Genomic DNA, 45,330 nt, shown 5'->3' with positions numbered 1-45,330 from the left:
ATTCGGCATGAAAACGGTAGTTTGTGTATGATTTTTGTTTGGCGACTAAACCATATCACTTACTACCGTTTTTGTTTTTAGTTCCCGCTAATCCGCGATGAACCTAAAAAAAGCCCCAGTCTTTCGACTGGGGCTTTTAACTTTTCCCGATAGATAAGTATCGTGCTAGCGAAAACTTATCTCAAAACTAATGCTTACTTATTATGCGTTAGCTTTTTCTTTCTTAGCTTTTGGCGCTTTTGCTTCAGCTGGTTTTTGGTCTGCTTTCTTAAGGATAACTGTAGTACCTTCGAAAGTTTCACCTTCAACGTAAGCTTCGCCGTAGTAAGAAGTTGTTAGTACTTCTTTAAGCTCAGTGATTAGTGGGTAACGTGGGTTAGCACCTGTACATTGGTCATCGAACGCTTCAACCGCTAGCTCGTCTAGCTTAGCAATGAAGTCAGACTCGTTAACACCCGCAGCTTGGATAGATAGTGGGATGTCTAGGTCTTTCTTAAGCTCTTCTAACCAAGTTAGTAGACGTTCAATCTTCTGAGCAGTACGGTCACCAGCTTGGCTTAGGCCTAGGTGGTCAGCAACTTCTGCGTAACGACGACGTGCTTGTGGACGGTCGTACTGAGAGAATGCAGTCTGCTTAGTTGGGTTATCGTTCGCGTTGTAACGTACCACGTTTGAGATAAGTAGTGCGTTAGCAAGACCGTGCGGTAGGTGGAACTCAGCACCAATTTTGTGAGCCATTGAGTGACACACACCTAGGAATGCGTTCGCAAATGCTACACCAGCGATAGTTGCTGCGTTGTGTACTTTCTCACGAGCGATTGGGTCAGCCGCACCATTTTTGTAGCTTGATGGTAGGTATTCTTTAAGCATCTTAAGTGCTTGAAGAGCTTGACCGTCTGAGTATTCGTTCGCTAGAACAGATACGTAAGCTTCAAGAGCGTGAGTTACTGCATCGTAACCACCGAACGCTGTTAGAGACTTAGGCATGTTCATTACTAGGTTCGCATCAACGATAGCCATGTTTGGCGTGATTTCGTAGTCAGCTAGTGGGTACTTAGCACCAGTCTTGTCGTCTGTAACAACAGCGAATGGAGTAACCTCTGAACCAGTACCTGAAGTTGTAGTGATACATACAAGCTCAGCTTTTTGACCCATTTTAGGGAACTTGTAGATACGTTTACGGATATCCATAAAGCGCATTGCTAGTTCTTCGAAGTGAGTTTCTGGGTGCTCGTACATAACCCACATGATCTTAGCAGCATCCATTGGAGAACCGCCACCTAGAGCAAGGATTACGTCAGGTTGGAAGCTCTTCATTGCTTCAGCGCCTTTCTCAACAACAGATAGCGTTGGATCCGCTTCTACGTCGAAGAAAGTTTGAACTTCGATGCCTTGTGCTTTAAGCAGGCTAACTACGTCATCAGCGTAACCGTTGTTGAATAGGAAACGGTCAGTTACTAGGAATGCGCGTTTCTTGCCTTCTAGGTCGCTCATTGCGATTGGAAGGCTACCACGACGGAAGTAGATAGACTTAGGTAGTTTGTGCCACAACATGTTTTCAGCTCGCTTCGCTACAGTTTTCTTGTTGATTAGGTGCTTAGGACCTACGTTCTCAGAGATAGAGTTACCACCCCATGAACCACAACCTAGAGTTAGAGAAGGTGCAACGTTGAAGTTGTACAGGTCACCGATACCACCGTGAGTAGTAGGGATGTTGATTAGGATACGAGCAGTCTTCATCTTGTCACCGAAGTAACGGATGCGCTCTGCGTTAGTATCTTGGTTAGTGTAAAGACCAGATGTATGACCGATACCACCGATTTCAACCATAGTTACCGCTTGAGCAACAGCGTCTTCGAAGTCGTCTGCGCGGAATAGACCTAGAGTTGGAGATAGTTTCTCGTGAGCGAATTCGTCATCGTAAGAAACTTTACCAAGACCTTCACCTACAAGTACTTTTGTATCAGCAGGAACTTTAACACCTGCCATTTCAGCGATTGCTGGAGCAGGTTGACCTACGATTTTAGCGTTTAGGTTGCCGTCGATAAGAAGTACTTTACGTACTTTATCTGCGTCAGCTTTAGACAGAACGTGAGCTTTGTGAGAAGCGAAACGCTCTTTAACTTCTTCGTATACATCGCTAACAACGATTGCAGCTTGCTCAGAAGCACATACAACGCCGTTATCGAATGTCTTAGACATTAGGATAGATGCTACAGCACGTTTGATGTCAGCTGTTTCATCGATAACTACAGGAACGTTACCAGCACCAACACCGATAGCAGGCTTACCAGAAGAGTATGCTGCTTTAACCATGCCTGGACCACCAGTAGCAAGGATAAGTGCGATACCGTCGTGCTTCATAAGCGCGTTAGAAAGCTCTACAGATGGTTGGTCGATCCAACCGATGATGTCTTTTGGAGCACCCGCTGCAACCGCTGCGTCTAGTACAAGTTTCGCTGCGTCGTTAGTTGAGTTCTTTGCACGTGGGTGTGGCGAGAAGATGATGCCGTTACGTGTTTTAAGAGAGATTAGAGATTTGAAGATTGCTGTAGAAGTTGGGTTCGTTGTTGGAACGATACCACAGATGATACCTACAGGCTCAGCGATAGTCATTGTGCCTAGGTTGTCATCTTCTTCTAAGATGCCACATGTTTTTTCGTCTTTGTATTTGTTGTAGATAAATTCAGATGCAAAGTGGTTTTTGATAACCTTATCTTCAACAATACCCATTCCAGATTCAGCTACTGCTTGTTGTGCAAGTGGAATACGAGCGTGGTTAGCAGCAAGAGAAGCTGCGCGGAAGATTGCGTCTACTTTCTCTTGAGAGAATGTTGCAAACTCTTCTTGTGCTGCTTTAACGCGAGCTACTAGAGCATCAAGTTCCGCTAAGTTAGTTACAGGCATGGTGGATCTCCTAAAATAATAAATATTAAAAACTTTTTATTAAACTCGCTGCTTGCCGTTAACCTTAAACACCAGCGCTCTTAGTAAATTGCTTTCAGGGCTGAGTATATTATTTCACTGTGTGAAAAAAATTGACCCAGATCAGTTACCCAAAAGGAATTAACCAGAAAGTAGTAAGGCAATCGCAAAAATGAACTTAAGAGCATGATTTATATAGATTAATATCACACTTTTCGTTCGCACAAAAAACAAGCAAACAGACAACTTTTTTCTACATAGCGTCATAAACTGTAAAAAAGTTTCATTTTTAGTCAGCTCACTTACATGTATACGGCCAAAACTGTGCTACTGAGAGTATATCCATACCGTTGCAACCAGCTAGAAACTGTCATAATTTTTATTAAAAGCGTGCGCGAGGTAACATTTAACTCAAATCACGTTACAACATGAAACACGAGAAAACACTTTGTAACAACAGCATTACACATCTCACACTCAATTAGTTTTTCTAAAAAATAGCCCCCTCTTCACGTTAGTTTTTTTCATTCGCTCTGATTGAATTTGTCCCTTACATTACGCACTCTGATAAAGGTCAGATCAAACCCACTACCCTACTTAACGTTACTTGGAGATCGCTCTCATGCAAGGTTTAGAACTCGCAATCTTTATGCAATTCTTCCTTGGGCTTGTTGCAGCCGTAAACCCAATCGGCATCATGCCTGTTTTTGTTTCTTTAACTGCTCATATGCCACCAGAAGAGCGAAACAGGACAGCCTTACAAGCTAATATTGCCGTTGCTGTTATCTTGATCGTGTCGCTAGTTGCAGGTCAGTTGCTACTCGATATGTTTAGCATTTCACTAGACTCGTTTCGCGTAGCGGGTGGTTTACTGTTATTGAGCATCGCATTTTCGATGATGAGCGGTAAGCTCGGTGAAGATAAGCAGAACAAACAAGAGAAATCGGAATACATCAGTAAAGAGCAGATCGGCGTTGTTCCGCTGGCTATGCCGCTAATGGCAGGCCCAGGTGCAATCAGTTCTACTATTGTTTACGGTTCTCGTTATCCTGCGGCAATTGATACCATTGGAATTGGTATCAGTATTATTGCATTCGCAACTTGCTCTTGGCTTTTGTTCCGTTCAGCGCCTGTTATCGTGCGCTTTTTAGGTCAAACCGGGATTAACGTTATCACCCGTATCATGGGCTTGATTCTTGGTGCACTTGGCATCGAGTTCATTGCGAATGGCTTGCGTAACCTATTCCCAGGTTTAGCATAGCGACTAACAGCACAGGGTCGCTTAACTGCGGCTATTTAATGTGGAACACATATGAGGCGAGGAAAGCAATTTGGCTTTCACTCGCCTCGTTATTATGAAGCTTGTATAATGACGGTTAACGCATTTAATAGAAGACGAAGCTTTCCTTATGTCACGCAAGCCACTTAAGCATCATTTGTACGTCATTATCTTTGGCACGCACACGCCAGCCGGACGCGCATTTGATATTTCACTGATCGTTGCAATTTTGGCTTCGTTGCTGGTTCTTATTCTTGAGTCTATCCCTAATGTCATGACGGAATGGTCGCAAGAGCTTCGTTACATAGAATACAGCTTTACCGCCTTATTCACCGTCGAGTATCTGCTAAGGCTCTACTGTTCTCCAAAACCGAAATCTTACGCTACCAGCTTTTATGGTGTCGTTGACCTGTTAGCGATTCTCCCAACCTACCTAGCGATCATCTTCCCGGGCGCTTCGTTTATGGGGGTAGTGAGATTGCTACGTGTGATGCGTATCTTCCGAATTCTCAAGCTAGTTCGCTATTTACAAGACTCCAACATATTGCTGCGCTCACTGTTAATGGCGAGACGAAAAATTCTCATCTTCTTCAGTACAGTCGGCATCTTGGTTGTGATCTTTGGTGCTTTGATCTTTGTTATTGAAGGACCTGAGAATGGCTTCACCAGTATCCCTCACAGTATCTATTGGGCGATTGTGACGATCACAACCGTTGGTTACGGAGACATGGTTCCACAAACGGCAATCGGCAAAGCTATTGCATCTTTGACCATGTTGTTAGGTTATTCCATCCTTGCGGTGCCGACCGGGATTATTACCGCCGAACTCAGTAATGAAATGAACTCGCATAAAGAGTTAGTCAAATGCCCAAACTGCAATCGCGCGGGTCATGATTCTGATGCCATCTATTGTAAACACTGTGCCAGTGAATTGGCCGACCCTGACAAACGAGTCGTTACTGAAGAGAGCTAAGAGCAGATACGGGATTCGAGTAGCGAGATGCGAAAGGATTTAAGAGCAGTTTCGAGAACCGGATAATGAAATATTAAGGGACTAGAAAGGGTGGCGTTTACCGTCACCTTTTTTGTTGTTGATTCACTGAGCAAAAGCTAGATTCCCGACTACGCTCCTCCGTCGCTATCGGAAATGACACAATTTAAGTTAGGAGAAAAACGTCACCCTCAAGAGTGAGGAACGAACGAGTTGGGGATCTCTTCCTTGTCCCATAGCAAACGAGAAAAGTTAAGTGAAGTTGCGAGTGAAATTAATCAACCTTCCGCGATCAAAAAAGCCGATGTATTAACACCGGCTTTTGTCTCTCACGAAGCTAAGCATTCACAAAGAGTGGCGCCTGCTTAACTTTTGAATGGAAAGAGCTTTCGATTACGCTTTTTCAGCTAGGATAATACGTAAAGTACGACGTAGTGGTTCTGCTGCACCCCAAAGCAGTTGGTCACCAACCGTGAATGCGTTTAGGAAGTCGTTACCCATAGACATCTTACGCAGACGACCTACTGGTACAGACATAGTGCCTGTTACTTTAGCCGGAGTCAGTTCTTGCGCCGTAATGTCACGGTCGTTAGGAATTACTTTAACCCAATCGTTGTGAGTTGCGATGATCTCTTCAATCTCATCCATTGGAACGTCTTGCTTAAGCTTGATCGTAAGTGCTTGAGCGTGACAACGCATTGCACCGATACGTACACAAGTACCATCAATTGGAATAGGCTGACCATCTAGGCCAAGAATCTTGTTCGCTTCAACGCCCGCTTTCCACTCTTCTTTGCTCTGACCATTTTCACGCTTCACATCGATCCAAGGAATCAGAGAACCCGCTAAAGGAGCACCAAACTGGTCTGTTGGGAATGAAGATGAACGGATGGTGTCAGCAACTTTCTTATCAATATCAAGAATTGAGCTTGCAGGGTTCGCTAGCTCAGAGCTTACGCTGTCGTTAATCACACCCATTTGTGAGATAAGCTCACGCATGTTCTTAGCACCTGCGCCTGAAGCTGCTTGGTAAGTCATGGCACTCATCCACTCAACCATGCCTTTCTCATACAGGCCGCCCAGTGCCATAAGCATTAGGCTCACTGTGCAGTTACCGCCAACAAAAGTATTCGTGCCGCTGTGAATGCCTTGTTGGATTTGAGCCAAGTTAACAGGGTCAAGAGTGATGATTGAATCAGCGTCCATACGTAGAGTAGAAGCAGCGTCAATCCAGTAACCTTTCCAACCCGCTTGACGTAGCGCTGGGTATACTTTTGATGTGTAGTCACCACCTTGACAGGTAATTACGGCATCTAACTGTTTAAGGCTATCAATGTCAAAAGCATCTTGAAGTAGACCCGCATCTTTACCGCCTAGAACAGGGGCAGGAATACCAATCTGAGATGTGCTGTAATAAACAGGCTCAATCAGGTCGAAGTCTTTCTCTTCAACCATACGTTGCATCAGTACAGAACCCACCATACCGCGCCAACCAACTAGACCTACTCTCATCGCTCACTCTCCATGTATAAAATTAAAAAATTGCTCTCCCCCATCTATAAGTTTTTCAGAAACAGAACTCAAGTGCTTTTTGTCAAAAAGTGTAACTTTTTCGTTTCTTTTAAGTGAACGCGATGAATCACAAAGTTATCTCAGTACAGAGATTCAGCCTCCAGCTTATTGATAGGAAGAGCAACACCGCAAAATTCAACGATTTAGCACGCTAAACCTAACAACAGAACTCCGATCACAAACAGTAATTCCCTCTATTAAACCATGGTTAATTGGCATTTTATTTTACAAAACGAAAACAACGTGCGACAGAATTCAACATGTAACAATCATGAATTTAACAAAAAATTAGATTATGAAACCATAACAGGTCCGATATGCAGTCAAATATCACAACTTAAGTGTATTTTTTCGATATAATAATCTAATTACTGTAGTGTCCATTTCGTACCCCACAATATAATGAAGCACTATAAATGCTCGAAATCACAAGAGGCTTTTATGAAGCAGAGTAAAACTCGCCTACCGAACCTGATGCAGGTATTCATCGCGTTAGGACTATTTCTATCCCTTGCTTTTTCCTTTACAGCAAAGCTTGACCTTCCAATCCAACTTGCCTTGTACATTGGTTGGTTCATTATCATGGTGCTTGGTATTCGTCTTGGACACCAATACAAAGACTTAGAAAAAGCAGCACTCAAAGGAATATCTAACGGTTTAGGCGCAGTTTTAATACTTTTAGCCGTTGGCGCTCTTGTTGGTACTTGGATCTCTGGCGGGATCGTACCGACCATCATTTACTATGGTCTGAAAGCTATCCATCCTTCTATCTTCCTTTTGGCGACCATGATCATCTGTTCTCTAACAGCGTTGGCTACTGGTACTTCTTGGGGTGCCGCTGGTACAGCGGGTATTGCGATGATGGGTATTGGCCAAGGCCTAGGTGTTCCAGCGCCAATTACGGCAGGTGCAGTACTGTCAGGTTGTTACTTCGGTGACAAAATGTCTCCACTTTCTGATTCAGTAATTTTGGCTTCTTCTATGTCTAACGTAGAAGTGGTTGAACATATCAAAGGCATGCTGCCTGTAGCATTAATCAGCTACGTTATTACTGGCATCATGTTTACCGCGTTTGGCTTCCACTACGCCGGTAACGTTGACATGAGCCAAGTAGAATCTGTTATCAAAGCGATGGAAGTTCAGTTCTACATCACGCCATACTCATTTGTTCCGGTACTGATCGTATTAGGCCTACTGGCTTTCCGTATGCCTTCATTCCCAGTAATCAGCTTTGGTTCTCTGCTCGGTATTATCTGGGCAGTTATGATTCAAGAGATCGACTTCCTAACAGCATTCAACACAGCATGGGCACCGTTCTCCATCTCATCTGGCGTCGACTTCATTGACTCAATCCTAAACCGCGGTGGTATGTCTTCAATGCTTGGTTCAGTTGCAGTTATCGTGTTCGGCCTTGGTTTTGGTGGCTTACTGGATAAAGTAGGCGTACTAGAAACCATCGCAAAAGTCTTCGAACGCCGCGTAAACAGCGCAGGTTCGCTAGCAACCAGCACGATTGGTACGGCTTTCATGGGTAACGTGTTTGGCTCTGCAATGTACGTATCACTGATCCTGACACCAAAAATCTGTGCGAAAAACTACGACCGCCTAGGTTACAAACGTAAGAACCTTTCTCGTAACGCTGAGTTCGGCGGTACGTTGACATCAGGTATGGTGCCTTGGAGTGACAACGGTATCTACATGGCGAGTATTCTAGGCGTTGCGACGCTGTCATACGCACCATTCATGTGGCTAAGCTTCATCTGTATCATCGTCACTATCGTAACCTCTTACATGGGTTGGTTCGTTGATAAGTGTGAACCAACAGCTCCGGTCGTTGAAACGGAAGAAGCGGCAGAGCTGACAAAGCAACAAGCCTAGTAGTTCATCGTTCAAAAACGTTAGAACGTAAAACAAACCGTTAATGATATAAATGCAAAAAGAGCGCCCTAGAGCGCTCTTTTCTTATCTGATGATTTGCTTATTTGTTGGCGGTTCGTTTACCCAACCAATAACCGATACCTAAAGGTGCAAAGAACACCACTAAGATAAATAAGATGAAGTAGATAATCACACCTTTGATTAGCTCCATCAGCTTATCAATCGCAAGTACAACGACCTCTTGAGAGACACGGTCTAAATCCTGAGTGAACAGTTCTCTTTCAGATGTCACGATACCTGCAATCTCAATACGCTCTTTCTCAATCATCTGCACCAGAGCTTCTCTCTCACGCGTTACCATCTTTTCTAACGCCACACGCTCATCACTCAGCATAGCCAGCTTTTGGTCTGTTTTGTCGCTAAGATCATTAAGCAGCGGCTGCATTTCTGCCGACATAATGGAAGCCAGTGTTTGCATGTATTCAGGGTTGTTCTCAATGAAGTCCTGCATGCTTGCTGACGTTTGGCGAAGGCTTTCTAGTGTCATAGACAAATCTTCACCGGTCAGTGAGCTGTTCATCGCCACTAACTCTGCTTTCCAAGACATCAGTTTTGGCGTTTGGTCCGCCATTAAGCTTAAACGGTCTGATGCGTCGCTCATGGCTTCTGGCATGGTGCCTAGGCTCTGAACGATCTGTGATTCATCTTTACCAAGGTAAGCAAGCCATTCTCGATAAGCGGGCGTACTTCTGAAGGTAAGATCTTTAAAGGGATTGCTCGCAACAAATTCGGCAACAAATGCCTTGCTCTTTTTAAAATCACTCGAGCTCAAAACGCCCTTTGCTAGCTTTTCCGCTTCTTGGTCGAGAGAACGTGCTGTGTTAACCGCATGATCCGCCGTGAACAGATCCGCTCCTTCACCTTCGGCATAGAATTGATTCATTTGTGCAGTAAACACCCAAGTATCGATGAGAGCAGACATAGGAGAAGTTTGGTAAGCCGCTTGTTGTAAGCCCTGCTCTGCGTGGATTTTCCAAAGCAACACATAAGATTGATGTAAGGTGTCATCGGCAGGATAAGATTGCGCGATTAAATCAGCCGAGTCTTCTACTTGTGTAAAAAACAACTTAGCGTATTCACGCGTCATGAGCCGAGCATTCAGCTCTTGTTGAGTGAGAGGCGTCGTCTGACTATCTAACTTAACTTCTAAGAGAGAACAACCACTTAGCACAATGCTAAGCACCAACACCATCCAACTTCGACTCAAAACTCGTAACATAAAAACCTCTGACAAAGACTAAGGGCGCGGATTGTATGAGCGCTTCGTCAGAGTATTGTCAAAACTCCCGCAAAAGTTAACGCTGATTATCTAAATATTCGACAGCGGAATCCACCGAGGCTTTTATCGCCTGCTCAAGCTCAGTCAGATCATGTTCACTGATGGCTCTGGATTGCTTCATTGTCATCTCGATACTTGCGGCAATAATCGCTAATCGCGATGCTTTAATGCTGCCTGCCACACCTTTTAGACTGTGCACAATACGAGCAGCTGAGGTTTCATCTTTGGTCAACAGCGCTTTAAACTTTTCAAAGTCGTTAGCGTGGTCTTGGACAAAAACCCCAAGCAACAATTCTACCGATTCCGCATCGCCATCGAGTGTTTCGAGCATATCTTCAATATCAATCGCGGGCTTTGAATCCGTCACACTGGCAACATGCCTCTCAGTCAAAGCCGCCTCTTGCAAATCAGGTTGGCTTGCAGTGTCCATAGTTTGTAGAGGTTGTGTCTGCTGATTCGACGCGGCGTCAGAATCACTTTCAAGCTTTTCAGTTACTGAGGGAGGCGGTTCCACGCTGGTTTCAGGAAACAATTCTTCTTTATCAGAAAATTGAACCACCTTCTCCATGCTAGGTTCGGGATCAGCACTCAGCTCCGCTTTAGGTTGCTGCGCCGATTTTCTCACGTTGATACTCCAAACAACCAATGCACCCATCGCCACTAAGCTCAAACCTAACATCACAAGTAAAAGGTTAAACTGACGTTCATGATACTCAGCCTCCAATTTGATGATCTGCTTATTCACTGAGTTCTGTTTAATCTTATCGACTAGAAAGTTAAGTTGAGCATAATCCACCAATAAAGCAGAAGCATCAGCCAACAACTGTTGGATGGCGTCCTGCTCCTCCGTCTTTAACTTGTAAGATCTTTCAAGAATAGAATCAAAGGCTCGATAGGTTGCCGACGAGCTTTGGCTGTCTGAATACATGGCTTCAAAAACCACCACTCCGAATTCATTTAGCAACGGTTTTAACTTGGGAGATAACTGCTTGTCTGCACGTAAAAGCTTGATGTTATCGACAATCTCTTGAACCTGACTTTCGATTGGAATGAACTCGTCAAATTTGTCCAAGAACTGGTCTGCCACATAAAGCAGTTGGTTTACGTCAGGGCGGAAAAATGCGTTTTGGAAATCGGATTCGATCTGAAGTCGAATCGAATAAACTAATTGAGCGTCAAGAGCTAACTCATTGATGCGTGAGACGCGAAGTGGTTCCGAGAAATAGAGTGACTGTCTTAATTCGTTAACGCGAATACCCAGCTCTTCGATTTGAGCAAGAGAGTTTGTGTAGGAACGGCTTAGGTTGAGAAGTGCCAATGAAGGAAGTAGCCACAGAACCAAAATCACAACTAAGAAAGTGGCTGGTTTATTAAAGCGAGTGGGCTTTGCTACTGATTGTTCCATCTATATTCCTTGTGCGTGTTAACTTAAAGCCATTATTGCTATGGCGAAGACACAAAGCACAAAAACAAGCGACAGCATCCTACTGCCGCTTACCTATTCACTTCGGACTATGACTTATTACGAGTCAGTTGGTCACGTAAGTTTGGCGGTGTGCCTTTAATCGTTAGTGTATCTGTCTCCGGATCATAGAAGATACGCTCGCCTAGAAGCAGACTATCAAAACTAACATTCAAACCGCCACCAGCACCAACAAATTTTGTTAGTTTACGCATAGTTGCGCGATCTGCAGGGAAGCTGTCTTCTAACTCGTAGCCTTGCTCACTAGTATAGTCAAAGAAGCTGGTGCCATCTGAGCTTGCTGGTAATTCGCCAGACAGTTCACGCACTTGAACCTCATCACCCGCTTTTAACTGCTCGTTACAGTAATCAGCAACCTGCTTTTTGTAGCTGATCGCTTCCTCTTTCTCTAATTTAGAGTCAGAAACAAAATCTTCTACCGCTTGCATCAGCACCTGGTTTTGCAGTTTTGCATCCAGACCTACTTCCGCTTGAAGAAAATCTAAGAAGAAGTCGGCCACTTTACGACCAACACGTCCTTTAATGTACGTTAGGTAACGGTTTGACTCTTTGTCTGTCTCGTAAGTAGAAAGATCTAAGCGAGCTGCGATGTCCATTTTAGAGATATCTAAGTAGTCAGTCGCACTGATATCTAACCCTTCTGTTACCTTCAAGCTTTGGTTTGAAGGCAGTAGACCAATGAAAAGGTAGTCAGTTGCAAGTGACTGATATTCAGCCATTACCAAGATGCCTTCATCAGCAAATGGGTATTTTGAAAGCTCGTCTTTTAGACGTTGCGCACTCTTTTGAGAAAAATCGTAAAAGTTTGTCTCACCAGCACGAAGTTGATGCAACCACTGTTGGAATTCGCTGTCAGATTTGAAAGAACCAAACCCTTTGCCTGCTTTTGAGTTAAAAACACGATGAAGTTCAGCAACTAGGCTTTCAGAAGAAGCATCGTTTTCTAGAGATTCAGCACGATAGTTAACAATCAGTTCTTCCTGATCGTTCTTGCTCAGCTGGTGTAAAATTACGTTGGAAAGGTGAAGGCTCATAGTGAAAATATTACCGTTCAGGTTTCAGTTGTCGTGCATAGTAGGTTATCATAAGCCGCTTTTACTATCATTATTAGAGTCCTTATGCCGATTATATCTAAATACACAGATGAACAAGTTGAAAAAATCCTAGCTGAAGTAGGTGCTGTACTATCTAAGCACAAAGCTTCACCAGAACTTTCACTGATGATCGCTGGAAATATCGCAACCAATGTCTTAAATCAGAACGTTGCTGCTTCACAACGCAAAGGAATTGCTGAAAAATTTGCCGAGGCTTTAATTTCTTCTCTTGAAGATAAAAAGTCTCACTAAATTTGATTGACGGATAAAAGAATTATAAATGGTAGACAGCGCAAACTCATATAGCGATCGTGTATCTCGCCTAGTTGGTTGGGGTCACTGGTTTGCATTTTTCAACATCATTGCTGCGATGTTGATTGGTACTCGTTATATCACTCAATCTGCTTGGCCAGAAACCCTGCTGGGTCAGTTCTATTTGGCTGCGTCATGGGTTGGTCATTTCGGCTTTTTGGTATTTGCGCTCTATCTATTAGTGCTGTTCCCGCTCACATTTATTCTTCCGTCGAGGAAGTTATTACGTTTGGTTGCCGTTTGCTTTGCGACCATAGGTTTAACTGTCCTATTGATTGATACCCAAACGTATCAAGATATAAACCTCCACCTGACGCCTGTCGTGTGGGAGGTTTTATTCAGTGGAGAGGAGTCTGCATTCACATCTGACTTGCAGCACCTCTTCATTGTTATGCCGCTTATCTTCTTGCTGCAACTCGGTCTATCTGAGTGGGTTTGGCGTAAGCAGCGTAAACTGTCTCATAAACACATCGGTCGTCCTATTACCGCCGTCTTCTTCCTGTGTTTCATCAGTAGCCACCTGACTTACATGTGGGCTGATGCGTATTTCTATAACCCAATTACCAGCCAAAAAGCCAACTTCCCACTGTCTTACCCAATGACAGCGAAAAGCTTTATGGAGAAACATGGTCTGTTAGACCGTGAAGAATATCTAGAGCGTTTAGAAGCGAACAAAGGCAATGTAAACCTTGTTAGCTACCCGCTAGAAGAAATTCAATACAACCGCCGCAGTGATGACTTGAACATCCTGATGGTGAGCGTGAATAACCTACGCTCAGACGCTCTTAACGAAGCATCAATGCCGAATAGCTATGCATTCGCGCAACAGTCGATCAACTTTACTAACCATTACAGTTCTAGTAACGACATGTTTGGTATTTTCGGTTTGTTCTACGGCCTTCCGAGCAGCTATGCGAGCAGCATTGAAGCTCAAGGCGCGAGCTCAGTACTATTGGATGTATTAGATAATCACAATTACAAGTTGGCCGCATTCAGCGGTGACAACTTTGACGATACACTTTACTCGGACATCATCTTCCGAGGCCGTAAGATCATGTCAGAGCAAGCGACGTTTAATGACCAGAGTGCAATCCAAGCTTGGTCAAGCTGGGTGGAATCACCGAAAGCTAAACGCCCTTGGTTTAACTTTATTGAGCTGACAACACTGGACAACTTTGCAAGTTCAGAAGCCGAGTCAGACTCAGCGTTAACAACCGCAGAGCGCTTTGCTGCTGATTATCAAAAGTCAGCTCAAGCAGCGGACGCACAGCTTGCGACCATCTACGCAGAATTGGAACGCTTAGACCTTATCGATAATACGGTGGTTATCATTACCTCCAATCATGGTACTGAGTTTAACGAAACCAAGACTAACAGCTGGGGTGCAAACTCTAACTACAGTCGTTATCAATTGCAGGTTCCGCTGTTTATCAGCTGGCCAGGTAAATCAGCGTCTGAGTACACTCACCGCTCTAGCCACTTAGATATTTCAGTAACACTAATGCAAGAGCTACTGGGTGTATCTTCAAACCCAACTGACTTTAGCAGCGGCCGCAGCTTGTTTGATGAGCGTAAGAGAAAATGGGTTCTTGCGGGTGATTCTCGTGAGTTAGCGCTTGTGACAGATAAGCAAACTACTGTGCTAGATAAGTTTGGTAACTACAAACTGTACGACCAAGATTACCAACGACTAAAAAATGTAAGCCCTCGCTTACCAGTGCTCATGCAAGGCCTCACTGAATTACAGCGATTCTACGCAAAAAATGATTAAATGATCACCAAACGAAGAAGGGAAGCCAATGGCTTCCCTTTTTTATTGCCGTTAATGCCTAGAAAACAAGCAACAGAACAAATTTATGTAAATTAGGGGTTTACAAGATCCTCATGCCCTTATATTATTCACGCCACTGGAGGGATGGCTGAGTGGTCGAAAGCACCGGTCTTGAAAACCGGCAACCGTTAATAGCGGTTCTAGGGTTCAAATCCCTATCCCTCCACCACATTAGAGAAAGCCGCTGAGAAATCAGCGGCTTTTTTGCATCTAGGGTTTACCACTTATCTCTATGCTTTCCCCCTCACACTAAGTGAACCTTGAGTAGCTGTTAATACCGCAGTCTCTCGGTTATCTAGCGTTACTCCTTCTATTACTTTGCCAAACTTTCAGCTAAAGATTCCTGTTATTACCTATTTAGTTCACCAGGCTTAGGACACATGCCGTTCTTTGGCACTCGTTTTTAACTTTTAGCTATCCGTTTTTAGTTGGTAGTTAAGATAAACCATCAGAAAGTGCACAATAAACGGCCATTCAATACAAAAACAGCGAAAAGCGTTCATAAAAAAAGCAGTCAGTTAATAAGGGTATTTACAAGCGAAAGCCACCCTTATATTATACGCGGCATCGGAGGGATGGCTGAGTGGTCGAAAGCACCGGTCTTGAAAACCGGCAACCGTTAATAGCGGTTCTAGGGTTCAAATCCCTATCCCTCCACCACATTAGAAAAAGCCGCTGAGAAATCAGCGGCTTTTTTGTATCTGAAGAAAACTAGCTCAGCAAGTCAACTATTCACGGCTAGGGCCGCTTTCAAAAGCTGCATGTGGATCGGTACTAAATCTTGATGTTGAGTTCGATAGCCTCCTCCAACAACACACGCCATTGGAATAGACTCTGATTTTGCTAAGCTAATCATGAAGCAATCGCGTTCAAAGATTCCTTGCGTCGATACATTCAAGTAACCCAACTCATCGTCTTGGTGGATATCGACACCCGCATCATAAATGATCAGATCAGGTTGGTGATGCGCAATTGCCAGCTTAGTCACTTGCTCAAAACAACGCAGAAACTCTTCATCTTCCGTCTCGCGACTTAATGGCACATCCAGATCCGATAGTGGCTTTCTTGCTGGGAAGTTTTTGTCGCAGTGAAATGACAAAGTGATGATCTCATCGCTCTCTTGGCAGAGTGTCGCCGTCCCATCGCCATGGTGTACGTCACTGTCTACGATCAGCACCTTATCAACCTGCTCAAAGGTAAGTGCATGCTTTGCTGCTAACACCAAATCATTCAACAAACAAAATCCGCTGCCGAAATCATGATGCGCGTGGTGATAACCACCACTCAAATGAATCGCTAAACCACTCTCTATTGCCATTTCAGCGGCCAAGCAGGTTCCACCACTTGAGTAGAGTGTTCTCTCAATAAGTTGCTCGCTCCACGGGAAACCGATGCGTCTCATTTTAGCCGCAGGCAAATTACCAGACACGAGTAAATCGACATAGTCACTATCGTGTACTTGTTTTACTTGCTCAACCGAAACGGGCGTTGGTTGGCACACTTCAAACTTGCTCTTCCATCGAGGTTCACTATCCATCAGCGCCTCAACAGCACTATGTAACAACTGATATTTGTTGATTGGGTAGCGATGGCCTTCTGGTAAAGGTAACTGTGAATAGATTGGGTGGTAAATTAAAGGAATCATAATCGAGTTAATTGCTTATCTTTCTCAAAATCATAACAGCCTCAGACTTGGCGACAACCCATATTAATGATAACAATTATCATTATCCCTAATAATCTTCAGAGAAAGTAATGAAAAACCTAATACTTACCCTTGGGGTGATCTGTGGCTCAGCGACAGCAGTAATGATTTTTGTCGGAATGCTAATGGCCAGTTGGTGGGCCGTTGATTTTCTTGTGTTAAGCCATCACACTTAACTAATTGAACTGAAAAGGAATCACCATGAGCGTTATTTTTATTACTGGAGCAAACCGAGGCATTGGTTTAAGCCTTGCTCAACAATACCTTAAGGACAATCACACCGTTTACGCTACCTATCGTGATACTTCATCGGCACATGAGTTACTGGCACTCGCAGAACATTACAGCAACTTAACCTGCATTCAACTAGACATCACTGATTACCAAGCCACCAGCAGACTACCAGCTCAGATACAGCACATTGATATTCTGATTAACAATGCTGGCTATTACGGTCCTAAAGGTTACGGACTGGGTAACACCAACGTAGAAGAGTGGCGACGCGTTTTTGAAGTCAACACTATTGCGCCATTGAAGCTAGTTGAAACACTTCTCCCTATGCTAGAAGCCAGTGACCTGAAAAAGATAGCTTGCTTGTCTTCTCGAGTGGGCAGCATGGCAGAAAATACTTCTGGCGGAGGCTACATCTATCGCTCTTCTAAAGCGGCTCTCAACTCGGTTGTAAAAAGTTTAAGCAACGATCTAACTAGCAACGGCTTCACGGTATTGGCGCTGCATCCAGGTTGGGTACAGACAGAAATGGGTGGTCCTAATGCTCTTATTGATACAGACACTTCAGCGTCTGGTCTTATTAAAGTCATCGAATCTGCCAGAACTGAAGTAAGTGGTCACTTCTTCAATTTCGATGGCAGTGAAATAGACTGGTAGGTAACCCATGAATCTTCGCCTTCTTACAAACTTCGTACGACGCTCACTACTGATTTTAATCACCGTGGTGCTCGGAGGGTGTTTTGGGGAAGGTCCTGGAGACTTGTTCGATGACTATCAAATCAAGGTAGCCAGAGTGCAAGATGCTGAAGAGCTCAAACAAGACTGGGAGTTTGAGGGGTTGCCAAGAAAGCGAGAGTTATTGCTAAACGTCCCCTCTGTTTCTATTGGGCTCATCGACAGCTATCAACTTCGCCAATGTGGGCTTTTCAACCTGATTGCTGAGCGTAACTCAGTGCTCGGAAAAGTCGCGGACGAATTCCGCAATTACGATTATCAAGTTGCTCTACTCGAAGGCGTAGGCAAGTGCTTATCCAGTGATGAGCTAGACCCAGAAATCATCGAACTCTTGAGACGGATCGAGCAACAGAAGCTCGCTCAGTTTCCGCTCCATCAATGGAACCTGATTTATGCTAGCGATGCCATGCAGTCACAGATGCGTGGTAGCCAGTGGCTACGTCAGGATATTGGTCAACAAGTAAGGCAGACGAGCGACGCCTTGGAGCATCTTAACCATTCGTTAAATACACCACTTGTTTCGGGCAAAACCACAGAGGTGCAAGAGGTGTTAGAGAAGAGCTCTACCCTTGGGGATCTGTATTATTCGCTTGCTCGTGCGTCGGTTGAACTCGATACCATCACCAAGCAACTCACTACTTTTGATGCCAATATCATCTGCGGAAAACAACGAGACACCACTAAGTTCCGTTACCTCAACAACGTATTCGAGCAACAATACATTGGCAAGGTACAACCTTACATGGCGCAACTGGATGGCTACTATCAACAGCTCGCTCCGCAACTGGCAATGTTTGACGCTCAACCAGAACTCCACAGCTACTACTTCCCCATCCAAGATACGCACCGAGCCTTTCGCGCATCAACTCGCCGTCATGTTGATTACTGGCAACAATTGTTTAAACGTTGTGGTCGTAAGGTCGGACGTTAATCCCTCTACCGATAAGTACTAGCTTTTAGTGCCCCTCTTAGCGGAATTGCCTTTCTTAGCATACGAACCGTTCTTGGCATAAGACTTCTTCGCACTGCCACCTTTACGACGTTTAAAAGCGGGTCTTTCGACTTTAGGGAGATGACGGAGTGATTCAGGTACTTCCCCTGTTTTCACTCGCCCCATTAGGCCATCAATCTTGCTTTCCAGCGCTTGCATAAAAGGTTGGTACGCTTGATTTCGTTCTGCCATACCTTGCAGCTGGTGCTCCCAGTGCGCTGTCATGTCTGGAAAGGTCGAATCCTCAGGTAGAGCATGAATCAAACCTCTACCTGCTGGGCTACTATGAATGCTTTTACCTTGGCGCGTTAGCAGCTGCCTTTTAAATAGCGTATCGAGAATGCCCGCACGAGTCGCCTCTGTTCCAAGACCATCGGTCTCTTTCAAAATCGCTTTCAGATCCTTATTCGCGACAAAACGCGCAATACCTGTCATCGCTTGGAGCAGTGTCGCTTCTGTGAAGTGCTTCGGCGGCTCGGTTTTCTTGTCTCCAATGACACCTTCGCGGCAGGTCAACACCGTTCCTTTATCGAGCGGTGGAACCGTATCAGTACCATCACTTTTCTCTTCGGTGTCTGTTTTACCCATCAACACCTTCCAACCTGGGTTGATAAGCTGACGTCCTTTTGCGATGAACACGCCACCAGCGATATCAAACACTAACTTAGCGTCCGCAAACACAGCCGGTGGGTAGAACTGCATCAGATACTGGCGTGCGATTTGTTGATAGATTTTCATCTCATTGGCAGACAAACCATTCACCGATGATTTCTTCGGTGTTGGGATGATTGCGTGGTGAGCATCGACCTTACTGTCGTTCCATGCTTTTGATTTCAGTGAGAGATCCGCGCCTTGAGCACCACTTTGTAGCTCTTTCGCATTATTGGCGATGGCGTCTACGATCGACTCTCGCTGAGGGTAGTGCTCTTTAGGAAGGTAGCGGCTATCGGAACGTGGGTAAGTGATAAGCTTGTGCTTCTCATATAAAGACTGACAGGTGTCCAACACCTGCTGAGCACTCATGCCAAAACGTTTGGAGGCATCAATCTGCAAGGCAGACAGAGAGTAAGGAAGTGGCGCAGCTTGTTTACTTTGCTTCTGCTCTGACTCTGTGACAGTTGCAGGTTGGTTCGCGATTCGCTGAGCGACGTTTTCAACCAACTTTCGATTGAGTACACGGCCTTCTTCGTCTTGCCACGGCTTACAGGCTTCACTTGGTTTCCAGCGAGCGCGAATATCAAAGCTCTGTCCGTTATTTTGGTAAGGAATCAAGGCATGCAAAGTGAAGTAATCTTTAGGAATGAAGTTTTCAATCTCTTCATCACGTCTCACCACCAAACCAAGTACTGGTGTCTGCACACGCCCTACCGACAAAACGCCTTGGTAACCGGCTTTTTGACCCAGCAAGGTATAAGCGCGAGTCATGTTCATGCCATACAGCCAATCAGCTCTAGAGCGTGCCAATGCTGAAACAGAAAGAGGGATAAAGTCGCGATTGCTGCGCATTTGAGAAAGTGCACGCTTCACGGCTGGTAAGTTCAAATCACTAATCAGCAGCCTTTCCATCGACTCTTTCTTGGCTTTAGATACCTTGCAGTAATCAATCACTTCATCAACCAGCAGCTGCCCTTCTCTATCCGGGTCTCCGGCGTGAACAATTTGAGTGGCGTCCTTCAATAGCTTTCGGATCACCGTGAGCTGTTTACTCGATGTCTTACGAGGCCTTAACTGCCATTGCTCTGGCACGATAGGTAAATCGGCCAAGTTCCATTTCTTGTAGCGGTCGTCATAAGCGTCTGGCTCAACCTGTTCCAATAAGTGTCCAATACACCAAGTCACTACATCACCGTTGCCACATTTAATGAACCCTTGGTCTTTCTTCTGTGGATTTGGCAGTGCAGCGGCGATCGCGCGGCCGAGGCTTGGTTTTTCAGCAATAATAAGGCGAGACATGTTTTTCCAGATGCTACAAACAATTAGGGCCACATTATCTAATGTGACCCTAATAAATCAAGAAAAACTGGTTGTTTATACAGTTAGCATTCCACTATTCAGCTTCAGTGCTCTTTATAAAAACTCAACAAACTTAGAGAAGTCGCGCTCTGGTACTTTCATTGGTGTACAGCCCGGCGTACCTAGGTATAGGAAGCCAACAATTTCGTCGTCGCCTTCTAGGCCAAATGCTTGATGAACTTCTGGGTGGAACATCCATTTGCCTGAGCGCCAAAAACCTTGGAAACCTTGAGCGACAGCCGCCATTTGCATTGCTTGCGCCGCACAACCTGCAGAAAGATGTTGTTCAATCGCTGGTACTTTCTCATGCTCGGTTACTTTAGCGATGACAGTAATTACCATAGGAGCACGGAACGGCGCCTTTTTCACTTTCTCAATCACCGCTTCTTCGCTTTCTTCCGCTTCAGCAGCACGAACCAAGATGTCAGATAGCTTCTGTAGCCCTGAACCTTGCGCGATAACAAAGCGCCATGGTGTTAGTGCACCGTGGTCAGGAGCTCGTAAGCCCGCTTTAATGATGTTTTCTAACGCTACACCTTCAGGTGCCGGATCAGAGAGTTTTGCGATAGAGCGTCGGTTGAGCAGTAGATCCAAAGCATCCATTTGAAGTCCTTACTATTTCTTTATTATTTGTATACTTGAACTTTAGCACAGAATACAAACGATAATAAATCTCAACGACTCCCCATATAGACTAGATTAGACACAATAAAGGCTCCTAAATCTACGACTTAGGAGCCTTGTTCAAACATCTATCTCAGTAACTTAGCTAACTGGCTCTATAACTTAATCGCTAGTTCAACACCTTGACGGATAGCGCGCACAGCATCTAGCTCACCAGCATAATCAGCACCACCAATCACGTGCAGTTTGCCACCAAACTCTTGCCACATATCTTCGAATGGTCTCACCGATACTTGACCTGCACACACGATAACGGAATCGGCATCTAATACCTGATCTTGTTTACCAACACTGATATGCAAACCTTGGTCATCAATTTTGTTGTAGCTCACGCCACCCAACAGATTCACGCCACGTTTTTCTAGTGTGCGTTTGTGAATCCAACCTGTAGTTTTACCCGGGCCTTTACCAACACGACCCGCTTTACGTTGCATCACCCAAACCGTTTTGTCACTGAATGAATCCGGGTAAGGATACAGGCCACCTGGGTGTTCCATATTCTTATCGATGCCCCACTCATGTAGCCAATCGTCTAAACTATGGGACGTCGGCTCGGTGAGCATAGTTGCCACATCGACACCGATACCACCAGCACCAACAATCGCGACCTTTTCACCTACAGGTGTCTTTTCGCGAATCAAGGTTTGATAATCGACCACGTTCTCGTGATCAATACCTTCAATGTTCAATTTTCTTGGCTCAACACCCGCAGCCATCACCACTTCATCGTACTTAAGTAGCATCTCAAACGTAGCTTCAGTATCCAGTTTCAGGTTCACGCCCGATGCATCTATTTGGTTAGCAAAATAACGAATCGTTTCTCTGAATTCTTCTTTGCCCGGGATCTGCATTGCTAGTCTAAACTGACCGCCTATACGATCATTTTTCTCAATTAAATCAACTTTATGCCCGCGTTGAGCCAAAGTCGTCGCACAAGCTAAACCTGCAGGGCCTGCACCTACAACTGCTATAGTCTTAGTCGCTGGTGCGGGTTGAACGACAATTTCAGTCTCGTGACACGCTCGTGGATTAACCAAACAGCTCGCACGTTTCCCTTTGAATACGTTATCAAGACACGCTTGGTTACAACCAATACAGGTGTTGATGAACTGTGCTTGATCTTGCGCGGCTTTATTGACGAAATCAGGGTCAGCCAAGAAAGGGCGAGCCATGGAGACCATGTCGGCCTGACCGGAGCTGATAATACGTTCTGCTTCTTCAGGTGTATTGATACGGTTACAAGTGATCACCGGAATAGAAACATACGGTTTCACTTTCTCAGTAACCCATGAGAAAGCACCACGTGGTACTTGTGTCGCGATAGTTGGGATACGTGCTTCATGCCAACCAATACCCGTATTGATAATGGTAACGCCCGCCTCTTCAAGCTTTTGAGCCAGCAACACAACATCTTCAAAGGTGCTACCTTGCTCAACCAAATCTAGCATCGACAGTCGGAAGATAATGATGAAATCCTTGCCCACAGCTTCGCGAATCGATTTCACGATCTCTAGCGGGAAACGCATACGCTTCTCATAAGAACCGCCCCACTCGTCGTAACGCATGTTGGTACGCTTACAGATGAATTGGTTAATCAAGTAGCCTTCAGAGCCCATGATTTCAATGCCGTCGTAACCTGCAACTTGAGCAAGTTCGGCACTGTTGGCAAAGGCATTGATGGTCTTTTTGATTTGGCGAGGGCTCATTTCACTTGGCGCAAACTTGGCGATTGGTGCTTTTATACCTGACGCACTCTGCGCGAATGGGTGCATCGCATATCGACCAGCATGAAGTAGCTGCAACGCAATTTTCCCGCCGTGCTTATGTACCGCTTCGGTAACAACTTGGTGCGCTTTCGCGTGCTTAACTTTGCTGAATTCAGCACTAAATGGGGATAATCTGCCACGTAAGTTCGGAGAAAAGCCGCCTGTAACAATTAGGCCAACGCCTCCTTTTGCTCGCTCTTCGTAAAACGCGGCGAGTTTATGTAGGCCTTCTTTGTGCTCTTCTAAGCCGGTGTGCATTGATCCCATCAATACACGGTTACGTAACTGAGTAAATCCAAGATCGAGTGGTTCAAGTAAATGTGGGTACATGGCAGACATCACTTCTATTATTTATCCTTGTGGTCTGACCACAGTATAGTTCAATCACCAAAAGTTCAAACAACCGTTTACATTTTTGTAACACCGATCATAATGCTGAAGGTATTAATCGTTCAGAAGTTCTTAATCTGTCTACACTTAATGAGAATATAAATCGATTAACACTTCTTGGTATAGTTTGAATTAGGGAATTATCGTAGGATACTAAGCAGTTCATATTATTGAGATTAATGGTACTGCTGCTTGTTAAAGCGACATAATCTCACTGCGGAGACAGAATGAAAAAAATATTCAAATTTATAGGCATGATCTTCAAAGGGATATGGAAGCTGATTACGTTTGTACGTGTTGCGCTTGTTAACCTAATCTTCTTGCTCAGTATTGCCGTTATCTACTTTGTGTACTTCCACTCAGACACAGCGCCGCCGACCGTGCCACAACAATCTGCTTTAGTGTTAAACCTGTCAGGTCCGATTGTTGAACAAAGCCGTTATATCAATCCGATGGATTCCGTTACCGGTTCGCTGCTGGGCAAAGATCTGCCAAAAGAAAATATTCTCTTTGATATCGTTGAAACCATTCGCTATGCCAAAGACGATGACAATGTAACAGGTATTGTTTTGGCACTTAAAGAGCTGCCAGAGACCAACCTAACTAAACTGCGCTACATCGCTAAAGCCTTAAATGAGTTTAAAGCTTCAGGAAAGCCAATTTATGCGGTGGGTGACTTCTACAACCAAAGCCAATACTACCTAGCAAGCTACGCAACTAAGGTATACATGTCGCCTGATGGTGGTGTACTTCTTAAAGGTTACAGCGCCTACTCGCTTTACTACAAAACCTTATTAGAGAAGCTCGATGTGAACACTCATGTGTTCCGCGTGGGCACTTACAAATCAGCGATTGAGCCATTCATTCGTGACGACATGTCTGACGCAGCCAAAGAGTCGGCATCACGTTGGTTGGGTCAACTTTGGAGCGCTTACGTTGATGATGTGAGCAATAACCGCCAAATTGATGCGAAGACACTCAATCCAAGCATGGACACTTTCTTGAAAGAGCTTGAATCTGTTGATGGCGATATCGCGAAACTGGCGGAAAAACTTGGTTTGGTGGATGAGCTAGCCACTCGCCAGCAAGTTCGACTAGAGCTTGCAGATGTGTTCGGCAGTGATGGTCAAGACAGTTACAACGCACTTGGCTACTACGAGTACCGTGCAACCATGCTTCCAGACATGAGCAGTGAATCACACGATGTAGCTGTGATTGTTGCTAGCGGCGCTATTATGGATGGCAAACAGCCACGTGGCACCGTGGGTGGCGATACAACCGCGGCTCTACTTCGCCAAGCTCGTAACGATGACAAAGTTAAAGCCGTTGTTCTTAGAGTGGATAGCCCTGGCGGCAGCGCATTTGCTTCAGAAATTATTCGCAATGAAATAGAAGCGATTAAGCAAGCGGGTAAGCCTGTAGTTGTGTCAATGTCTAGCCTTGCCGCTTCTGGTGGTTACTGGATCTCAATGGGCGCAGACAAGATCCTCGCTCAACCAACTACGTTAACTGGCTCGATTGGTATCTTCAGTGTCATCACTACCTTCGAAAAAGGCTTAAATGATATTGGTGTTTATACTGATGGCGTTGGCACATCACCGTTCTCAGGTCTTGGTATCACCACCGGCCTAACTGAGGGCGCGAAAGATGCGTTCCAGATGGGTATTGAACATGGCTACCGCCGATTCATCGGTCTAGTTGGAGAAAACCGTGGAATGGATGTTGATGCGGTCGATAAAATTGCTCAAGGTCGCGTATGGACAGGTCAAGACGCTATGCAAAACGGTTTAGTCGATGAAATTGGTGACTTCGATGACGCGATTGCAGCCGCCGCTTCACTTGCAGAACTCGAAAGCTACAACATCTACTGGGTAGAAGAGCCACTTTCAGCCACTGAGCAGTTTATTCAAGAATTTATGAACCAAGTTCAGATGTCGATTGGCCTTGATATTCAGTCAATGATACCAAGCAGTTTGCAGCCGGTTACGCAGCAGTTAGCTCAAGATAGCCAACTATTAAGCAACTTTAACGACCCACAAGGCCGTTACGCTTTTTGCTTAAACTGCCAAGTTCAATAATTTAAGCTCAACGCTTTATTATCAAGGGGCGCCTCTGTGTGAGGCGCCTCTTTTTATTACATAATAATTCGCTATAATCGCCCACCTGTTCCCTACATCACACTAAAGTAATAATCGCCATGGAAAGAAAACACATCTATATCGCGTACACCGGCGGCACAATCGGCATGCAAAAATCGCATGATCACGGCTATGTCCCTGTTGCTGGATTCATGGATAAACAGCTTGCTGGTATGCCTGAATTCCATCGCCCAGAGATGCCTGAGTACACCATCCACGAATACTCGCCATTGATGGACTCTTCAGACATGACGCCACTTGATTGGCAGACTATCGCTGATGACATCCGCGCGAACTACGACAAATACGATGGTTTCGTTATCCTGCACGGTACTGACACCATGGCGTACACCGCTTCTGCGTTGTCTTTCATGCTAGAAAACCTTGGCAAACCAGTGATTGTAACCGGCTCTCAGATCCCACTTGCTGAGCTACGTTCTGACGGCCAAGCAAACCTATTGAATGCACTACACATCGCGGCGAATTACCCAATCAACGAAGTGACACTGTTCTTCAATAACAAATTAATGCGTGGTAACCGCAGCACTAAATCACATGCTGATGGCTTCAATGCGTTTACCTCTCCAAACCTTAATCCGCTGTTGGAAGCTGGTATCAATATCCAGCTAAGCAACAACGTTGTAGTCAACGAGCAACCTGAAGGGAAGTTCAAGGTTCATAACATTACACCGCAACCAATCGGCGTAATCACTATGTACCCAGGCATCTCACACGAAGTGATCCGTAACACGTTACTACAACCTGTTAACGCAATGATCCTGCTGACTTTTGGTGTTGGTAATGCACCACAAAACCCAGAGCTACTTCAGCACCTAAAAGACGCATCAGAGCGCGGTGTTATCGTGGTAAACCTAACTCAATGTTTAGCAGGTAAAGTGAACATGGGTGGCTATGCGACGGGCTGTGCTTTAGCAGAAGCTGGGGTTGTTAGTGGTTATGATATGACTCCGGAAGCGGCACTAGCGAAACTTCATTACCTATTAAGCCAAAACCTAAGCTACGAAGAAGTGAAAACTCAGATGCAGCAAGTACTGCGTGGTGAGATGAGCTTGTAAGCTCGTTAAGGTTCATCTTGAGCCGCTGCTCTTCTATGATGTGAGCAGCAGTTTAACGTGAGCTAAATCGTTTTATTACTTATAAATAAACGACTTAACGTAAAAGGGGTGGTACTGCGCCACCCCTTTGTTGTAATTTAAAGCCTAATGATTTGGGTTAACTCTTACAATATCTTCTTGATCTGACTTAAACTGTTTTTTGAGTTCAGATTTAGACTTAAAGCTAATTTCGCCACCAGCGGCAATTGTCATGTGTTGAGCTTCAGAGTTATGTTTAGATTGGTATAACATAACCGCCTGCATACACGAATCGCGCTGCTCTTTAGAAAGCGCTGTTCCTTCTGGCCATTTACCCGTTTCAACTGCGTAGGTTAAACGTTCGTAGACCTCGGGTGTCATTGCGCTAAGAAGTTGTTCTGCATCCATGGTAAAGCCTTAGTGTTAACAATTTTCACCAGAAAATAACTCTTAACAGAATTGAGTCAAGAACCTGACCGATAATAAGTGCATTTGATCACAAGTGAAGGAATATGAAAATTATGAAATGGTTGGCAATTAGCCTATTACCTTTCACTCTGGTTGGGTGTCTTGAGGGCAACAAAAATACCGATCAGTTGTGCCAGAGCAATCCTGGGTTGCGCTGTGAACAGCTGAACATGAACGACGGACAGTGCCGTGTAGCGCGTACCGACCTTATCTGGCATCGCTTTGAAGTTCAAAAACAACCAACCGAAATCAATAAGATCAAAGAGTTCGAATTGGTCACAGCCTATAAAAAATGTCTTGAGCTTGCCGCGCAGATAGAAACGATTGATCAATCTAAACTTCAAGAGCGTCGCTTTACTTCTTTAATGCACAGCATTGAAGAGTCGGAACGCATTGTCAGTGAACTGTCTCAATCAGACACGCCAGAAACGCTCTATTTCTTGTGGTCACAAAACGGGGATACCAACGCAAGACGCAGCTTCTTACAACTAGAAGGAACAGAAGCGTTGAATACGGCAGAGATGCAGTATGCCCTAGCAACCTTTTACACCACTCGAGACCATGTGAAGACGTTAAAACTGCTTAATAACGCATTGACCTTATCGAGTAACTCGAACGTCAACACTGAAATTTTTAAGTCGATGGCTAGCATTAACCACAGCCTAGGCAATATGGAAGAAGCGTATGTATGGGCAATGGTCGCTAAAGACTTTAATGTGCCTATCGCATCGGAGTCTGAGCTCGCTGTTCTCTATCACTTTGAAAAGCCAAAATATAAGCAGTTGAATAAAGACGCAGACAAGATTGTCGAAGCCATTGAAGACGGCGTTTACAGCCCTGCTGTTGTAAAGAGCTACGAGTAATCTTAGGCGACCAAATAGCCTCTTCAACAAATTGAAAATAAAACAGCTACCATCATGGTAGCTGTTTTTATTTGTACTAGAGTTAACGCTGAAATCTTGGGCTGTTCATTGCAATTTCATCGACAAATGCGATCTGTAAGGATTAAACAATAGTGACAAGTTATTTCGTACTTTCGTCATTTTTGTTGAAAATTAACGACACAGAATTAACACAAAAACGTTCGCCAGTTGTCTTCGGACCATCAGGAAAAACGTGACCTAGGTGGCTATCGCAGGCACTACAACGAATCTCTACACGCTTCATTCCGTGACTTAGATCTTCTATATAGCGTATTGCTGTATCGTTTACAGGAGCATCGAAGCTCGGCCACCCGCACCCAGAATCATATTTGTTATCCGACAGGAATAATGGGGCTTGGCAGCATGTGCAGCTGTAAACTCCCGTCTTGTGGTTATGTAGTAACTTACCGCTATAAGGGGCTTCAGTACCACGTAGACGACACACTTCGTACTCATCGTCAGTTAGGCGTTCACGCCAGTATTCATCAGGCTTTATCATCTTTTCTTCCTTTTGAATCACGTTAATATCTCTCCACATTCTCATTTATTATATTTACTTTTTTCTATAAAGGCTTGCATATGAGTCGTTTTGTAGCACATACTTTCTCACAAGAAAACATTGTACATATACACTCATAAGTGAATCGTCATTTAGAGGTATTTTACCCAACTGGAAGGGTGCAGAACCACTAGCAATGGTCAATTTTCAACCACTTACACTCAATTGTTAAGAAAAGCGTCGCTTTTTTTTGACATTAAACAAGTTAAGTCGGATTATCTATTGCAGATTTAGACTGGATTCTGTAATTTTACTACCAGTTATCTTTAATCAGAAATTAAGTTGTGGAGCAACTACAATGACTATCAAAGTAGGTATTAATGGTTTTGGCCGTATCGGTCGTTTCGTATTCCGTGCAGCGCAAGAGCGCAATGACATCGAAGTTGTTGGTATCAACGACCTTATCGACGTTGAATACATGGCATACATGCTGAAGTACGACTCAACTCACGGCCGTTTCAACGGTACTGTTGAAGTTGAAGGCGGTAACCTAATCGTTAACGGTAAAACTGTACGTGTTACAGCTGAGCGTAACCCAGAAGATCTTAAGTGGGATGCAATCGACGTAGACGTTGTTGCTGAAGCAACTGGTCTTTTCCTAACTGACGAGACTGCACGTAAGCACATCACTGCTGGTGCTAAGAAAGTTGTTCTTACTGGTCCTTCTAAAGACGCAACTCCAATGTTCGTTATGGGCGTTAACCAAGCAACTTACGCTGGTCAAGACATCGTTTCTAACGCTTCTTGTACTACTAACTGTCTTGCACCTATCGCTAAAGTTCTTAACGACAAGTGGGGCATCGAGTCTGGTCTAATGACTACAGTTCACGCTACTACAGCAACTCAAAAAACTGTAGATGGTCCTTCTGCTAAAGACTGGCGCGGTGGCCGTGGTGCTTCTCAAAACATCATCCCATCTTCAACTGGTGCTGCTAAAGCTGTAGGCGTTGTTCTTCCAGAACTAAACGGCCTTCTAACTGGTATGGCTTTCCGTGTACCAACAGCTAACGTTTCTGTAGTTGACCTAACAGTTAACCTAAAAGAAGCTGCTTCTTACGAAGAAATCTGTGCTGCAATGAAAGAAGCTTCTGAAGGCGAAATGGCTGGCGTTCTAGGTTACACTGAAGACCAAGTTGTTTCTCAAGACTTCATCGGCGAAGTTAACACTTCAGTATTCGATGCTAAAGCTGGTGTTGCTCTAACTGACAAATTCGTTAAAGTTGTATCTTGGTACGACAACGAAATCGGTTACTCAAACAAAGTTCTTGACCTAATCGCTCACATCTCTAAGTAATTTCTTTTTAGAAATAGCTTTAGATAAGCATTAGCAAAGACTGTTTTGAGCAGACTTTGAAAAAGGCGACCTTAGTGTCGCCTTTTTAATACCTGCTATCTTTTAAACCTCATCTATCTAAGTTTATCTAGATAGCCCAAACGCAAAATTCAATTCTAATACTGACTCTTGCTTGTTAAGCATGAGAGTACAAGCACCGCTCTAGTCAGCATTTGAATTCAATTTCCTTAGAAGGATCATGTAATGGATTTATCTACTCTACCTGCACTGACTGTACTTTCTGATAACGTGACTATCGTTGAGCACCAAGGTGTAAAACTAGTTCGTGTTATCCACGAGAAGGCAAATGCCGCGATTTCACTGTTTGGCGGTCATGTTGTGTCGTTCCAACCACAAGGTCAAGAAGACCTGATTTGGATGAGTCAACAAGCTAAGTTTGATGGCAAAACAGCATTGCGTGGTGGTATTCCAGTATGTTGGCCTTGGTTTGGTCGCATTGCGGCACCTGCGCACGGTTTTGCACGCTCAAGTGAATGGCAATTAGTTGAGCACCGAGAAAGTGAAGCGGGTGTGATTGTCAGCTTAGGCCTGAAGCCTAGCGAAGAGACGTTAGCAGTATGGCCTCATCAGTTCGATGCTCGCTTAAATGTTGAGATTGGCGATGAGCTTAAAGTGACTTTGGATGTGAAGAATACCGATGAGCAACCATGGACTTTCTCTGGTGCGCTGCACACTTACCTAAACGTTGCAGACATCCATAACACAACCACCACAGGTATGGGTGCTGAGTACATCGACAGCTTACAAGGTGGCAAGATCTGCCAAGGCGGTGCTGAGCTTGTGCTAACCGACACCATTGACCGAGTGTACACTCAGCCAGAAGCGCAAATCTTAGTTGCGGACAAAAAACTTGAGCGTACTTTAACAGTTGAAAACCAAGGCCATAACTCTGCGGTCTTGTGGAACCCGTGGGCCGAAGGTGCTGCTGGTATGGGTGATATGCAAGACGACGGTTACCTAACCATGCTATGTGTTGAATCAACACTGCACGCGCCAAGTTTAGAGGCAGGTAAAACACTTCAGCCTGGCGAGAACCACCAGCTGATTACAACGATTTCTGTTCAGTAACCTTATTCAGGAATTGATTCTGTAATCAGTTCGCTACGCAAGACACATTAAAGGCCGGTTCACTCCGGCCTTTTTATTGCTCTCAATCGGCTAACGATTAAACTTAACTCTGAGAATATCGAACTAACGTCTCTCTATAGAGTGACAGCAGCGCTTCATCGTCTACTTTAACGCCGACCTTCTGCGCCGGGAATGAGCTCCACTCATCATTCATGTATTTGCGTTGGTCGCTTTTCTGGATGGTCATACCTTCAGCAGGACCATCTGTCACAACTCTAATTGCACCACTTCGGCACTTAAACAAAGAAGGTTGGATAACATAAGCAATGACTGATGGATCGTGAACATGACAGCCTTCCATTCCCACCTTTTCTGAGTAGAACTTCAAATAGTAACGGCTTACATCCCAGATGAACTGCCCTACCTCTCCAGCATCATCTCTTAAATCATCCAAATATTGAGCAGTAAAGAAGCTCTCCTCTGTCACATCAAGCCCGATAACCGTCACAGGCCATGATGCTGTGAAGACCTTGTCTGCAGCATGAGGATCATCGTGTATGTTCGCTTCAGCAAATGGCGTCACATTGCCCCTGTGGTCATTTTCGCCAAAGGCTCCACCCATAATGACCACTTCCTTAACCAAATCGACAATGTCAGGAGCGGCTTCCAATGCCAGAGCAAGGTTAGTGAGAGGACCAACCGCCACGAGTGTGATCTCTCCCGGCTCAGCACGAACACTATCAATAATGAACTGATAAGCGGGCTTCTCAATCGCTTTAACCTCTAGTGAACTCGGTGCTTTTACATCACCAAAGCCAGCTTCACCATGCACGACCACGGTAGCACCAACTGGGTCTCTGACTAATGGCTTATCAGTACCCTTTGCCACCAGCGCATTCATACCAAACTTTTGCTTCAGATAAAGCGCATTCTGAGTACCGTTATCTATCGTCGCATTGCCATAAACCGTCGTAATTCCCATCAGCTCAATCTCTGGGTGAGCTTCAGCAAATAGAATTGCCATTGCGTCATCGATGCCTGGGTCTGTATCGAGGATAATTTTCTTTGTCATATCAGTTTCTTATTCACGCTAGGAAAGAGTGAACCATACCCAGAAAAACCGCAGACAAACGTGACCGAAATCGAAGCAATGATTTTTAATGTTGTCAGGCCTAATACTCCGTATCTCCAGAGCCACTATTGGCGGCTTTTTTATTTAGCCTGACGGAGCCCTTTTTGATAGAATTTGCCGTCCTACTCTATGCTCTGAGATCGTCATGCACTACCAATGCCCCCTGTGTCACCAACCTTTATCTCAACACGATCGTACGTTTAAGTGTGAAAAGAACCATCAGTTCGATTTAGCAAAAGAAGGCTACGTCAACTTGATGCCTGCGCATCATAAACGTTCAAAAGATCCAGGTGACAACAAAGAGATGATGCAAGCACGTCGTCGCTTCCTTGAAAGCAACCATTACGATCCAATGCGCCAAGCGGTAGTCGGATTATGCTCCAGCTACCTGCCAGACACAGATCCTAGCCTATTGGATATTGGCTGTGGCGAGGGATATTACACCAATGAAATCGCGTTGAATCTTCAAGATAAGAACGGCGCGATTTTTGGCCTAGACATTTCTAAGGTTGCTATCAAATACGCCGCTAAACGCTACCCAGCAGTCGACTTCTCTGTTGCCTCTAGCCATCGACTACCCTTCGCTGAAAACAGCTTAGACGGCATTCTACGCATTTATGCGCCATGTAAGGCAGAAGAGCTGCAACGTACCATCAAAGATAATGGTGTCGTGATTACAGTAACACCAGCAAGCCGACACCTATATCAGTTGCGTGACGCCATTTATGATGGTGTGCGTTTACACGATGAAGATCCTGAATTGATCGAAGGTTTTACTCTTGAGCACCAAGAGCATCTAAACTATATGATGGAACTATCGGGGTCAGATGCATTCGACCTGCTACAGATGACGCCGTTTGCTTGGAAAGCGACTGAAGAGTTTAAACAACAACTCACCAACGCAGAGCAATTCAACTGTGAAGCTGACTTTATGCTAAGAGTGTATCGCAAATAGATTTAATTGATATTGATTATCGTTTGCATTGAATTCTCTTCTTGCCTCCTTTAGTATGCGTGTTCTTCAAGGAGGCATTTCATGCAACGTATTATTCTTATCGGATTAGCCACTCTTCTCACAGCTTGTGCTAATCAACCTTCAGAAAACACTTCTCAAAAAGTGGTTCAACCGGAAACCGTTTCCACGTACTACGATTACCAGTTTGCCTCACCACAAGGCGAAGCACTCTCTCTCAACGCTTTACCTCAAGAGCTGCTAGATGCTGACGTTATTCTTATTGGCGAATGGCACACTCACTCTGCCATTCACCGCTTTCAAACTGATTTCTTAAAAGCGCGTCAAAACGCAGATTCAAACATTGCCCTATCAATGGAGCAGTTTACCCGAGAGCACCAAGACACGCTTAACCAATACCTAAACGGTAAGATTGGTGAACAGGTGCTTATCTCCAAGGCTGCCGCTTGGCCAAATTACGAAAGCGATTACCGCGCACTAGTAGAGTTCGCAAAAGCCAATAATTTAGATGTTATCGCAGCAAACGCACCAAAGCCTTTCGTTCAATGTATTGGCCGTAAAGGGTTACCGTACCTAGAGCAGCTTTCTTCGGAACAGAGAGATTGGGTAGCAGCAGAGGTGAATACTGGCGATAGCCCATACAAAGACAAGTTCATGGCATCGATGCACCACGGTACGCCTGAACAAACTGAAAAGCAGTTTGCCGCTCAAGTAACTTGGGATGAAACCATGGCGGAATCAATTGTCGATTACCTAGCAACGAACCCAGACAAACAGGTGATTCATGTCGCTGGTAAGTTCCATACTGAAGGTGGTTTAGGCACAGCCGCTTCTATCTCGCGTCGCAATCCTGACCTGAAAGTTGCCATCATCACACCTGTTGACGCCTTGTCTTCAGATTCGAGTGATTACCAACTGCAAGTGCTGTCTCCACCCGTACGTTTTGTTCAGAAAGAGAACCGTATGAAGGCATACAAACACCTGTCTAAACGCAGCTCAGACCTACAATGTGACTAAGCTCGCTTAGCTTCCTAAGTTGAACATGGGTATCGGCATAGGAATTGCTTAAATACCAAGCAGTTTTGATTAAGCAGAAGAAAATGTAATGTGCGAATAAAAAACATCACTATCGATGATTAATTGCACAAGTTTTTCACACCTCTGCCGATACTATGTTTAAGGATAGGTAAGGAGAGCTATATGACGCCAGTAGGAACGAGTAATACTCAGCTATATTCACCTTCGCAGATGAACACTAAGAGTCAAGATAGCGAAGCTGAAAAGCCTGCGCCGCTTAAGGTTGAGCAAAATACGGTTAAGCTTTCTGAAGAGGGCAAAGCACTCTTATCTGCCCTTAAAGAAATCGATAAAGAAGCGAAGAAAGTTGAAGCAGAAAACGCGACAGTCACCGATAAAGTCGAGTCTTTCGCTCACGGCGCTCTAGGTATGGATCACCCAGATAAGATCGAAGAAGAGGATGACGGTTCTTATTCAGCGGGGCAATACCTGTCCGCAGCGGCAACCGTAGGCGGTATTCTTCTTGCTCTAATATAGCCTTACCCGCTGAGTCCTTTGAACGTATTTTATTCAAAATAAAAACGATTTGTCGTCACGACAATAGACCCGATTAGGTCAGAAAAACGAGTTCATTCCATAATTCCGCTCTCATTTTAATGGAATAATACTCGTGAAAAACACTTTTGAGCTTATTGATAAGCCAACCTTCTTTGGTGCGATTGCACTCCTCCTCACGATAGTTTTCCCGCTCATTCTGTTCCCTGCTCAAGGCGCAGACTGGATTGCGGTTGCGAAAACATTCATGACTGATCAACTTGGTTTTCTATATCTAGCGCTAGGTCTCGCAGCCTGTGCATTTATGGTGTACGTGGTGTTCAGTGATATGGGACAAATTAAACTCGGCGAAGCTGATGAAGAGCCTGAGTTTAAAACTGCTTCATGGGCTGCCATGCTATTTTGTGGTGGTATCGGTGCAAGTATCTTGTACTGGGGCTGTATTGAGTGGGCTTACTACTACCAATCACCTCCTTTCCAACTAGAACCTGGCAGTGAAGAAGCAGTACGCTGGGCAGCGACCTACGGCCTGTTCCACTGGGGACCAATCGCATGGTCTATCTACCTAATCCCGGCAATTCCTATCGCTTACTTCTTCTACGTGCGTAAACAACCTGTTCTAAAGATCTCAAGTGCACTAATGCCTGTTCTTGGTGAACACCGTAGTAAAGGCGTACCAGGAAAGATCGTTGATATCCTATTCATTTTCGGCCTATTAGGTGGCGCAGCAACAACCTTAGGTTTAGCAGCACCTCTAATCACCGAAGGCTTGAATCACCTGTTTGGCCTACCGAAAAACAACCTAACACAAGTGACGGTTCTTTTGGTCTGTACTGCTATTTTTGCTTACTCGTCTTACGCGGGTTTGGAAAAAGGCATTAAGATCCTAAGTAACATCAACTTCTGGGGTGCAATGGGTCTATTGGCTTTCGTACTGATTGCTGGTCCAACGATCTTCATGCTGGAAACCGGCTTAGACTCGATTGGTCGTCTGCTGTCTAACTTCTTCGTGATGGCGACATGGGCTGAACCATTTGGTGGCTACGGCACATTCGAAAATACGCACTTCCCACAAGACTGGACGATTTTTTACTGGGCATGGTGGCTAGTATTTGCGCCAAGTATGGGTCTATTTGTAGCGCGTATCTCTCGCGGTCGAACCATCAAACAAATGGTGTCAGGTTCTATCTTCTTTGGTTCGCTAGGTTGTTTCCTATTCTTCATGATCTTGGGCAACTACGGCCTGTCTCTACAACTGTCTGGCGAGCTAGATGTTGTAGCTGTACTAAACAATGAAGGCGCAACTAAGGCTATCTTCTCGATGCTGGCACAGTTACCGATGAGCACAATCGTTATCGCGGTATTTACACTACTGTGTATCATTTTCACTGCGACTACCTTTGACTCTATCTCATACATCCTTGCTTCTGTTGTTCAGAACAACGTGACAGAAGAACCAATGCGTTGGAACCGTATGTTCTGGGCATTCACACTGTCGTTCTTACCAACGATTCTGATGTTCCTAGGTGGCTTGAGTACGTTACAAACTGCAGCGATTGTTGGTGGCCTACCGCTACTGGCTATCTCTGTGATGTTGATGATTTCAGCAGTGCGCGCAACTAGCCTCGATTTACGTCACCAAGATGCATACATCGAACCAACCATCAATATCGAAGAGCTGCCAGACATGGATCCATGGTCAGCTGAAGGTATGGCACTGGCTCAGTTTGAGAAAGAGAGAGACGCTGCACAAGAAGCTGCAGAGCTTGAGCGTGTTGCTTATACAGAACTAGCAGCAGTGAAAAAAGAAATTCGCGCTTATGTGCTAGAACAAGGTTCACAAATGGAAACTCACGAGTTACCAGAGAACCTGCAGCAAGCACTTGAGCAGGCCGAGAGTAATCTTAGTGCTGCACAAGCGAAAAAGGTCGAGTTATCTGAGCAGGCTCAGAATGCTCGAATCGCGTTCAACCAAGTGGTTGCAGAACTACCGCTTGCTTGACTTTAGCCATGACGCTGCCCACGAGTTTGGGCCCTCCTAAATAAGCCAAAGGCTCACAGTGATGTGAGCCTTTTTTTATTTCTGTTCCAAATAGTTTGAGCTATTACTCAACTTTATATTTATGAAATAAATATGAAACAGAGTTGACACATTCGGGTGTTTTAATCACCCCGCTTATATAAAAAGGGACAAACAATGAAGCACCTTATAAAACCTGTTATCGCCGCAGTGGCAACGTCAACACTCTCATTCAATGTACTTTCAGCAGAAATCAAAAATGTCATTCTAATGATTGGCGATGGTATGGGACCTCAACAAGTTGGCTTATTGGAGACTTATGCAAACCAAGCACCTAACTCAATCTATAAAGGTCAAAAGACCGCCCTTTATCAGCTTGCTCAAGAAGGCGTGATTGGTTCATCTCTTACCCACCCAGAAGATGCGATTGTGGTCGACTCTGCTTGTTCCGCAACCATGTTTGCTACAGGTATCTATACAGGTTCAGAAGTTATTGGTATTGACTCCCAAGGCAATCATGTAGAAACCGTACTAGAGAAAGCAAAAAAAGCGGGTAAAGCAACAGGGCTGGTTTCCGATACGCGCTTAACCCACGCAACACCTGCCGCATTCGCCGCGCATCAGCCACACCGCTCGCTAGAAAACCATATTGCTAGCGATATGCTGGAAACAGGCGTCGACGTGATGCTTTCTGGCGGGCTGCGTCACTGGATCCCGAAGTCAACAAATGACAAAGGCGAAACCTACAAACAACTTGAGCAACTGACCCAAGGTGACGTTTACCTCAAGTCAAAACGTAAAGATGACCGAAATCTTCTTGCTGAAGCCCAGAAAGATGGCTATCAGTTAGCGTTTAACCGCAATATGCTCGACAACGCTAACGGCGACAAATTACTTGGTCTATTCGCGTACTCTGGCATGGACGATGGCATCGCATATAGCAATAAAAAGCTGAGTGGCGAACGCACACAACCTAGCTTAAAAGAGATGACGCAAAAAGCGCTTAACGTCTTATCAAAAGATGAAGATGGCTTTTTCCTAATGGTTGAAGGCGGTCAGATAGATTGGGCTGGGCACAGTAATGATGCAGGAACTATGCTGCACGAGCTACTTAAGTTTGATGAGGCCATTCAAACGGTATACGAATGGGCAAAAGATCGTGAAGACACTATCGTAATCGTTACTGCAGACCATGAAACCGGCTCTTTCGGTTTTAGCTATTCATCAAGTGAACTACCAAAGCCACAAAAGCGCCCAGGTGAAGCCTTTGCCGATCGTGATTATGCGCCAAACTTTAACTTCGGTGCATTCGATATTCTTGATGGTTTATACAATCAGAAACAAAGCTACTACGGCATGATCAGTGAGTATCAAAAACTCGACAAAGCTGCACAAACGCCTGAGAAATTCGCTGAGATCGTGAACAAAAATAGTGAATTTCCAATCACCGCAGAACAAGCGAAAAAGGTACTCGCAAGTAAGCCAAACCCATATCGATTGGCGCAACACAAATACCTTTCTGAAGAGAATGTTCCTGCCATCAACGATTTCGATGCATTTTTCCCATATAACGACCGTGGCAATCTACTTGCTCGAGAACAAGCAACAGGTCAAAACATTGTTTGGGGTACAGGCACACACACCCATACACCTGTGAATGTGTTTGCTTGGGGACCAGCAGAAAAGATATTACCAGTATCAAAAATCATGCATCACTCAGAGCTTGGTGAGTACATCAAACAGCAAGTAAATTAGCCTGATCTTTTTTGCTAGCTTCACTGAACGCCCTGCGGGGCGTTTTTTGTTGTAAGCGTTTAAGAATTTAAGCTTCAAATTTAGGTAACGCCAAATAGCAAAACAGCCGCTGTGAGCGACTGTTTTTATTATCATTAACGATTTGGGTGGTTCAAGATGTGGTCTTCCCAATCCACAACATCAATTTCGTACACGACTTTGTTGCGGACGCTTTCACCCGCAGCATGCATCTCAGACTTAGAGCCTGTAATTAATGGGTGCCACTCTGGAAGCGGCTTAGATTCGGATAGAAGACGATAAGCACACGTATCTGGCAACCAATGAAACTCGTCGATCTTGTCACGAGTTAGCTTCAAACACTCTTCACCTGAAGTGAAACGGTTTGGGTAGTCCTTACAAGAACATGTTTTGTCATTAAGCCAGCTACACGCGACATTGGTGTAGTAAACTTCATCGCTATCTTCATCCATAAGCTTATGTAGGCAACACTTACCACAACCATCGCACAGAGATTCCCACTCTTGCTCGGACATCTGCTCTAGTGTTTTTTCTTGCCAAAATGGATTCGTCATAGGATTACTTCTTACTCTTTTACTGGGGTGCGTGTTATACCGCTAGCCCATAAAAAGTTCAAGGATAATAATTGTTCATTCTTTGATCCAATCAATAGCTGTCACTGCGATTGTTTTTTGCTACTATCGCGCACCCTGTTATTTAGTGAGTTTAATTTGATGGAATGTCGCCTAGGTTGTGGAGCATGCTGTATCGCTCCGAGTATTACATCTGCTATTCCTGGAATGCCGAATGGTAAGCCTGCGGGCGTGCGCTGCATACAATTAAATGAACAGAATCTCTGCAAGCTGTTTGGTCAAGACTCACGTCCTAAAGTGTGTCATCAGTTCAAGGCTTGCCCTGTCGTTTGTGGTAAAACCGATCAAGAAGCACTCGATAACCTTATTGAGCTCGAAGCAATAACCTAGCAAAATTTTTCTTTTTATATATGCCCAAGATTTCACAACTTTGATAAATCTAAACTATCTTGTTGATACTGGTACAGATTAATAAGGATCGTTATGAATAGGTATATAGCAGAAATGTTTGGTACGTTTTGGTTGGTGTTAGGTGGTTGTGGTAGTGCCGTCTTAGCCGCTGCTTTTCCCGATGTAGGTATTGGCCTGCTTGGGGTCTCTCTTGCCTTTGGTTTAACCGTGCTCACCATGGCTTTCGCTATTGGGCATATATCCGGTTGCCACCTCAACCCAGCTGTCACTATCGGCCTTTGGACAGGTGGTCGTTTTGATGCCAAAGATGTTGCTCCTTACATCATTGCTCAAGTACTCGGCGGCATTATTGCTGGCGGCGTATTATTTGTGATTGCCTCCGGCCAAGCTGGCTTTGATGCTGTTTCGTCAGGTTTCGCGTCTAATGGCTTTGGAGAGCACTCTCCCGGTGGTTACTCGCTAACCGCAGCACTGGTCTGTGAGGTGGTGATGACCATGGTATTCCTATTCGTGATCATGGGAGCGACCGACTCTAAAGCACCCGCGGGATTTGCACCTATAGCGATTGGTCTCTGTTTAACCCTAATACACCTTATCAGTATTCCTGTAACCAATACGTCTGTGAACCCAGCTCGAAGTACGGGTGTAGCGGTATTTGTTGGTGACTGGGCCGTTTCTCAACTATGGCTCTTCTGGGTTGCTCCGATTATCGGCGCTGTGATTGGTGCAGTGATATACAAAGCCGTTCGTGGCTCGGATTAAGCTAAGAGAAGGGTTGAAGAAAAAAGCTTTTGAGTAACAAAAGAAAAAGCCGCTTAGTGATGATTCACCAAGCGGCTTTTTTAGATCTTATGACGACCGAGCAATGAGTGCGAAAGCGTGGTGCCATCCACCAGCTCTAGCTCACCACCAACGGGAACACCATGAGCGATTCGGCTAGCGTTCACTTCATGGGCATTACAAAGCTCGGCGATGTAATGTGCTGTCGCTTCCCCTTCAACAGTCGGGTTAGTCGCTAGGATTACTTCAGAGATATCACCACGACGTAAGCGGTAGTCCAAAACATCGAGGCCGATGTCACTTGGACCAATACCATCAAGTGGTGAAAGGTGCCCCATAAGCACAAAGTAACGACCAGAGTATTGGCCAGTTGCTTCGATAGCTGCAATATCAGCTGGGCTTTCTACTACACAGATTTGACCATTTTCCTGACGTTTAGGGTTGGTACAAATGTGGCAGGTATCTTCTTCAGTAAAAGTACGGCACTCATTGCAGTGACCGATTTCAGTCATTGCTTGGCTAAGAGCATCAGCCAACTGAAGGCCGCCTTTTCTATCGCGCTGTAACAAATGAAAGGCCATACGCTGAGCCGACTTGGGGCCAACCCCAGGTAGACAACGTAAGGCCTCCATCAAATGCTCCAGCATATGACTGGTACGCATATTTAACCGTTCTAATTTTCAAATAACGGTCCGCTCAAGTAAGGCAAGAACGAACCCTTAGAAATAAGTCGCTTAGAAAGGCATCTTCATGCCTGGTGGAAGTTGCATTCCGCCAGTGATGCTAGCCATTTTTTCTTTTTGAGTTTCTTCAACACGACGAGCCGCATCGTTGAAAGCAGCAGCGATAAGATCTTCAAGCATCTCTTTATCGTCTTCCATTAGGCTTTCATCGATATCAACACGGCGAACGCTGTGGCTACCAGTGATTGTTACTTTTACAAGGCCAGCACCAGATTCACCTGTTACTTCCATATTTGCGATTTCTTCTTGAAGCTTTTGCATGCGCTCTTGCATTTGCTGGGCTTGCTTCATCATGTTGCCCATACCGCCTTTACCAAACATGTTAATACTCTCTGGTCTAATTGGTTTATTAAAATTTATTAAGCTATAAGCGCTTAAATGGGGGTTAAAGCAGTGTGATTCAACCCCTCAGTGTTCAGTTCTTCGATCGGCGTATCTAAGATGATACGCCCATCACTAAATCAAAATTAACGTTAGATAGGACGAACACTATCTCTGTCGAGCTCTGCGGCGAAGCGTCTTTCGATAAACTGTACGTTGGCATCGTTTTCCAAACTGGTAAACGCGTCTTTCAACTTACCTTGGTACAGCCTTTCTCGTAATTCTAGTGGTGTTTCACCACCATCGCCGATTTCGACGCTCAAGTGACACTCTTCTCCGAGTACCGTATTCAGAGACTGTAACAGTTCACTCTGCGCTCGATCCGTATTCAAGTGAGCCTGGCTCGATCTCAAGGTTAACGTTATCGATGTATCATTCTTAGTAAATACAGAGTTCAACGCTAACTGTTCAACGAGCTTAGCTGTCTCTAGTTTTTGAATCGTGGCAGACCATTCATCTTGAGCAATCGACTCATTAAGCAGCTTTTCTACCATTTCCGGAGTTTTGACGTGCTCTAACGCTCGCTTGATCTGAGTTGGTGTAAGCTCTTTGCTCGCCTCTTTTACAACAGGTTTAGACGGTTTCCAGCGATAAGGTTCATTATCATTGGTAACATTTTCTGTCGGAGAGGTTGGTAAAGAAGCTGGCGACACCCGCTCAGAACTACCGTGTTGCTGAGCAACTCGGTCAAGAACTGAAGTTTTAACTGGTGCCGCTTTAGCCTTTTTTGGCGCTGAACCTTTGCTATCCTGTGCTGCGTTACCTCTACGCTGAGAGCGTAATTGATGGCGTAAACCACTGACAGGTGATGCCGGACGTGCAGGCTGCCCTTCTGGAGCAGACGGTGCAACGTTTTGTTGCTGAGCCGGAGCTTGATTCTGATAGCTCGCTTGCTGCTGAGGCATAGGGCTCATTGGCTGCTCTGAACCGTAGCTAGGACGTTCGTCATAAGCTGGCGGTGCATCATACTGGCTTTGCGGGTAATCCTGTTCTGGATAACCTTGATGACCAGAATGCTCAGGGTAGCCTTGTGAATTCGGATACTGAGCCGGACTTTGCTGCGGAGCTTGTTGTGCAGGTTGCTGCTGCATCGCTTGAGGAGCCTGCTGCATCTGCGGCTGTCTCGGAGCGGCCGTTGGCGCTGGTTGACTAACCGGCTGAGCTTGACTCTGAACCGGCGCAGCAACAGGGCTTGTCGACTGAGTAGAGATAGCCGTTGCTACGCTTTGCTCTGCAGGCCTAAATGCCAACATGCGTAAAACCACCATCTCAATACCAACGCGTGCGGTTGGCGACAACGGTAAGTCTTCACGACCTTTTAGCACTATCTGGTAATAAAGCTGAATATCTTGTGGGCTTAACGCTTTACTAAGCAGTTCAAGCTTCTCTGCGTCAGGCTGCGCTTTGTCTAAGGTAGACGGCAACGCTTGATACATGGCGAGACGATGAAGTTGAGCAGCGAGTTGATTCAGCAAACCATCCCACTCTACGCCATTCTCAGCCAAGTTTTGGATACAAGCCATCGCCTCTTGAGGCTGCTTACTGCTAATAGCCTCAAGTAGATGGATCGCTTGGTCAGTATCCAATGTGCCAAGCATGTGCGCAACCGTATCAGTCACGACATTGCCGTTGCCTAATGCGATAGCTTGGTCCGTCAGGCTCAAGGCATCACGCATACTACCGTCGGCGGCATGAGCAATCATTCCGAGCGCACGAGGCTCAGACGTTACCTTCTCTTGTTCAAGAATATGGTCGAGTTGCTCATGGATATTATCAACGCTGATCGGCTTAAGATGGAACTGCAGACAACGCGACAAGATAGTCACTGGCAGTTTTTGTGGATCGGTCGTTGCGAGCAAGAATTTCACATACTCAGGCGGCTCTTCTAACGTCTTTAGAAGCGCGTTGAAACTGTGCCTAGAAAGCATGTGTACTTCATCGATAAGGTAAACCTTAAAGCGACCACGCGCTGGCTTGTACTGAACATTGTCCAGAAGCTCGCGGGTATCTTCTACCTTAGTACGTGATGCCGCATCGATCTCTAGTAGATCAACAAAGCGACCTTCATCGATCTCTTTACAAGTTGCACATTCACCACAAGGGGTTGAAGTAATGCCGGTTTCACAGTTAAGTCCCTTAGCAAACAAGCGGCCGATGGTCGTTTTACCGACACCGCGAGTTCCGCTAAATAGGTACGCATGGTGCAACCTATTTTGGCTAAGGGCATTCTCTAATGCTGTTAAAACATGGGCTTGACCAACCACTTCTTTGAATTTGGTTGGTCGCCATTTTCGCGCTAACGCAAGATAGCTCATGAATAATTCCGAAAAGGATTAGTGGCCGTCGAATTCGCAGATGCTAAACACTTCTAGACCTAAGCCTTCTAAGCGCTTGTCACCACCGATTTCTGGAAGATTAATTACAAATGCAGCGTGCTCTACCACACCACCAAGCTGACGAATCAACTTTGTTGTCGCTTCAATCGTACCGCCAGTTGCTAGTAGGTCATCAACCATCAGCACTTTATCGCCTTCAACGATAGCATCAGTATGAATTTCTAGCGTGTCTGTGCCGTATTCAAGCTCATAAGATTGTGCCACAGTTTCACGAGGCAGTTTGCCCGGCTTACGCACAGGAATGAAGCCAACACCTAGCTCTAATGCTAAAGGCGCACCGAATAGGAAACCACGAGCTTCAGTACCAACGATCTTAGTAAAGCCCATGTCCTTGTATGTTTCCGCTAACAACTCGATAGTCGCTTTGTAAGCTGCAGGGTCTTCCATCAAGCTTGTTACGTCACGGAACAAAATACCCGCTTTAGGGTAATCAGGAATGCTTTTGATGCTTGCTTTGATCAGAGAGATTTTTTCTGTGTTCATAATCTTATGCACTTCATTAGGCCGCTTTCCAAACTCTGGTTAACGAATCAAACATCAACGCTTGAAATTAAGGAAAGGTACGATTGGTATTCATTGCAACGAGAGTCATAACTCTAATTGCTGAAATAATAAACGCCCGCTATACAAGCAGGCACACTGGCTTAATGGTAGTGATTTTCTTTGCTGTCAGCAACCAACTCATGGGTTGGAAGTCGCATAAACCATGTGAGAAGAATAACAAGTACACAAATTAGGAAAGCCTTGACCCAAATGAGTGGAGCAAAGTAGATAGATAACGCAAAACTCAACAAGATAAAGAATACGCCACGCGTTTTAACTTGCTTGGTGACAGCGCCGTGTTGGTACCAGTTTTCTAACAGAGGACCGAGCGTTTTATGCTCATGCATCCATTTGTGAACTTTTGGATTGCTTCGCATGAAACATGCACTAGCAAGAAGAAGGAATGGAGTGGTTGGCAGAACGGGTAATACAATCCCTAGGACTGCGAGAAAGATACAAAGGCCACCAGCAATATTCAGGCTTAAAACTCGAACGCTAATTGTGGCCTCCTTGAGTTAGCTATCACCATTTGGCGACGACAGCTTAACTAAAATGTTGCGTAGCCATTAAATACACGGATCAACGTTAGTGTTGCTGGTAGTAATGGAATCATTAAAAATGCGGCTAGAAAGCCTAAAAAGTAGAATACATTAAACGGGTCTTTAAAGTCTTGATTATCTGCCATGATTGCTTCTTGTTTTTTGTTAGTAAAGGTAAGTCCAGTGGCGAACCAAACCCGCTTTGCTAAATAGACATTTAACAAAAAAGGCATAGCCACACCATTTGCGCAACTATACCTTAATCAATTATTCACAAAAACCGAGGGAATATAGGGTTAATCGGTTGTCCCTTGATGGATATCCAAGCTGAAACTTGCCGCTCCAAGCAGGCTCAACGACAACTGACAGCCCTGCTCTATTGGCAAGTCTCTGGTGATAAAGTTCTTTTTACAGTTATCGCCTAAGCGTTCACCTGCTGCAATATGTTGATTCATTTCACCATTCGACCAACGCCCATCCAAACCCGCAGGCAAAATTGAGATGGTGCCCTCAGCGAGGTTAGCAACTCCAAACAGCGCGTTGACAGGTGTTGAACACGCCGAGCAGCGAATCCCTTTCTCCAAAATTTCAGCGATATCTTTGAGGTCAGCACTAAAATCTTTTCTGTTTCTTAAGTAATCGTGGAACAAAGCTCTCACTAACAAGGTAGTC

39 protein-coding genes and 2 tRNA genes (1 of these 41 cut by a window edge) are annotated in these 45,330 nt (G+C 45.0%); 21 read left to right on the top strand and 20 right to left on the bottom strand.

Annotated elements, in window-relative coordinates:
* Positions 1–201: 201 nt before the first annotated feature.
* Positions 202–2,907, bottom strand: a complete 2,706-nt coding sequence (gene adhE / locus F0232_RS14195) for a bifunctional acetaldehyde-CoA/alcohol dehydrogenase (RefSeq protein ID WP_061033761.1) — start codon at positions 2,905–2,907, stop codon at positions 202–204.
* A 640-nt stretch (positions 2,908–3,547) separates the two neighbouring features.
* On the opposite strand from adhE, the gene F0232_RS14190 reads away from it, so the two are divergent.
* Both F0232_RS14190 and F0232_RS14185 read left to right on the top strand, forming a co-directional pair.
* Complete coding sequence (locus F0232_RS14190) at positions 3,548–4,186, top strand: YchE family NAAT transporter (protein ID WP_008223294.1); 639 nt, start codon at positions 3,548–3,550, stop codon at positions 4,184–4,186.
* Between the two features lie 148 nt (positions 4,187–4,334).
* On the top strand, positions 4,335–5,177 hold the full coding sequence (locus F0232_RS14185; RefSeq protein WP_105057428.1) for an ion transporter: 843 nt from the start codon (positions 4,335–4,337) through the stop codon (positions 5,175–5,177).
* Between the two features lie 411 nt (positions 5,178–5,588).
* Here F0232_RS14185 and asd read toward each other — a convergent pair whose 3' ends face one another.
* A complete protein-coding gene (asd, locus tag F0232_RS14180) occupies positions 5,589–6,707 on the bottom strand; it encodes an aspartate-semialdehyde dehydrogenase (RefSeq protein WP_008223285.1) in 1,119 nt (372 codons plus the stop codon).
* 501 nt (positions 6,708–7,208) lie between these two features.
* On the opposite strand from asd, the gene nhaC reads away from it, so the two are divergent.
* Positions 7,209–8,645 (top strand): Na+/H+ antiporter NhaC, encoded by a 1,437-nt coding sequence (nhaC, locus tag F0232_RS14175; RefSeq protein WP_061033758.1) that lies wholly within the window; start codon positions 7,209–7,211, stop codon positions 8,643–8,645.
* A 100-nt stretch (positions 8,646–8,745) separates the two neighbouring features.
* Here the strand turns inward: nhaC and F0232_RS14170 are convergent, their stop codons facing one another.
* The 3 genes from F0232_RS14170 to yejK form a co-directional block, all read right to left on the bottom strand.
* Positions 8,746–9,924 (bottom strand): hypothetical protein, encoded by a 1,179-nt coding sequence (locus F0232_RS14170; RefSeq protein ID WP_061033757.1) that lies wholly within the window; start codon positions 9,922–9,924, stop codon positions 8,746–8,748.
* Between the two features lie 76 nt (positions 9,925–10,000).
* Positions 10,001–11,389, bottom strand: coding sequence for an Hpt domain-containing protein (locus F0232_RS14165; protein WP_105057429.1), 1,389 nt, complete (start codon positions 11,387–11,389; stop codon positions 10,001–10,003).
* 107 nt (positions 11,390–11,496) lie between these two features.
* Positions 11,497–12,501, bottom strand: a complete 1,005-nt coding sequence (gene yejK / locus F0232_RS14160; RefSeq protein ID WP_061033755.1) for a nucleoid-associated protein YejK — start codon at positions 12,499–12,501, stop codon at positions 11,497–11,499.
* Positions 12,502–12,585: 84 nt separating this feature from the next.
* On the opposite strand from yejK, the gene F0232_RS14155 reads away from it, so the two are divergent.
* From F0232_RS14155 to F0232_RS14140, 4 genes are all read left to right on the top strand, one after another.
* Positions 12,586–12,813, top strand: coding sequence for a YejL family protein (locus F0232_RS14155; protein WP_004740674.1), 228 nt, complete (start codon positions 12,586–12,588; stop codon positions 12,811–12,813).
* Between the two features lie 28 nt (positions 12,814–12,841).
* On the top strand, positions 12,842–14,644 hold the full coding sequence (locus tag F0232_RS14150) for a DUF3413 domain-containing protein (RefSeq protein WP_061033754.1): 1,803 nt from the start codon (positions 12,842–12,844) through the stop codon (positions 14,642–14,644).
* Between the two features lie 138 nt (positions 14,645–14,782).
* Positions 14,783–14,873 (top strand) — tRNA-Ser (locus tag F0232_RS14145).
* 400 nt (positions 14,874–15,273) lie between these two features.
* Positions 15,274–15,364, top strand: a tRNA-Ser gene (locus tag F0232_RS14140).
* 64 nt (positions 15,365–15,428) lie between these two features.
* Here F0232_RS14140 and F0232_RS14135 read toward each other — a convergent pair.
* A complete protein-coding gene (locus tag F0232_RS14135) occupies positions 15,429–16,349 on the bottom strand; it encodes a histone deacetylase (protein WP_061033753.1) in 921 nt (306 codons plus the stop codon).
* A gap of 261 nt (positions 16,350–16,610) precedes the next feature.
* Here F0232_RS14135 and F0232_RS14130 point away from each other — a divergent pair, with 261 nt between their 5' ends.
* The gene (locus tag F0232_RS14130) at positions 16,611–17,297 is read left to right on the top strand and encodes an SDR family oxidoreductase (RefSeq protein ID WP_061033752.1); all 687 of its coding nucleotides are present in this window, start codon (positions 16,611–16,613) and stop codon (positions 17,295–17,297) included.
* A gap of 7 nt (positions 17,298–17,304) precedes the next feature.
* Positions 17,305–18,306: a DUF3080 domain-containing protein gene (locus F0232_RS14125; protein ID WP_105057430.1), complete on the top strand. Its 1,002-nt coding sequence runs from the start codon at positions 17,305–17,307 to the stop codon at positions 18,304–18,306.
* 18 nt (positions 18,307–18,324) lie between these two features.
* Here the strand turns inward: F0232_RS14125 and F0232_RS14120 are convergent, their stop codons facing one another.
* The 3 genes from F0232_RS14120 to F0232_RS14110 form a co-directional block, all read right to left on the bottom strand.
* Complete coding sequence (locus F0232_RS14120; RefSeq protein WP_105057431.1) at positions 18,325–20,319, bottom strand: DNA topoisomerase III; 1,995 nt, start codon at positions 20,317–20,319, stop codon at positions 18,325–18,327.
* Positions 20,320–20,433: 114 nt separating this feature from the next.
* Positions 20,434–20,982: an NAD(P)H nitroreductase gene (locus F0232_RS14115; protein WP_004740667.1), complete on the bottom strand. Its 549-nt coding sequence runs from the start codon at positions 20,980–20,982 to the stop codon at positions 20,434–20,436.
* 176 nt (positions 20,983–21,158) lie between these two features.
* Positions 21,159–23,168 (bottom strand): NADPH-dependent 2,4-dienoyl-CoA reductase, encoded by a 2,010-nt coding sequence (locus F0232_RS14110; RefSeq protein ID WP_171750849.1) that lies wholly within the window; start codon positions 23,166–23,168, stop codon positions 21,159–21,161.
* Positions 23,169–23,446: 278 nt separating this feature from the next.
* Between F0232_RS14110 and sppA the strand changes: the two genes are divergently transcribed.
* On the top strand, positions 23,447–25,297 hold the full coding sequence (gene sppA / locus F0232_RS14105; RefSeq protein WP_105057432.1) for a signal peptide peptidase SppA: 1,851 nt from the start codon (positions 23,447–23,449) through the stop codon (positions 25,295–25,297).
* A gap of 119 nt (positions 25,298–25,416) precedes the next feature.
* Positions 25,417–26,433, top strand: a complete 1,017-nt coding sequence (ansA, locus tag F0232_RS14100; RefSeq protein WP_105057433.1) for an asparaginase — start codon at positions 25,417–25,419, stop codon at positions 26,431–26,433.
* A gap of 144 nt (positions 26,434–26,577) precedes the next feature.
* Here ansA and F0232_RS14095 read toward each other — a convergent pair whose 3' ends face one another.
* Positions 26,578–26,859 carry a YeaC family protein gene (locus tag F0232_RS14095; RefSeq protein WP_010437067.1) on the bottom strand — a complete coding sequence of 94 codons (282 nt, stop codon included), beginning with the start codon at positions 26,857–26,859 and terminating at the stop codon, positions 26,578–26,580.
* Between the two features lie 113 nt (positions 26,860–26,972).
* Here F0232_RS14095 and F0232_RS14090 point away from each other — a divergent pair, with 113 nt between their 5' ends.
* Positions 26,973–27,782 (top strand): DUF2989 domain-containing protein, encoded by an 810-nt coding sequence (locus F0232_RS14090; protein WP_061033746.1) that lies wholly within the window; start codon positions 26,973–26,975, stop codon positions 27,780–27,782.
* 160 nt (positions 27,783–27,942) lie between these two features.
* Here F0232_RS14090 and msrB read toward each other — a convergent pair whose 3' ends face one another.
* Positions 27,943–28,341: a peptide-methionine (R)-S-oxide reductase MsrB gene (gene msrB / locus F0232_RS14085; RefSeq protein ID WP_032498724.1), complete on the bottom strand. Its 399-nt coding sequence runs from the start codon at positions 28,339–28,341 to the stop codon at positions 27,943–27,945.
* Positions 28,342–28,699: 358 nt separating this feature from the next.
* On the opposite strand from msrB, the gene gap reads away from it, so the two are divergent.
* Both gap and F0232_RS14075 read left to right on the top strand, forming a co-directional pair.
* Positions 28,700–29,695 carry a type I glyceraldehyde-3-phosphate dehydrogenase gene (gene gap / locus F0232_RS14080; protein ID WP_061033745.1) on the top strand — a complete coding sequence of 332 codons (996 nt, stop codon included), beginning with the start codon at positions 28,700–28,702 and terminating at the stop codon, positions 29,693–29,695.
* 243 nt (positions 29,696–29,938) lie between these two features.
* On the top strand, positions 29,939–30,823 hold the full coding sequence (locus F0232_RS14075; protein WP_105057434.1) for a D-hexose-6-phosphate mutarotase: 885 nt from the start codon (positions 29,939–29,941) through the stop codon (positions 30,821–30,823).
* Between the two features lie 103 nt (positions 30,824–30,926).
* Here the strand turns inward: F0232_RS14075 and F0232_RS14070 are convergent, their stop codons facing one another.
* Positions 30,927–31,895, bottom strand: coding sequence for a nucleoside hydrolase (locus F0232_RS14070; RefSeq protein WP_105057435.1), 969 nt, complete (start codon positions 31,893–31,895; stop codon positions 30,927–30,929).
* A gap of 205 nt (positions 31,896–32,100) precedes the next feature.
* On the opposite strand from F0232_RS14070, the gene rlmA reads away from it, so the two are divergent.
* The 5 genes from rlmA (at position 32,101) to F0232_RS14045 (ending at position 38,275) form a co-directional block, all read left to right on the top strand.
* Positions 32,101–32,910, top strand: a complete 810-nt coding sequence (gene rlmA, locus F0232_RS14065) for a 23S rRNA (guanine(745)-N(1))-methyltransferase (protein ID WP_105057436.1) — start codon at positions 32,101–32,103, stop codon at positions 32,908–32,910.
* Between the two features lie 81 nt (positions 32,911–32,991).
* Positions 32,992–33,945: a ChaN family lipoprotein gene (locus F0232_RS14060; RefSeq protein ID WP_105057437.1), complete on the top strand. Its 954-nt coding sequence runs from the start codon at positions 32,992–32,994 to the stop codon at positions 33,943–33,945.
* A gap of 183 nt (positions 33,946–34,128) precedes the next feature.
* Entirely contained in the window at positions 34,129–34,482 is a 354-nt protein-coding gene (locus F0232_RS14055) for a hypothetical protein (RefSeq protein WP_105057438.1), read from the top strand.
* 133 nt (positions 34,483–34,615) lie between these two features.
* Positions 34,616–36,502 carry a BCCT family transporter gene (locus F0232_RS14050; protein WP_105057439.1) on the top strand — a complete coding sequence of 629 codons (1,887 nt, stop codon included), beginning with the start codon at positions 34,616–34,618 and terminating at the stop codon, positions 36,500–36,502.
* 195 nt (positions 36,503–36,697) lie between these two features.
* Positions 36,698–38,275, top strand: a complete 1,578-nt coding sequence (locus F0232_RS14045) for an alkaline phosphatase (RefSeq protein WP_105057440.1) — start codon at positions 36,698–36,700, stop codon at positions 38,273–38,275.
* A 134-nt stretch (positions 38,276–38,409) separates the two neighbouring features.
* Here F0232_RS14045 and F0232_RS14040 read toward each other — a convergent pair whose 3' ends face one another.
* The gene (locus F0232_RS14040; RefSeq protein WP_061033738.1) at positions 38,410–38,847 is read right to left on the bottom strand and encodes a YcgN family cysteine cluster protein; all 438 of its coding nucleotides are present in this window, start codon (positions 38,845–38,847) and stop codon (positions 38,410–38,412) included.
* 159 nt (positions 38,848–39,006) lie between these two features.
* Between F0232_RS14040 and F0232_RS14035 the strand changes: the two genes are divergently transcribed.
* Positions 39,007–39,255: a YkgJ family cysteine cluster protein gene (locus F0232_RS14035; protein ID WP_105057441.1), complete on the top strand. Its 249-nt coding sequence runs from the start codon at positions 39,007–39,009 to the stop codon at positions 39,253–39,255.
* A gap of 93 nt (positions 39,256–39,348) precedes the next feature.
* Entirely contained in the window at positions 39,349–40,038 is a 690-nt protein-coding gene (gene aqpZ / locus F0232_RS14030; protein ID WP_105057442.1) for an aquaporin Z, read from the top strand.
* An 80-nt stretch (positions 40,039–40,118) separates the two neighbouring features.
* Here the strand turns inward: aqpZ and recR are convergent, their stop codons facing one another.
* From recR to F0232_RS13995, 7 genes are all read right to left on the bottom strand, one after another.
* The gene (gene recR, locus F0232_RS14025) at positions 40,119–40,718 is read right to left on the bottom strand and encodes a recombination mediator RecR (protein ID WP_004740649.1); all 600 of its coding nucleotides are present in this window, start codon (positions 40,716–40,718) and stop codon (positions 40,119–40,121) included.
* 72 nt (positions 40,719–40,790) lie between these two features.
* Positions 40,791–41,120, bottom strand: coding sequence for a YbaB/EbfC family nucleoid-associated protein (locus tag F0232_RS14020; RefSeq protein WP_004740648.1), 330 nt, complete (start codon positions 41,118–41,120; stop codon positions 40,791–40,793).
* A gap of 152 nt (positions 41,121–41,272) precedes the next feature.
* Positions 41,273–43,495, bottom strand: coding sequence for a DNA polymerase III subunit gamma/tau (gene dnaX / locus F0232_RS14015; protein ID WP_105057443.1), 2,223 nt, complete (start codon positions 43,493–43,495; stop codon positions 41,273–41,275).
* 18 nt (positions 43,496–43,513) lie between these two features.
* A complete protein-coding gene (gene apt, locus F0232_RS14010) occupies positions 43,514–44,059 on the bottom strand; it encodes an adenine phosphoribosyltransferase (protein ID WP_004740646.1) in 546 nt (181 codons plus the stop codon).
* Between the two features lie 161 nt (positions 44,060–44,220).
* Positions 44,221–44,592: a YbaN family protein gene (locus F0232_RS14005; protein WP_032498517.1), complete on the bottom strand. Its 372-nt coding sequence runs from the start codon at positions 44,590–44,592 to the stop codon at positions 44,221–44,223.
* 74 nt (positions 44,593–44,666) lie between these two features.
* Complete coding sequence (locus F0232_RS14000; RefSeq protein WP_004740644.1) at positions 44,667–44,804, bottom strand: hypothetical protein; 138 nt, start codon at positions 44,802–44,804, stop codon at positions 44,667–44,669.
* A gap of 150 nt (positions 44,805–44,954) precedes the next feature.
* Positions 44,955–45,330, bottom strand: partial view of a response regulator gene (locus F0232_RS13995; RefSeq protein ID WP_061033733.1) — the 3' end only. The gene runs 728 nt beyond the window's last position; the window shows 376 of its 1,104 coding nt (coding positions 729–1,104); the start codon falls outside the window, past its right edge; its stop codon occupies positions 44,955–44,957.

It is taken from the genome of Vibrio sp. T3Y01, from assembly GCF_013114525.1.
In the GTDB taxonomy this organism is placed as follows: Bacteria; Pseudomonadota; Gammaproteobacteria; order Enterobacterales; family Vibrionaceae; genus Vibrio; species Vibrio chagasii_B.
This window is presented reverse-complemented; position numbering and strand designations above follow the sequence as displayed.

Coding starts and splice junctions, on each gene's coding strand:
- adhE (WP_061033761.1), bottom strand. CDS start 2,907: ATGCCTGTAACTAACTTAGCGGAACTTGATGCTCTAGTAGCTCGCGTT.
- F0232_RS14190 (WP_008223294.1), top strand. CDS start 3,548: ATGCAAGGTTTAGAACTCGCAATCTTTATGCAATTCTTCCTTGGGCTT.
- F0232_RS14185 (WP_105057428.1), top strand. CDS start 4,335: ATGTCACGCAAGCCACTTAAGCATCATTTGTACGTCATTATCTTTGGC.
- asd (WP_008223285.1), bottom strand. CDS start 6,707: ATGAGAGTAGGTCTAGTTGGTTGGCGCGGTATGGTGGGTTCTGTACTG.
- nhaC (WP_061033758.1), top strand. CDS start 7,209: ATGAAGCAGAGTAAAACTCGCCTACCGAACCTGATGCAGGTATTCATC.
- F0232_RS14170 (WP_061033757.1), bottom strand. CDS start 9,924: ATGTTACGAGTTTTGAGTCGAAGTTGGATGGTGTTGGTGCTTAGCATT.
- F0232_RS14165 (WP_105057429.1), bottom strand. CDS start 11,389: ATGGAACAATCAGTAGCAAAGCCCACTCGCTTTAATAAACCAGCCACT.
- yejK (WP_061033755.1), bottom strand. CDS start 12,501: ATGAGCCTTCACCTTTCCAACGTAATTTTACACCAGCTGAGCAAGAAC.
- F0232_RS14155 (WP_004740674.1), top strand. CDS start 12,586: ATGCCGATTATATCTAAATACACAGATGAACAAGTTGAAAAAATCCTA.
- F0232_RS14150 (WP_061033754.1), top strand. CDS start 12,842: ATGGTAGACAGCGCAAACTCATATAGCGATCGTGTATCTCGCCTAGTT.
- F0232_RS14135 (WP_061033753.1), bottom strand. CDS start 16,349: ATGATTCCTTTAATTTACCACCCAATCTATTCACAGTTACCTTTACCA.
- F0232_RS14130 (WP_061033752.1), top strand. CDS start 16,611: ATGAGCGTTATTTTTATTACTGGAGCAAACCGAGGCATTGGTTTAAGC.
- F0232_RS14125 (WP_105057430.1), top strand. CDS start 17,305: ATGAATCTTCGCCTTCTTACAAACTTCGTACGACGCTCACTACTGATT.
- F0232_RS14120 (WP_105057431.1), bottom strand. CDS start 20,319: ATGTCTCGCCTTATTATTGCTGAAAAACCAAGCCTCGGCCGCGCGATC.
- F0232_RS14115 (WP_004740667.1), bottom strand. CDS start 20,982: ATGGATGCTTTGGATCTACTGCTCAACCGACGCTCTATCGCAAAACTC.
- F0232_RS14110 (WP_171750849.1), bottom strand. CDS start 23,168: ATGTCTGCCATGTACCCACATTTACTTGAACCACTCGATCTTGGATTT.
- sppA (WP_105057432.1), top strand. CDS start 23,447: ATGAAAAAAATATTCAAATTTATAGGCATGATCTTCAAAGGGATATGG.
- ansA (WP_105057433.1), top strand. CDS start 25,417: ATGGAAAGAAAACACATCTATATCGCGTACACCGGCGGCACAATCGGC.
- F0232_RS14095 (WP_010437067.1), bottom strand. CDS start 26,859: ATGGATGCAGAACAACTTCTTAGCGCAATGACACCCGAGGTCTACGAA.
- F0232_RS14090 (WP_061033746.1), top strand. CDS start 26,973: ATGAAATGGTTGGCAATTAGCCTATTACCTTTCACTCTGGTTGGGTGT.
- msrB (WP_032498724.1), bottom strand. CDS start 28,341: ATGATAAAGCCTGATGAATACTGGCGTGAACGCCTAACTGACGATGAG.
- gap (WP_061033745.1), top strand. CDS start 28,700: ATGACTATCAAAGTAGGTATTAATGGTTTTGGCCGTATCGGTCGTTTC.
- F0232_RS14075 (WP_105057434.1), top strand. CDS start 29,939: ATGGATTTATCTACTCTACCTGCACTGACTGTACTTTCTGATAACGTG.
- F0232_RS14070 (WP_105057435.1), bottom strand. CDS start 31,895: ATGACAAAGAAAATTATCCTCGATACAGACCCAGGCATCGATGACGCA.
- rlmA (WP_105057436.1), top strand. CDS start 32,101: ATGCACTACCAATGCCCCCTGTGTCACCAACCTTTATCTCAACACGAT.
- F0232_RS14060 (WP_105057437.1), top strand. CDS start 32,992: ATGCAACGTATTATTCTTATCGGATTAGCCACTCTTCTCACAGCTTGT.
- F0232_RS14055 (WP_105057438.1), top strand. CDS start 34,129: ATGACGCCAGTAGGAACGAGTAATACTCAGCTATATTCACCTTCGCAG.
- F0232_RS14045 (WP_105057440.1), top strand. CDS start 36,698: ATGAAGCACCTTATAAAACCTGTTATCGCCGCAGTGGCAACGTCAACA.
- F0232_RS14040 (WP_061033738.1), bottom strand. CDS start 38,847: ATGACGAATCCATTTTGGCAAGAAAAAACACTAGAGCAGATGTCCGAG.
- F0232_RS14035 (WP_105057441.1), top strand. CDS start 39,007: ATGGAATGTCGCCTAGGTTGTGGAGCATGCTGTATCGCTCCGAGTATT.
- aqpZ (WP_105057442.1), top strand. CDS start 39,349: ATGAATAGGTATATAGCAGAAATGTTTGGTACGTTTTGGTTGGTGTTA.
- recR (WP_004740649.1), bottom strand. CDS start 40,718: ATGCGTACCAGTCATATGCTGGAGCATTTGATGGAGGCCTTACGTTGT.
- F0232_RS14020 (WP_004740648.1), bottom strand. CDS start 41,120: ATGTTTGGTAAAGGCGGTATGGGCAACATGATGAAGCAAGCCCAGCAA.
- dnaX (WP_105057443.1), bottom strand. CDS start 43,495: ATGAGCTATCTTGCGTTAGCGCGAAAATGGCGACCAACCAAATTCAAA.
- apt (WP_004740646.1), bottom strand. CDS start 44,059: ATGAACACAGAAAAAATCTCTCTGATCAAAGCAAGCATCAAAAGCATT.
- F0232_RS14000 (WP_004740644.1), bottom strand. CDS start 44,804: ATGGCAGATAATCAAGACTTTAAAGACCCGTTTAATGTATTCTACTTT.